This window comes from Nitrospina sp. 32_T5 (genome assembly GCF_052156635.1).
In the GTDB taxonomy this organism is placed as follows: Bacteria; Nitrospinota; Nitrospinia; order Nitrospinales; family Nitrospinaceae; genus Nitrospina.
This window is the reverse complement of the sequence record NZ_JBQKUO010000006.1, coordinates 1-57,671: the sequence shown is the minus strand read 5'-3', so window position 1 is coordinate 57,671 and position 57,671 is coordinate 1. Positions and strand designations below refer to the sequence as shown.

At 55.7% G+C, this 57,671-nt stretch carries 40 protein-coding genes, 1 tRNA gene and 1 pseudogene (1 of these 42 running past the window's edge); 23 read left to right on the top strand and 19 right to left on the bottom strand.

All coding sequences use genetic code 11. The annotated features are described in order from the left end of the window. The 6 genes in view from ACTRW9_RS13985 to ACTRW9_RS13960 are tightly spaced (at most 50 nt apart) and all read left to right on the top strand, a layout consistent with a single transcriptional unit that may run on beyond the window. A protein-coding gene (locus ACTRW9_RS13985; RefSeq protein ID WP_442429824.1) for a DoxX family protein crosses the window boundary here: on the top strand, window positions 1–228 show its end. Its footprint begins 321 nt before the window's first position; 228 of the gene's 549 nt are visible here — the last part of the coding sequence; its start codon lies off the left edge, out of view; it ends in the stop codon at window positions 226–228. Beyond that, window positions 225–1,034, top strand: a complete 810-nt coding sequence (locus ACTRW9_RS13980; protein WP_442429813.1) for a dioxygenase family protein — start codon at window positions 225–227, stop codon at window positions 1,032–1,034. The genes ACTRW9_RS13985 and ACTRW9_RS13980 overlap by 4 nt, the downstream gene beginning before the upstream one ends. A gap of 50 nt (window positions 1,035–1,084) precedes the next feature. Next, entirely contained in the window at window positions 1,085–1,882 is a 798-nt protein-coding gene (gene ygiD / locus ACTRW9_RS13975) for a 4,5-DOPA dioxygenase extradiol (RefSeq protein WP_442429812.1), read from the top strand. Window positions 1,883–1,893: 11 nt separating this feature from the next. Beyond that, window positions 1,894–3,432: an efflux transporter outer membrane subunit gene (locus ACTRW9_RS13970; protein WP_442429811.1), complete on the top strand. Its 1,539-nt coding sequence runs from the start codon at window positions 1,894–1,896 to the stop codon at window positions 3,430–3,432. A gap of 29 nt (window positions 3,433–3,461) precedes the next feature. Further along, window positions 3,462–4,649 (top strand): efflux RND transporter periplasmic adaptor subunit, encoded by a 1,188-nt coding sequence (locus ACTRW9_RS13965; RefSeq protein ID WP_442429810.1) that lies wholly within the window; start codon window positions 3,462–3,464, stop codon window positions 4,647–4,649. A 3-nt stretch (window positions 4,650–4,652) separates the two neighbouring features. Continuing rightward, entirely contained in the window at window positions 4,653–7,790 is a 3,138-nt protein-coding gene (locus ACTRW9_RS13960; protein ID WP_442429809.1) for an efflux RND transporter permease subunit, read from the top strand. 22 nt (window positions 7,791–7,812) lie between these two features. Here the strand turns inward: ACTRW9_RS13960 and ACTRW9_RS13955 are convergent, their stop codons facing one another. The 4 genes and pseudogenes from ACTRW9_RS13955 to ACTRW9_RS13940 form a co-directional block, all read right to left on the bottom strand. Further along, a complete protein-coding gene (locus ACTRW9_RS13955; protein WP_442429808.1) occupies window positions 7,813–9,276 on the bottom strand; it encodes an alginate export family protein in 1,464 nt (487 codons plus the stop codon). Window positions 9,277–9,511: 235 nt separating this feature from the next. Next, window positions 9,512–9,709: a 30S ribosomal protein S21 gene (rpsU, locus tag ACTRW9_RS13950; protein WP_042251432.1), complete on the bottom strand. Its 198-nt coding sequence runs from the start codon at window positions 9,707–9,709 to the stop codon at window positions 9,512–9,514. Between the two features lie 101 nt (window positions 9,710–9,810). Continuing rightward, a complete protein-coding gene (locus ACTRW9_RS13945; protein WP_442429807.1) occupies window positions 9,811–11,133 on the bottom strand; it encodes a DEAD/DEAH box helicase in 1,323 nt (440 codons plus the stop codon). Between the two features lie 387 nt (window positions 11,134–11,520). Further along, window positions 11,521–11,730, bottom strand: a pseudogene (locus tag ACTRW9_RS13940) (carboxymuconolactone decarboxylase family protein); the annotation flags it as partial. Window positions 11,731–11,787: 57 nt separating this feature from the next. Here ACTRW9_RS13940 and ACTRW9_RS13935 point away from each other — a divergent pair. The 3 genes from ACTRW9_RS13935 to ACTRW9_RS13925 all read left to right on the top strand — a co-directional run bounded on the left by ACTRW9_RS13935 (window position 11,788) and on the right by ACTRW9_RS13925 (window position 16,450). Further along, window positions 11,788–12,207, top strand: coding sequence for a hypothetical protein (locus ACTRW9_RS13935; protein WP_442429806.1), 420 nt, complete (start codon window positions 11,788–11,790; stop codon window positions 12,205–12,207). Window positions 12,208–12,387: 180 nt separating this feature from the next. Next, complete coding sequence (locus tag ACTRW9_RS13930) at window positions 12,388–14,460, top strand: TonB-dependent receptor family protein (RefSeq protein ID WP_442429805.1); 2,073 nt, start codon at window positions 12,388–12,390, stop codon at window positions 14,458–14,460. A gap of 466 nt (window positions 14,461–14,926) precedes the next feature. After that, on the top strand, window positions 14,927–16,450 hold the full coding sequence (locus tag ACTRW9_RS13925; protein ID WP_442429804.1) for a tetratricopeptide repeat protein: 1,524 nt from the start codon (window positions 14,927–14,929) through the stop codon (window positions 16,448–16,450). 22 nt (window positions 16,451–16,472) lie between these two features. On the opposite strand, the gene arsC is transcribed toward ACTRW9_RS13925, so the two are convergent. The 3 genes from arsC to ACTRW9_RS13910 form a co-directional block, all read right to left on the bottom strand. Next, a complete protein-coding gene (gene arsC, locus ACTRW9_RS13920; protein ID WP_442429803.1) occupies window positions 16,473–16,820 on the bottom strand; it encodes an arsenate reductase (glutaredoxin) in 348 nt (115 codons plus the stop codon). A 52-nt stretch (window positions 16,821–16,872) separates the two neighbouring features. Then, on the bottom strand, window positions 16,873–20,166 hold the full coding sequence (locus ACTRW9_RS13915) for a discoidin domain-containing protein (RefSeq protein WP_442429802.1): 3,294 nt from the start codon (window positions 20,164–20,166) through the stop codon (window positions 16,873–16,875). Window positions 20,167–20,401: 235 nt separating this feature from the next. Continuing rightward, window positions 20,402–22,090 (bottom strand): SulP family inorganic anion transporter, encoded by a 1,689-nt coding sequence (locus tag ACTRW9_RS13910; protein WP_442429801.1) that lies wholly within the window; start codon window positions 22,088–22,090, stop codon window positions 20,402–20,404. Between the two features lie 320 nt (window positions 22,091–22,410). Between ACTRW9_RS13910 and ACTRW9_RS13905 the strand changes: the two genes are divergently transcribed. From ACTRW9_RS13905 to ACTRW9_RS13885, 5 genes are all read left to right on the top strand, one after another. Next, window positions 22,411–22,815 carry a YqaA family protein gene (locus ACTRW9_RS13905; protein ID WP_442429800.1) on the top strand — a complete coding sequence of 135 codons (405 nt, stop codon included), beginning with the start codon at window positions 22,411–22,413 and terminating at the stop codon, window positions 22,813–22,815. Between the two features lie 12 nt (window positions 22,816–22,827). Continuing rightward, window positions 22,828–24,240 (top strand): ArnT family glycosyltransferase, encoded by a 1,413-nt coding sequence (locus tag ACTRW9_RS13900; protein ID WP_442429799.1) that lies wholly within the window; start codon window positions 22,828–22,830, stop codon window positions 24,238–24,240. 431 nt (window positions 24,241–24,671) lie between these two features. Next, window positions 24,672–26,102 carry an HlyD family secretion protein gene (locus ACTRW9_RS13895; protein ID WP_442429798.1) on the top strand — a complete coding sequence of 477 codons (1,431 nt, stop codon included), beginning with the start codon at window positions 24,672–24,674 and terminating at the stop codon, window positions 26,100–26,102. A gap of 127 nt (window positions 26,103–26,229) precedes the next feature. Further along, window positions 26,230–27,639, top strand: coding sequence for a TolC family protein (locus ACTRW9_RS13890; RefSeq protein WP_442429797.1), 1,410 nt, complete (start codon window positions 26,230–26,232; stop codon window positions 27,637–27,639). Continuing rightward, window positions 27,640–29,301, top strand: coding sequence for an ABC transporter ATP-binding protein (locus tag ACTRW9_RS13885; protein ID WP_442429796.1), 1,662 nt, complete (start codon window positions 27,640–27,642; stop codon window positions 29,299–29,301). A 183-nt stretch (window positions 29,302–29,484) separates the two neighbouring features. On the opposite strand, the gene ACTRW9_RS13880 is transcribed toward ACTRW9_RS13885, so the two are convergent. The 7 genes from ACTRW9_RS13880 to ACTRW9_RS13850 form a co-directional block, all read right to left on the bottom strand. After that, on the bottom strand, window positions 29,485–29,820 hold the full coding sequence (locus ACTRW9_RS13880) for a P-II family nitrogen regulator (protein ID WP_442427296.1): 336 nt from the start codon (window positions 29,818–29,820) through the stop codon (window positions 29,485–29,487). Window positions 29,821–29,851: 31 nt separating this feature from the next. Then, entirely contained in the window at window positions 29,852–33,103 is a 3,252-nt protein-coding gene (locus ACTRW9_RS13875; RefSeq protein WP_442429795.1) for a DUF2309 domain-containing protein, read from the bottom strand. A gap of 48 nt (window positions 33,104–33,151) precedes the next feature. Beyond that, window positions 33,152–34,330 (bottom strand): hypothetical protein, encoded by a 1,179-nt coding sequence (locus ACTRW9_RS13870; RefSeq protein ID WP_442429794.1) that lies wholly within the window; start codon window positions 34,328–34,330, stop codon window positions 33,152–33,154. Window positions 34,331–34,409: 79 nt separating this feature from the next. Next, window positions 34,410–36,101: an NADH-quinone oxidoreductase subunit 5 family protein gene (locus ACTRW9_RS13865; RefSeq protein WP_442429793.1), complete on the bottom strand. Its 1,692-nt coding sequence runs from the start codon at window positions 36,099–36,101 to the stop codon at window positions 34,410–34,412. 144 nt (window positions 36,102–36,245) lie between these two features. Then, a complete protein-coding gene (locus ACTRW9_RS13860) occupies window positions 36,246–36,539 on the bottom strand; it encodes a helix-turn-helix transcriptional regulator (RefSeq protein WP_442427300.1) in 294 nt (97 codons plus the stop codon). A 489-nt stretch (window positions 36,540–37,028) separates the two neighbouring features. After that, a complete protein-coding gene (gene katG, locus ACTRW9_RS13855) occupies window positions 37,029–39,281 on the bottom strand; it encodes a catalase/peroxidase HPI (protein WP_442429792.1) in 2,253 nt (750 codons plus the stop codon). Window positions 39,282–39,631: 350 nt separating this feature from the next. Further along, window positions 39,632–39,707 (bottom strand) — tRNA-Ala (locus ACTRW9_RS13850). Between the two features lie 212 nt (window positions 39,708–39,919). Here ACTRW9_RS13850 and ACTRW9_RS13845 point away from each other — a divergent pair. The 3 genes from ACTRW9_RS13845 to ACTRW9_RS13835 all read left to right on the top strand — a co-directional run bounded on the left by ACTRW9_RS13845 (window position 39,920) and on the right by ACTRW9_RS13835 (window position 42,909). Then, window positions 39,920–40,588, top strand: a complete 669-nt coding sequence (locus ACTRW9_RS13845) for a DUF502 domain-containing protein (protein WP_442427339.1) — start codon at window positions 39,920–39,922, stop codon at window positions 40,586–40,588. Then, window positions 40,585–41,268 (top strand): RluA family pseudouridine synthase, encoded by a 684-nt coding sequence (locus ACTRW9_RS13840; RefSeq protein ID WP_442429791.1) that lies wholly within the window; start codon window positions 40,585–40,587, stop codon window positions 41,266–41,268. The genes ACTRW9_RS13845 and ACTRW9_RS13840 overlap by 4 nt, the downstream gene beginning before the upstream one ends. A gap of 63 nt (window positions 41,269–41,331) precedes the next feature. Beyond that, window positions 41,332–42,909: a caspase family protein gene (locus tag ACTRW9_RS13835; RefSeq protein ID WP_442429790.1), complete on the top strand. Its 1,578-nt coding sequence runs from the start codon at window positions 41,332–41,334 to the stop codon at window positions 42,907–42,909. 24 nt (window positions 42,910–42,933) lie between these two features. Here ACTRW9_RS13835 and ACTRW9_RS13830 read toward each other — a convergent pair whose 3' ends face one another. Beyond that, window positions 42,934–46,191, bottom strand: coding sequence for an efflux RND transporter permease subunit (locus tag ACTRW9_RS13830; RefSeq protein ID WP_442429789.1), 3,258 nt, complete (start codon window positions 46,189–46,191; stop codon window positions 42,934–42,936). Then, window positions 46,191–47,555 carry an efflux RND transporter periplasmic adaptor subunit gene (locus tag ACTRW9_RS13825; RefSeq protein ID WP_442429788.1) on the bottom strand — a complete coding sequence of 455 codons (1,365 nt, stop codon included), beginning with the start codon at window positions 47,553–47,555 and terminating at the stop codon, window positions 46,191–46,193. The genes ACTRW9_RS13830 and ACTRW9_RS13825 overlap by 1 nt, the downstream gene beginning before the upstream one ends. Before the next feature lie 361 nt (window positions 47,556–47,916). On the opposite strand from ACTRW9_RS13825, the gene ACTRW9_RS13820 reads away from it, so the two are divergent. Beyond that, window positions 47,917–48,543, top strand: coding sequence for a TetR/AcrR family transcriptional regulator (locus ACTRW9_RS13820; protein ID WP_442429787.1), 627 nt, complete (start codon window positions 47,917–47,919; stop codon window positions 48,541–48,543). A gap of 47 nt (window positions 48,544–48,590) precedes the next feature. Next, window positions 48,591–49,511 (top strand): class I SAM-dependent methyltransferase, encoded by a 921-nt coding sequence (locus tag ACTRW9_RS13815; RefSeq protein WP_442427345.1) that lies wholly within the window; start codon window positions 48,591–48,593, stop codon window positions 49,509–49,511. Between the two features lie 19 nt (window positions 49,512–49,530). Here the strand turns inward: ACTRW9_RS13815 and ACTRW9_RS13810 are convergent, their stop codons facing one another. Together ACTRW9_RS13810 and ACTRW9_RS13805 are read right to left on the bottom strand one after the other, a co-directional pair. Further along, entirely contained in the window at window positions 49,531–50,781 is a 1,251-nt protein-coding gene (locus tag ACTRW9_RS13810; protein ID WP_442429786.1) for an SUMF1/EgtB/PvdO family nonheme iron enzyme, read from the bottom strand. A gap of 185 nt (window positions 50,782–50,966) precedes the next feature. Then, the gene (locus ACTRW9_RS13805; protein WP_237100504.1) at window positions 50,967–51,134 is read right to left on the bottom strand and encodes a hypothetical protein; all 168 of its coding nucleotides are present in this window, start codon (window positions 51,132–51,134) and stop codon (window positions 50,967–50,969) included. Window positions 51,135–51,256: 122 nt separating this feature from the next. On the opposite strand from ACTRW9_RS13805, the gene ACTRW9_RS13800 reads away from it, so the two are divergent. Beyond that, on the top strand, window positions 51,257–52,780 hold the full coding sequence (locus ACTRW9_RS13800; RefSeq protein WP_442429785.1) for a DegT/DnrJ/EryC1/StrS family aminotransferase: 1,524 nt from the start codon (window positions 51,257–51,259) through the stop codon (window positions 52,778–52,780). 11 nt (window positions 52,781–52,791) lie between these two features. Here ACTRW9_RS13800 and ACTRW9_RS13795 read toward each other — a convergent pair whose 3' ends face one another. Next, entirely contained in the window at window positions 52,792–54,435 is a 1,644-nt protein-coding gene (locus tag ACTRW9_RS13795) for an NAD+ synthase (RefSeq protein WP_442429784.1), read from the bottom strand. A gap of 192 nt (window positions 54,436–54,627) precedes the next feature. Between ACTRW9_RS13795 and rfbB the strand changes: the two genes are divergently transcribed. Genes rfbB through rfbD form a run of 3 tightly spaced genes read left to right on the top strand, consistent with a single transcriptional unit; the run spans window position 54,628 to window position 57,542 of the window. Then, window positions 54,628–55,689, top strand: coding sequence for a dTDP-glucose 4,6-dehydratase (gene rfbB, locus ACTRW9_RS13790; protein ID WP_442429783.1), 1,062 nt, complete (start codon window positions 54,628–54,630; stop codon window positions 55,687–55,689). 10 nt (window positions 55,690–55,699) lie between these two features. Beyond that, window positions 55,700–56,602 carry a glucose-1-phosphate thymidylyltransferase RfbA gene (rfbA, locus tag ACTRW9_RS13785; RefSeq protein ID WP_442427350.1) on the top strand — a complete coding sequence of 301 codons (903 nt, stop codon included), beginning with the start codon at window positions 55,700–55,702 and terminating at the stop codon, window positions 56,600–56,602. A 7-nt stretch (window positions 56,603–56,609) separates the two neighbouring features. Further along, window positions 56,610–57,542, top strand: a complete 933-nt coding sequence (gene rfbD / locus ACTRW9_RS13780) for a dTDP-4-dehydrorhamnose reductase (RefSeq protein ID WP_442429782.1) — start codon at window positions 56,610–56,612, stop codon at window positions 57,540–57,542. Window positions 57,543–57,671: the final 129 nt, after the last annotated feature.

The window sequence follows — 57,671 nt, the reverse complement described above, 5'->3', positions numbered from 1 at the left end:
TGGTCCGGCAAACAGGCCGGTGAAGGTTTCGAATTCCATCTGCTCGCCATGGGCATGGCCGCGGCGCTCATGGTCTCCGGCGGCGGCAAATACTCCGTGGACGGTTGGATCGCGAAAACCTTCTTCCATAATAAAAAGTTCCACAAACAGGAAGAAACCGAAAGCGGACCCATCGCTCATCCCGAACCCTACGCACCGCAACACGCCCTGCAGGAGAGTGCACGATGAAAAACCCGGAAAACTCGTATTCGCGACGCAACTTTTTGAAGACCGGGATGGGGGTGCTCGGCGGACTCGCAGGATCCTTTCTTGCGGGTTCCGCCTGGGCGCAGGCCATGCGGATGACCACTCCCAGGCAGACGCTGGGGCCGTTCTTCCCGGACGAAGGCGACGCGGTTCATGAAATCCGCGAGAATCTCGACTTCCGTCTGCCTATCAGCGAAGCCAACGACAACGACCTCACGCACATCAAGGGTCACAAAGGAACCGCGTCGGGCCAGGTCATCCACCTGGAGGGCCAGGTTCTGTTCCGCTGGCAGGGAGAAGCCAAGCCGCAACCCGGTGCGGTGATCATCCTGTGGAACGCCGCCGCCTCCGGGCGTTACAACCACCGCGGCGACCGCGAGGCGACGCGCTTCAAACATCCGGAAACCGGACAGTGGGTGGAGCGCACGCACGACGAACACTTCCAGTACTGGGGGCGCTGCATCACCGATGAAGACGGTCGTTACAGTTTCAAAACCGTGGTGCCGGGGTTCTACCCGGTGGACATGGAAAACGGCTGGTACCGGCCGCCGCACCTGCACTTCATGGTCACCGCACCCGGAATTCCGCAACTGGTGACGCAATTGTATTTCAAGGGCGAGGCCGTGCCCAACAACGAGCTCATACAGAAGTTGAACGCGCGCGATCTGATCCTGAGAGACCCCGCTCTCACGCGGGAACAGCAGGAAAACCTGATCGTCGAGTATCGCTCTTTGGAGGCAAGCCCGGACGTGCTGACCGGCAATTACGACTTCATGTTGTCGTTCTGATGCAAATAATCCGGACTTGACCAAACACAAATCTCAATCGCCAATTTGTTATGAATACACTGACTCAACCCAAATCTTCCAAAATGCCCGCCCTGTTTCTGGGGCATGGAAGCCCGATGAACGTCATCGAGAGGAACCCGTTCGCCTTGAGCTGGGAACTTCTGGGCCGAAGCCTGGCGCGGCCGAAAGCGATCCTCTCCATCTCGGCGCACTGGGAGACCTACGGCACTTATGCCACCGCCATGGAACACCCGCGCACCATTCACGACTTCGGCAACTTCCCGCAGGCGCTGTTCGACATCGACTACCCGGCGCCCGGAAGTCCGGAACTGGTTCAGCGCATCCAATCGCTGGTCACCACCACGGAAGTCCTGCCCGATCACAGCTGGGGTCTCGACCACGGAACGTGGGGAGTGTTGTCGTGGATGTTCCCGAAAGCCAATGTGCCTGTGGTGCAATTGAGCCTCAACCGGAACCTCTCCCCGCGCCAGCATTACGGGATCGGCCGCGAACTGAAACCCTTGAGGAACGAAGGCGTCCTCATTCTGGGGAGCGGCAACATCGTGCATAACCTGGACTTTTTCGATCCCAATCCCTGCACCCCGCCTTATCCCTGGGCCAGTTCATTTGACGATTCGATCAAAGGGTTCTTGCTCAGGGACGATCATGAAAGTATCCTGAATTTCAGCCACCTGGGAGAAACAGCGCGCTTGTCCGTTCCCACACCGGAACACTTTCTGCCGCTGATCTATATCATCGCTTTGCAGGACGAATCCGAGCGGGTGACGTTTCCGGTGGAAGGCGTGGTTTCCGGCGCCGCTTCCATGCGCGGAGCCATGATCTCCTGACAACGAGGATTATGCGATTCTCATCCCGTACACTCACCGATTTCCCGTCCGGAGTGCGCGCTCTTGCCGGGTCGGTGTGGTTGCTGTTCGCCGCCTGTACCACCGTCGGTCCGGACTACATACCCCCCGAAACCACCGTACCTCCGGATTTCCACACCAGGGTGGAAAAACAAAAATTCGAAACCACAAAACAAAAAGATAAGGAAAAACAGGAAGCGGTGAAGAAACCGGAAGTCCCGGTGAAACAGGTGACGCCGGAGATGCTCGCCGAATGGTGGCAGACGCTGGAAGACCCTCTCCTCAGTCAGCTGGTGGACAAAGCGGTTAAGGACAACCTCGATTTGAAACTGGCGCAGTCGCGGGTGCGGGAGGAGCGCGCCCGGCGAGGCATCGCGCAGTCAGACCGGTTTCCCACCATCGACGCCGTCGGCAGTACCGCGCGGCAGCGGTCCAGCAGCGAAAACCTGTTTCGTCGCGGCGGCGAATTCAACATGTATTCCGCGGGTTTCGATTCCACCTGGGAAATCGACCTGTTCGGACGGATCCAGCGTTCGGTGGAAGCGGCGGAAGCCTCGGTGGAGGCGCGCAAGGAACAATTGAACGACACGCTGGTCACGCTGGTGGCGGAAGTCGCATTGAACTACATCGAAATCCGCACTTTTCAGGCGCGCCTGGAAGCCGCGGAAAAAAACCGCCGGGTGCAGGAAGAAACGCTACAGATCGTGAAGGACCGCCTTCAGGCGGGGCTCACTTCCACGCTCACGCTGGAGCAGGCCAAGTACAACCTTGAAAACACCAGGGCGGAAATCCCCACGCTCAAAACCGGAATCGAGCAGGGGAAGAACGGCCTTTCGGTTCTGCTCGGCGAATTCCCCGGTGCCATCAATGAAGAATTGCAGGAATTCAAACAAGTGCCGGTGACGCCAATGGACGTCGTCGTCGGCGTGCCCGCGGATTTACTGCGGCGGCGGCCGGACATCCGCCAGGCAGAGCGGGAGCTGGCCGCGCAGACGGCACGCATCGGCATCGCCACCTCGGAGTTGTATCCCCGGTTCACCCTGCTGGGTTCCATCGGGCTGGAATCGATTTCCGCCTCCACCTTTTTGAGCGGACCCGCCACCGCGTTTTCAATCGGGCCGCAAGTGACGTGGAACGTGTTCAGTGCGGGGCGCATCCGCCAGAACATCAAGGTGGAAGATGAACTCCAGGAGCAGGCGCTCATCCAGTACGAAGCCACCGTGCTCACAGCGGTTCAGGACGTGGAAAACGCCCTGATCGATTACGCCAAGGAACAGGTGCGACGCCAGGCACTCCTAAAATCCATCGAGTCCGCCCAAAACGCGGTGGAGTTATCGCGCGAATTGTACGTTGCGGGCTTGTCGGATTTCATCGCCGTGCTGGAAGCGGAACGTTCCCTGTTCAGTTTCCAGGATCAACTGGCTGTGAGCGAAGGCCGCGTGGTGTCGAACCTGATCCGCCTGTTCAAGGCGCTGGGGGGTGGATGGAAACCCCTGATGGCAGACGCACCGGAAGAACAACCTCAATCCTGACAGGGACTCATCAATCGAAGGGAACAAACGTGAACCCGGTTTTGAAATTCACACAAACATTATTGCTGATCGCCACGGGCCTGTTTGCGGGATGTCAGCAACCCGACACCGCCGCCGCGCCGCAACCCAAGCAACCTCCGCCCATGGTGACGGTGGCCCCGGTGGTACAACAGAAAATCGTTCGCACGCACGAACTGGTGGGGAGAACCGCTTCGGTCCGGACCGTCAACATCGTCACCCGGGTGGAAGGGTTTCTTGAAAAAAGGAATTTCAAGGAAGGCGAGGACGTCAGCAAGGGAGACCTGTTGTTCATCATCGAACAGGAGCCCTATCAAATCGCGGTGAGGGCGGCGGAAGCCCTCGTTTCCGAAGCGGAAGCGACCCTGGAAAACGCCAGGACCTACCTGAAACGAGTCGAGTCCGTGCGCAAGGGCGCCGTGTCGCAATCCGATCTCGACAAGGCTTCAAGCGATTTCAAACGCGCCGAGGCGGCATTGATGCAGGCCAAAGCCAACCTCGAACAGGCACAACTGAACCTGAGCTACACGGAAATCCGCGCTCCTTTCAGTGGCCGCATCAGCCGTGCCAATGTGCATGAAGGCAACCTGGTGAAACCGGATACGGGACCGCTCGCCACCCTGGTGCAGATGGACCCCATGTACGCGCTGTTCACCGTGGATTCCGGCACGGTCCTGACGGAATTCCAGAACCAGATCAAACGCGGCAAGGCCACCACCTTCACGCCCAAACTCATCCTGCCCAACGGCACGGAATACCCGTACGCGGGCGTTGAGGATTTCGTGGACCACAGGGTGGATGAACGGACCGGCACCATCACCATCCGCGCCAAGTTTCCCAACCCGGCGAGGAACGTGTTGCCGGGACAAGCGGAGATCCCGCACACCCTGCGCATCCTGCTTCCGGGGCAGTTCGTGCGGGTGCGCGTGCAACGCGACGAGGTGCGGACCGAGAAGGTGATCCCGCAGGCCGCCATCCAGCAGGACCAGACCGGCAAGTTCGTGCTGGTGGTCGATGCGGAAAACCGCGTGCACAAACGCAACATCACCACGGGAGAAAAGGAAGGTGTCAAATGGATCGTCAAGGAAGGGCTGGAAGTCGGTGAGATGGTGATCGTCGAAGGCTTGCAGAAAGTGCGGCCGGGAACCACGGTCCAGATCGCATCCAAACCTTCCGCCGACACCAAGGAAGGGGCCTGAACGATGTTCAGCAACTTTTTCATCGAGCGGCCCCGCTTCGCTTTCGTCATCTCGATCGTGCTGGTCATTGCCGGGCTCGTGGCCCTGCCGCAGATGCCGGTGTCTTTGTACCCGCCCATCGCGCCGCCGGTGGTGGTGGTGACCGCCTCCTATCCCGGCGCCAACGCCGCCGTTCTGGAAGAAACCGTGGCCGCGCCCATCGAGGAACAGGTCAACGGCGTTGAAGGCATGATCTACATGTCCTCCACCAGCACGGACAGCGGCGCCTACACTCTGGAAGTCACCTTCGAAATCGGCACCGACCCCGACATGGCGACGGTGAACGTGCAGAACCGCATTTCCCTGGCCACGCCGGCATTGCCGGATGAAGTGCAGCGTTCGGGCATCTCCGTCCGCAAACGCTCGCCGGAGTTTTTGCAGATCATTGCGTTTTCCTCTCCCAAAGGCACCTACGACCAGTTGTTCCTGAGCAACTTCATCACCATCAACATCAAGGACGTGCTGGCACGGGTGCCCGGCGTGAGCGACGTCATCATATTTGGCGCGCTGAACTATTCCATCCGCATCTGGATGGACCCGGACAATATGATGAACCTGGGGGTCACCACAAGCGACGTCACCCAGGCCATACGCGACCAGAACATCCAGGCCGCGGCCGGACAGGTGGGGCAGATGCCCGCGCCCCAGGACCAGCAGTTCCAGTACACCATTCACGCCAAAGGCCGGCTCTCCGACGTCTCCGAGTTCGAGGACATCATCATCCTCGCCAAGCCCGACGGTTCCGTGGTGCGTTTGAAGGACATCGCCCGCGTCGAAATGAGTTCGCAGACGTTCGAGACCTTTTCCCGGCTCAACGGATCGCCTACCGTCAACTTTGCGGTGTACCAGTTGCCGGACGCCAACGCGCTGGAGGTGGCCCAGCGGATCCGGGAAAAAATGGCCGAGTTGTCCGAAAACTTTCCGCAGGACGTCCAATACATCATTCCCTATGACGCGACCCGGTTCATCGACAACTCGCTGAAGGAACTGGTAGAGACCCTGTTCATCGCGCTGGGTCTCGTGGTGCTGGTGGTTTACATTTTTATCCAGGACTGGCGGGCCACCCTGATTCCCGCGCTCGCCATTCCGGTGTCCCTGATCGGCACCTTTCCCCTGCTCCTGTCCATGGGGTATTCCATCAACAGCTTGACGCTGTTTGCGCTGGTTCTGGCCATTGGCGTGGTGGTGGACGACGCCATCGTGGTCGTTGAAAACGTGCAACGCCATCTGGAGGAGGGACTGGAGCCGAAAGAAGCCACGCGCCAGGGGATGAAGGAAGTGTTCGGCCCCGTCATCGCCACCACGCTGGTCCTGCTTGCGGTTTTTGTTCCGGTCGCCTTCGTTCCGGGTATCAGCGGCGAGCTTTACCGTCAGTTCTCCGTGACCATCGCGTTTGCCGTATCGCTGTCTTCCCTGAACGCGCTCACCCTGAGCCCCGCTCTCTGCGCCACCATGTTGCGGAAGCGGACGTCCCGTCCGTGGTTCGCCCTGCGCTGGTTCGAGTTTCTGTTCCGCGGGGTGTCGCACGCGTACCTGTTTTTTGTGAAAGCCCTGGTTCGCCGCTTCGTCTTCACCGTACTCGTTCTTTTGATGATCGGCGGCGGCAGTTACTGGATATTCAAAAACGCCGCGACCGGATTCATCCCACAGGAAGACCAGGGGGTGTTCTTCATCGACGCCCAGCTCCCGGACGGCGCCTCGATGAACCGGACAGATAGCCTGTTGCGGGAGGTGGAATCCATGGTCATGAAAATGCCCGGCGTGGAGAATGTGGTGACCCTGGTTGGCCGGGGATTGATCAGCGGATCGAAACCCAATTCCGGGACCGTCATCGGCGTGCTCAAACCGTGGGCGGAACGCACCGCGCTGGAGCTTTCCAGCGACGCACTGGTGGGACGCGCCTGGGGACTGACGGCACAGGTACCGGGGGCACGGTCCATCGTCTTCACCCCGCCGCCGATCCGCGCGCTCGGCAACGCCAGTGGATTCGAAATGCAGCTTCAGGACCGGCGCGGCGGCGAGCCACAGGACCTGTCCTCCGCCATGCGCGGCTTCGTCTTCGAGGCCAACCAGACCCCCGGACTGCAACGCGTGTTCAGCACCTTCACCGCAGAGGTGCCGCAGATCGAACTGGACGTCGACCGCCTGCAGGCCAAGGCGCTGGGCATTCCGGTGGCGGAGATTTTCGAAACCCTGCAGGCACAGCTGGGCTCGTTTTACGTGAACGACTTCAACAAATTCGGCCGTGTTTACCGGGTCATCATCCAGGCGGAAAGTGAGTACCGCAACAACCCTGAGGACATCAACCGCATTTACGTGCGGAGCGCCGCGGGAGCCATGGTGCCGCTCAGCACGCTGACGACAACCACACCCATCCTCGGTCCGGAATCGCTGACGCGGTTCAATGTGTACCGCGCGGCGAAGATCAACGGCTCGCCCGCACCCGGCTACAGCACCGGGCAGGCCATTGCTGCTGTCGAGGAGTTGGCCGCGCGCACCCTGCCCGCAGGCATGGGATTCGAGTGGTCCGGCATGTCCTACCAGGAAGTGGCGGCGGGTTCGCAGGGCCCCATCATTTTCGCCCTGGCTCTGGTTTTTGTTTATCTTTTCCTGGTCGCGCAGTATGAAAGCTGGTCGATTCCGTGGGGCGTCATCCTGTCCGTTCCGGTGGCGGTGCTGGGTGCGCTGGTGGCGATGAAAACCACCGGGCACATCCTCGACATTTACGCGCAGATCGGGCTGGTCATGCTGATCGGCATGGCATCGAAGAACGCCATCCTCATCGTGGAGTTCGCGAAAGTGCAGCGCGAAGGCGGCACGCCCGTGTTCGAGGCGGCCATCACTTCCGCCAGGCTGCGCTTCCGGGCGGTGATGATGACGGCGATCTCCTTCGTGCTGGGGGTTCTGCCGCTGGTGCTGGCCAGTGGCGCGGGCGCCAACAGCCGTCAATCTTTGGGTATCATCGTGTTCGGCGGCATGGTCGCTTCCGCTGTCATCGGCACCCTGCTGGTTCCCTCTCTTTACAGCCTGGTACAGACGATCACGGAAAAGGCAACGGGTAAAAAGGAGCCAACTCCCGGCAAACCCGAACCGGCGGAATGAAACTCCAACCTTTGCTGTTTATTTAAAACGCAAACGTCGTTGCGACGTAGGAATAGGTGCTGTTGCCCTGGCGCGGCGAGCCGGGCACGTCGTCCTGAAAGTCGCCATCCAAGCGGTGCGCCACCCCTGCCTGAACGAATATGTTGGACGTCGCCTGCCACGCGGCGGAGAGATAAATCTGGTGTCCGAGGAAGGAACCGGACCGGCCCGTGGTGTCGCGCAACCCGGAGTTTCCTGCCCACGTATCGGTGTCCGAAGCCAGCCAGAACGCACGATAGTGCAATGTTGCTTTTAAGTTGCGGTGAGGCTGAACGTTCAGTTTCACCCCCGGTCCGTTGACGTTCGACCGCACAAACGCCCGGTGGATGGTGGTGGGACCGTAATCGAACACGTTCGCGCCGAACAGGCTGTTGAAGGTACCGTTTTTGCCGTCGCCGGGATTGGAGTCGCCGCTCGCGTAATCCCACGCCAGCACCAGCCGCGGCGACCATGCCGTTTCAAAACTGTACCCCACTTCCCCGTGAAGGAAATAGGCGAAGTGATCGAGGTCCGCCGTGTTGCCGGGCGCCGTGCTGGAACGGGATTCCCCGAACTGCACCACCGACTCCCATTCGTAATCGAAGTGGCCGCCTTTTGCCGGGCGGAACAAACGAAACCCCGGCGTGTACAATTGACGGTTGCGGGTGGCAAAGTCTCCGTCGTCCTCATGCAGGCCGAACAGGTACACCTCCGCCCGGTCACCCCAAGGCGCATTCCGGGTGGAGAGGAAGAGTCCCCAGAATATCGTGTCCGGTGACTCCTCGTCGAATTCCACTTCGTTGTCCAGCAGTCGCCCGGCATTGGAAGGCAGGCGGTTGACCGGCATGGTCACCATGGCACGCACCTGCTCTCCGTCCTTCGATTGCCAGATGGCATCGATTCCGGTGAACGCGTTTTTGGTGTTTCGGTAGCGATTGCGCGCCACCAGGCGGCGCTTGCCGAAATCCATGGTCATGCGGCCCGCACGCACCAGCAGGCGGCTTCCGTTTTGAAACAAATCCTCGCCACGCCATTGCAGGTTGGCTTCCAGCAGTTCGGCCGCGTTGACGATGGTGTTGTTGACCACCGAACCTGAGTCATTGAGGTATCCGCGCGAATCCTGGAACTCCAATTGAATTTTAAATTGCTGGGGCAGATGCACCGTCGCCTGAGCCAGGGTGCGGAGGGCGTACACCTGGTCGCTTCCCGTGGCGCCGTTTCGAAACCCACGGTCCAGCGTTTCGTAGCGCGACCGATGCTGAATTTCCATGGACAACCACCGCGGCAGAACCCCACTCTTGTTTAAAGTGATTTCTGCATCGCGGGCCAGTCCCTTTTCCTTATATACATATCCTTTGGGCGGGGGGAAGGTCTTCTGAGATTCGGCACTTTGCGCCGACACACCGGGGGCAGGCAGGATCCAGCACGCTCCCAGCAGGCACAAGAGGATTGGCTTCAATACAGGCATGGTCCCCTCATTTCCAGAAAGGTCAAAAGACCCGATATACCTACATAAACATAACGAAAGTGTCAACCGAAAGTTTCTGAAAAGAGAAACCACGGTTTGGATAGAGGGACAGGGATGTCCCTTTTCTGCTTACAGGGGGGGAGTAAGCGGACGGTAATGGAGTGCTATGCAGGCGCATGAATTTGGCCAGTCTTCGGGAACGGATCCCGGCTCAAACCCCGCAAACCCTTCCTTATTACCAGGAAGGGCGTGAGCGGCGCATGGCGGAGCGTTTCTTTTTCTGCGCTTCCTTCATCTTTCGCTTTTTCTTGACCGACGGCTTTTCATAATACCGGCGACGTTTGAGTTCCTTGAACAATCCCTCTTTGCTGATCTGGCGTTTCAGAACCTTGAGCGCCCGATCGACCTGATTCTGATGAACGATGGCTTCGATGATGGGGTCCTCCTTGGTAAAAAGTTCACTCCATTCCTGTTCCCTTAAGGATCAGGAAACGCGCCGGACCCGGGTCCGGCGCTTACCTTTAAATATTAACACTAACCGGCGCGGGATGAACGGGCCCGGAACGGTTTTCTTCTGCTTCCGTTGCCGTTGCCGTTGCCGTTGCGGCGCGGCCGCGCGTCATTCTCCCCGCGGTACGAGCGGTTGAATTTATCGCTTCGGCCATTGCGGGCCCCTTTCAGAGCCGCCACGCTGGCGGAATGATAGGGGTGATCCGTATCCACGTCCACGGTGCTCTTGATCTCCCGTTCGATGCGGCTCAGGTAGGGCCGCTCCCCGGCATCGCAGAACGACAGCGCGATGCCTGTCGCACCCGCGCGCGCGGTCCGGCCGATGCGGTGAACGTAGCTTTCCGCTTCCTTGGGCAACTCGTAATTGATGACGTGGGTGATGCCGTCCACATCCAGGCCCCGCGCCACGATATCGGTCGCCACCAGCACCCGCGTTTTGCCGGACCGGAATTTTTCCAGCGCCTGCAAACGGGCGGGTTGCGACTTGTTGCCGTGGATGGCTTCGGCGCGGATGCGCGTCTGGTTCAGTCTCTTCGCCACCTGGTTGGCACCATGCTTGGTGCGGGTGAACACCAGCACGCGCTCGATCTGGGCGTCACCCAACAGGGACTCGAGAAGAGCCTTCTTGTTTTCCTTGTCCACAAACAGGATTTTCTGCGCGATGTTCTTTCCCGTGGTTGAAGGCGGGGACACGGAAACGTGAACCGGATCGTGCAGGAACGTGGAGATGAGCCGGCGCACTTCCTGCGGCAGGGTGGCCGAAAACAGCATGGTCTGCCGGCTTTTCGGGAGCGCGGCATGAATCCGGCGCACGTCCGGCAAAAAACCCATGTCCAGCATGCGATCGGCTTCGTCCAGCACGAAAATTTCAACTTTATCGAGGCGCAGCGCCCTCTGCTCCATCAAATCGAGGAGGCGTCCGGGAGTGGCGACCAGCACATCGACGCCGCGTTTGAGCGCGCGAATCTGGTGAAAGGTTTTGACGCCGCCGTACACCAGAGCCCGGCTGAGTTTCAAATGACGTCCGTAAACCCGAAAACTTTCTTCGATCTGCACCGCAAGCTCGCGCGTCGGTGCCAGGATCAATGCCCGCGCCCCTTTGGGCCCGGGAACGGTGTTGGATTCCGCCAGCCTCTGCAACAGGGGCAATGCGAAAGCCGCGGTTTTGCCCGTACCCGTCTGGGCACAGCCCAGCAGGTCGCGGCCCTGCAGGAGATGCGGGATGGATTCCGCCTGAATCGGCGTCGGCGTCTGGTACTGTTCCTCTTCAAGAGAGCGGAGAATGGGGTGGATCAGGTTGAGGGATGCAAATCCCTCGGCAGAGGGAGCGGTCAATACAGTGTTCAAAATAATATCCTTTGGTAGTGTTGCTCGAAATAGAAGGCGCAACGATTCCAGACTCTTCAGTGCAAGCCCGAAGATGCGGCTTCGTACCCGGTGATTCGGGTGATAGCGTTAATTTGAGGAGAACAAGAGGGAAGGGAAACAGAAACGCGCCGGAATAGAGGTTCCGGGAAGGTTTCGATCCAGAAAGAAAGCTTTTCAGCTCATCGCCGCCAATTCTCAAACAGCTCAATCAACTAGCAGGGAACATTATAACCCAAACAAACTCAATAAGCGAATGCAATTCGAAATGAGAATTTAGCCACCGCGCCCACCGGCAGGACCCGGGCAGGTGACCCCGGCAGGCCTCCGGTCGAAGCCAATGGGGCATCGCTTTAAAAAATAAGGGGTTCAGGCCGCGACAGGGGCCAATTGCGGTTCCGCGCGGAAGGAAACGGCGAGCCGGTTCCAGGAGTTGATCTGGGCGATCGATACCGTCAGGTCCACCAGTTCCGCATCGGTGAAGTGGGCGCGGACGCGCTCGAATCCCTCGTCGGGAACGTGCGTTTCGTTCAGGCGGGTCACTGTCTCCGCCCAGGCCAATACCGCCCGCTCCCTTTCGAGAAGGCCATGAATAAACGGGTTGAATTTATGGCCCCTATTTCATAATATTTGCGCATGCTGAATCGAATTATGACGGGCATTCTGTTTGCGGGAGGTGCGTTGCTGCTGTTTGCGGCGCAGGCCGTGGCCGCCCCGCATGCGCATGAAGGGGTGAATCCGTTCGCTTCCCATGCCTCTTCCACAAACGCGCAGAAACCCCATTGTCCGCAACACAAACACCACCTGTTGATCCTCTGCCCGCACGCAAACCGGACGGGGAGCACACATCCGGTGGACTGCCAGATCAGCCGGGATTGCGGAGAGCACCCGCGCGCGGTGGTTACCGGATTTTCATCCCTGCCTCCCATGGAACGGGCTGCCATTGGGGTTAAATGGAATCCCTTTCTCCAAAATGAGCCCGTCTGCCTGCAAGCCGCTTTCTATAATTCCATCCCCCCTCACGACCCGCTGGACCCCCCTCCCCGATCCTCCTGACTTCATCCGAACCCATCAATATTTTTTGAACGAACCCGGCGTCCGTTTGTGATCGGCCCCGTTGAATTTGGCTGTGACGCATTCACCCCTGTTTGCGTACGGCGCAAAGTCGATCGGGTAACAGATGCCGCGGTTCCAACCGTTCCAGGAAGTCAAAAGGAGGTTCCCGTGGACAGCAGATTGAAATTCGTAATCCCATTCTTTATCAACGCTGTTTTGAGTTTGTTTCTTTTTGCACCCGCCGCGTTTGCAGAGAGCAAGGAAATCGTGCTGAAAGAAATTGAGGTCGTTGGAAAAAAGGAAAAACCGAAAGGGACGCTGACCGTCCCCAGCAACGCAGAGGCGGAAAAGGAAATCAAGAAAGCGCCGGGCGGCGTGAACGTGGTCACTGAGGAATCGTTTGAGGACACCTACACCCTCAACTTTGAAGACACGCTGGCTCTGGTGCCGGGAGCGTACGCGCAGAAGCGGTTTGGCGAGGAGGTCCGCCTGTCGCTTCGCGGGTCGGGTCTCGCACGCGGTTTTCATCTTGTGGGCCTGCGCCTGTTGCAGGATGGCATTCCGTTCAACCTGGCCGACGGCAGTGGCGATTTCCAGGAAATGGATTTCCTCGCCCTGCAACGCATCGAGGTTTATAAAGGAGGCAACGCCCTGCAGTATGGCGGCATCACGCTGGGCGGAGCGGTCAACCTGATCACAAAGAACGGCAAGAGTCATCCGGGACAGATGTACCGGTTCGACGGCGGCGCCGACCAGACCTTCCGCCTGCACCTGCAATCCGGTTACCAGTTCAACCGGTCCGACCTGTTCGTCAGTGTCACGGCCACCACCAGCGACGACTTCCGTGACCATGCCAGGCAGGAGAACGTCAAGTTCAACAGCAACTACGGTCTGCGCCTGTCGGATTCGGTGGAAACGCGTTTTTACATGAGCACCAACGTGATCGCACAGGAGTTGCCGGGAACGGTCACCCTGGGACAGGCTCTCAGCAATCCGGAAAACGCCAATCCCTCCGCCATCACCCAGGACTGGCAGAGGGACATCAACTCCGTGCGCCTGTCCAACAAAACCACCTTCGATCTGGGCAACGGCCGGTTCGTGGACGTGGGCGCGTATGTCAATCACAAAACCCTGTTTCATCCCATCACGTCGTTCGTCGGCATCATCGACCAGACCAGCCTCGACTACGGCGTGTTCGCACAGGCGCATGGCTCCTACTCGCTGAGCGGATATAAAAACGAATTCCGCGGCGGCGTGCTTTCCCAGTTCGGCTACACCAATGCACTGGTGTTTCAGAACTTCGGCGGTGCGCGCGGCGCCCTGACTTCCGACCAGGATCAGTCCGCGGAGACGGTGGTGCTGTACGGCGAGAATCATTTTTACTTCAACCCCCAGTGGGCACTTGTTACGGGCGGCCAGGTGATTTATGCCGGGCGCGAATCGGAAAACAAGCTTGCGCCCGCGCAGAGCGATTCCCAGACCACCGCCACCTTCAACCCGCGCGTGGGCGTGATGTACCACCACACCCCGACCATCCAGTTTTTCGCCAACGTCACCCGCAGTTACGAACCGCCTGATTTCTCCAACCTGACGCAGGGCGGCGCGGCGGGATTCGCTCCTCTCTCCGCACAGAAAGCGTGGACCGTCGAGGTGGGAAGCCGCGGGCAACACGGACGCGTGGCATGGGACATTGCCCTCTATCGTGCGTGGGTGGAGGACGAACTGCTTCAGTTCACAACCGGACCCGGGTTCCCCGTTTCCACCTTCAATGCCGATTCCACCATCCACCAAGGTGTGGAAGCGGGCCTCGACATCCTGCTGGCCCGCAACCTGTTGCAGGGGGGCGACCGCCTGCAATGGCGTAACGCATACACCTACAGCGATTTCAAGTTCGATGACAACGTTCAGCACGGCGACAACACCCTGCCGGGTCAGCCGCCCCATTTTTACCAGGCGGAGTTGCGCTACACGGACGGGGACAAATGGTTCGTCGCCCCGACCCTGGAGGCGGCAAGCAGTGCGTACGTCGATTTCTCCAATCGGTTGAAGGCTCCGGGTTATGCCATACTCGGGTTCACGGCGGGCTACACGGTGAACAAGAATATCGACGTGTTCGCCAATGGACGCAACCTGCTGGACAAAAACTTCATCTCCACCTTTTCCACCATCGCCACCCCGACGCCGTTCAACCAGGCGGCGTTTTATGCGGGAGACGACCGCCGCATCTTCGGCGGCGTGCGCCTCAGGTTTTAACCTGCGGCGTGCTTTGGTTTTAATTTCGCGAAAAGGGGAGTTTGAAATATGAAAGTCCGGCATTGGACCAAATCAATGTGTGGGAGGGGTATCAGGCAGGTCCTGTGCCTGGCCTTGATGGTTTCGGCTCCCCTTTTCGCATCCGCCCAAGAACCAAACGGGGACCCGATGCTCCTCCGGTCCGCGAAGGGAAGCCCGTTACACGACCTGAAAGTCCTCGAATATCCGGACCTGGTTGTTTCCGGTGGGCATGTGGTGGTGAACCGGTTTTAACCACCCCCATTTTAAACAAGCCTGCAACCGGCCTGTCCCGGCGCACCTCTTTGGTAGGGACCCTGACCCGTCTTCCAGCCGGGCTCCGGCTTCGATTCGTTTCCCTTGTGATAATTCAAAAAATCCGAATAATAGAGGTCTTGAGACATAGGACTCGAATTCTTACGAATGACACTTCAAAACAGGATGCGTTTTGCAAAATCCTCAACTCAGTATTGACCAGCTTCTTCAGGAAGCGGCGCAGGCACTCAATACCCAACGCCTGGAAGATGCCCGGAATTGCCTTCAACAGGTTTTGGAACTCGACGCCAACCATTTCGACGCGCTGCATATTCTGGGAGTGCTGGCCTTCCAGAAAGGCAACCCTTCGGAAGCAGAGGCTTTCATTCGCCGCGCGCTGGCGGTGGACGACGGTTTTGCCGAAGCGCACTACAACCTTGGAAAAGTGCTGCGGGAACGCGGACGGCTGAAGGAAGCGGCGGAGGCTTATCAAAAAGCCGTGAGGATCAACGACCGCCTCGATCCGGCATGGTTCAACCTGGGGCTGGTCGAGCTGGAATGGGGCCACCATACGCAGGCGGTCGATGCCTTCCGTCGAGCGGCAGAAATCGATCCCACCGATCCGGATTATCCGTTCAACCTGGGAAACGCCCTTTCCACCCTGGGAGACGTGAAAGAAGCCCGTCGGCAATTCGAACGTACGGTTTTCCTCGATCCATCCTACGCCCACGCCTGGAACAATCTTGGCATCATGTTGCGGGAATGCGGGGAGATCAAAGAGGCGGTGGATGCCTACCAACGCGCCCTGGACATCAATCCCCGATTCGCGGATGCCCATTTCAATCTCGGCAACCTGCATGAAGCCCAGGGAAATGCCGAACAGGCTTTGGCCTGCTATCAGCAGGCGGTGAAAGCCAATCCCAAGTTTGCCAAAGCATACAATAACCTGGCCCACATGTATTACCTGCAAATGGATATGGACCGGGCGCGCGAGACCTATGAAACGGTATTGGAGATCGACCCCGCAAACCACACGGCCCGGCACATGATGGACGCCCTGCGTGGCACAACCACCCAGGCCGCGCCTGCAGATTACGTCTCCCGGTTGTTTGACAAGGCGGCTCCGGAGTTCGAGGAAAGGTTGGTCCTCTCCCTCAGATATCAGTCACCCAAAGAACTGCGTCAGATGCTGGACGCTTCAGTTCCTGAGGACAAGGTTTTTGAATGCACTGTCGACCTGGGTTGCGGTACCGGACTTTCCGGAGAAGCCTTCAAATCACGCACCCAAAAGTTGACGGGTGTGGACCTCTCCGCGAGGATGCTGCAAAAGGCCCGCGATAAAAATATCTACGATGCGTTGCATGAAGGAGGGCTAATCGAGTTTCTTGACCGGGCCCAGGAAAGATTCGACCTGTTCATTGCCGCGGACGTGCTGGTGTACATCGGTGACCTGGATCCGTTATTCCAGGCGGTGCGGAAACGAGCATCCGCTGGCGCGTGGTTTTTGTTTTCGGTAGAACGGGTTGATGAAACCGATTTCGCCCTGCGTCCGACCGGACGCTACGCCCATTCCCGGTCTTACATCGAATCCATTGCAGAAAAAAATGGTTTCACCTGTCTGGCGTTTGAAGAAACGGTGGTGCGCATGGAACGCGACGAACCCATTCCCGGTTTCAACGTGGTGACCCGCCTTAGCGAAAGCCCTCCAGGGGAGTGAACACCCCCTTCCTCCAATCCGCTTACAGGATGTCGAGGACCTGCTCCGGTGGGCGGCCGAGCGCGGCTTTGCCGTTTGCGAGCACGATGGGGCGCTCGATGAGGATGGGATTCTGCGCCATCGCCTGAATCAGTTCGTCGTCTGTCAGTCCGGGATTGTCGAGATTCAACTCCCCGTATTCGTCCTCTTTTTTTCGCATCAACTCGCGCGGCGACAAACCGAGTTTTCCAAGAATGTTTTTCAATTCGTCTGCCGGCGGTGGAGTTTTTAGGTATTCGATGACTTGAGGCTCGACGCCTTTTTCCTTCAGCAACTCCAGCGTCGCGCGCGATTTACTGCATTCCGGGTTATGATACATTTTTACGGACATGATTCGTTTCCTGAATTAAACATTTGAATAAAATTTCGCCAAGGATGATCCCTCACTTGTCCCTCCGCCATAAAGCCCGCCCACAAAAACCAACAACCATTATCATAGTGAGAAGGGACAGGCCTGCAGCGGGCACCATATACTGAGGCTCAAAGAAAATTTTAACGTGATTTGTGCCTACCTTTAGCTGTATTGCTCGAAAGTTCAGAAATCCTTTTTCAATGGGAACCCGATCTCCATTGTTAATCGCACGCCAATCCGGGTGGAAGCTATCGAAAACAATCAAATAAGCTTCATTATTGGAAATGATTTCGAATTCCTGCTTATTGGGCTCAAACTTTGCGTAAGAAAACTCTACTCCGCGAACTCTCAACTCCTCTTCAGAAAAACCCATACGCCCATACAGCTGCTCTAAATCTTCCCTTTTTAAAGATGTTAAAAGTTTAGAAACATCCCTTAATGACTGACCTTTCCTTGGAACGAGTATTCCATATCGCTGTAGGCTCTTCTTGGGCTTAAAACGATATAGAGAGCCATAAACATGCCATTTTGAGGAAATTTTATCAACGTGCCAATACGTATCTGGATTACCATCCCATAGACCCGCTGGAGGGAAGTTACCCGCTGACGAACTGAATTCCACCTTAGCTGCTTCGGCCAGATAATTTTTATAGGAAGATGAGTTCTCATTGTGCTCATTTCCATTCCATTCCATTTCTGCCAAGGAACGAAATTTTCCGCTGGAATGACCGTCCAGAATGTTAAGCATGTAATATCGATACGCTTTATCATTGACAAAGTGCCATTCGACCGGTTTGTTTGGATCGGGTATTTCTTCCAAATTCAAAGCAGAAACAAAGGTCCAAGTCGCACCATCATTGCTGGCCAGTAACTCAGAATGCTTAAATAAGCCCTGAGGCAGATCCTTTCTCGGCTTAATTTTCACACGATTGATGACCTTGGACTTCCCTTCTCCAAAATCAGCCCGTATCCACCATTTGAAATCCTGAACCCATCGCTCCGGATCAAGATTTGGCGCACCTGCCTGAACAACATGGGATGGCCACAATAATCCCACCCTCATTAACTCAACATAAAAGGGGTCCACCCCTTTCCCCAAAGGAAGAGAACGCATTTGAGTGTAATATTGCCATAAGCTTTCTTCATCCTTTTCAAATTCAGAATATTCCGGGTATTTCTTCAAGTAAACCCGTCGGGATTGAAGGCTGTAAAAAACCAAATTAGGAAATTCTTTTTTAACAAATTTTGTGGAACCAAGAATGGCTCGCTCCATCAACTCCCTAAACGAATCACTTATCAAATCGTATCCCGAAGCACCCATGATACCTAAGGCAGCGCAAGATCCTGTCGTTCCCCAATGAAACCTGCACCCCAATCCGCGCAAGAATCCACCCGCTCTCTCCTTGGCGTACTCCATTCGGGGTCGATAATAAGATTCTTGATTAAGAAAATATTGCCACTCATTATTATTCAAATATCGGAGCATCCTATTTTCAACAGTACTTCCTTTGGAGGCAAAGAACTTGAACCCCACAAGAGGTATTAAAAAAATGCCGACAATCACTGCAATAACAGCCAAACTGCCAAGATATTTCGATTTTGGAGCGGATATTATTTTAGACCATATTCGCTTTTCTTCTTCCCCATAGCCTTCCCGATCGATTGCGTTTAAATTTTCATCCCTATCCGGGAAAACAGCAATCTCCTCCCGCTTTCCTTTTCTGATCGAGGAAAAACTAATATCTAAGATCAACCTATCCTTAACATCCCGAATTATCGCTGAGCTTTGCTGATAAAATCGAAATACCCCTATCATGAAAAGAATGCTTAGAGTTGGCACAAACCAAAAAAAATCCCGACTGTCCGCCCATATGTAATTGAAAATCTCATACATGGGAATTGCCAGAAAATCCCGAATCACCCAACCAAGCCCCAGGCACACGACAAAATAACCGGACAACCATTTTAAAAGCCGCTTCTGGTTATTATCCTGACCATTCTTTTCGGGCTCCCACAATGCTCCAATGAAAATAAAAAATAAAAACATCCCATCTAACACGTTGGGAGCGAGCACCTCATCTGCCATCTTTATTTTTTGAAATAATGCAATGTACAATCCAGCGCACAAGAGAGGAAATCGCCAGTTTTTTCTGATTCCAAAATCCCAATGCTGCATTCCTCCCAGGTTTGGATTCCTTAGGGATGGGTATCTAAATATAAGCAACACAAAGAGGACACTGACAATCGAAATTGAGACGGCGCGGTAATCCGAAACAATGCCAAACGCAAACAAAAGCACCCAAACAATAAACAGAACAAGCGGAGGAAGGGCCCACCGAGGAACAACACCGAGTCTTGCATTTGAAATATTTTTACTATTGAAAGAATTTAGAAATTTTAAGATCAGCCTTGTCAAAACCAGAAACAAACCCATTCCAATAAAAATCCTTAAGCCCACAGAACTTTCAAATTGCATAAAAAAATGCCTGAGGACTTCACTTGCACTAAAATCAACTCCTTTCATCCTCCTAACAGGTACCTTCAAAAAACTTTGAATTAACGGTAATTGCCATGCAAAGAAAAAGAGTGGGGCAAGAACAAATGCAAAAAAGTGCTTGCCGAATAAATAAAGGGATTGTTTCGACTTAATCTGAGGTTCAAAGATTAATTTTCGGGCAAGCTCAATCCCTGTCAAAAATGAAATATAAATCAAAACCATTGATAGACTTGGACTATAGGCGCCTTGGGTCACAATAAAAGCCAAACCGAAGTAAGCCACCAACAGCATGTTATTTGGTTGCCGAAAATACATCAGGATAATCGCTATCATAAATGGGGTTGCCACAATTATCCCAGAATAGACCCAGGAAAATATATACATACCAACGGGCGACGCCAGCAGGTATGTAAAGCCTCCTGCCAGCCCGACCCAGATTGGAAGCCCTATATATCTTGCAAGTAAAACAAAGAAGCTGAAGGTTAAAAGACAAACCACAAAAGTAGGCAGCGCAAAAGTTAACTTAGAATTCAGCGATGGGTCTAAAAGCAACTCCAGGGGAGTCAGAAAATTAAGGGGTACCGTTCCGAACAACAAAAACACCTTCCCTGTCTCCACCCATTCATTCCAGAGAGGAAGATGTCCCGACAACAAGCTTAAATTAAACTGCCCCTTTATGGCGCGGCTCATAACCATTTCAGTGCCTGCCCCGCCATAAACCTGATATTTTTTTATCAACAGAGGCCAGAGAAAAACCAATGAACAAAATCCGGGAAGAACTAAATAGCTGAGTATTCGATCAAGCCAGCCGGTCTTTTGTGGTGTCATATTTTTTATTCCTCACAAGGCCACTTGTGTTTTTTATTGCCCCGTCTTTGGCTTGAACTGCCTTGCACTTAAATCTATTAGCAATGGCTTTCAGGTTCAGTTTAGTAAGCTGACCGATTACTAATAGATTTTTAATGTCGGGCGAGCGGTAATCAAGCAGCTAAAATTTCTCGATGACATTCATCGTCAATCAAAATTCTCGGCCACAATCATACATTATCAGGTTGTGGCAGAGTCAATCGTCCTCAGAGAAATTCAGGGATTTCCTACGGCTGAGATAATCCACACAACCGGCGAGGTCCGAAAACAGGAAGCGTTCTGGAATCAAACTGGGAATCATGTCTATTTTCATGAGCATGTCCCGGGGTTGATCCTGCAGGCCGCAAATGAACACGGTGATCCCACGACTTTTCAAATCCAGGACCACCTCTTCCATGGCAAACAGCCCGGTCTGGTCGATGAACGGCACTTCCTTCATTTTAAGAATGACAATCCGAATCCCCTGGAACTGTTTGGCGATATCCTGAAACGTCATCGCAAACCCAAAAAAAAGCGGACCGCGCAGGCGCTTGATGAAAACCGCGTCGGACAATTCGGACGTCAGGCAAACGCTCTCATCGGGGGACGAGTCCTGCGAGTTGGAATAGGAGCCCAACGACATGACTTCCGTCTGGGTTTCGGCCAGGTCGCCCATTTTTTTCATGAACAGGATGGAGGATAGAATCATACCCAGGGCCACGGCCTGAATGAGGTCCGCGAATACGGTCATCGATAATACCGCAATCATGACGGCCGTCTCTTCGCGTGGGAGCCGGCGGATGTGTTTCAGGCCTTTGTAGTCGATGATGCCGATCCCCACCGTCACCAGGATTCCCGCCAGTACCGGAACGGGAATCCGGGACACCCAGGGTCCAGCCACCATCAGAACCAGAATCAGGGACAAGCCGTGCACCACGCCGGAAAGCCGCGTCCGCGCTCCCGAATTGGTGTTGACGAGGGTGGACATGGTGGTCCCCGCCCCTGGGATGCCACCAATGGATGCCGCCGCCATGTTACCCAGTCCCTGGCCGATCAATTCCTGGTTGCTGTCATGTTTGGTTTTGGTCACGTTGTCGGCAATCACCGAAGTGAGCAGGGAATCGATGCTTCCTAAAAGCGCCAGGGTGATTCCGGAATAAAAAATCAATTCCAGATTCATCAATTCCCAGTTTAAAAGAAGGGCCAGCCTGAATTCCGGAAGCTGTGAAGGAATGGCGCCGATGTTGACCACTTTGAAACCCGTCCACACCGCCAGCACGGAAACAGTGACCAGGGCCAACAAAATATTCGGCACAGTGCGCGTGATTTTGGGAAAAAGAAAAATGATGGCCACCGTGACCAAACCCAGTCCCGCGGCCTCGAAATTGAAGTCGGTAAATAATTGAGGGAGCCCGAGCAATATGTTGTGGATTCCCTTCGGCGATTCTTTTCCCACCAATGGAAAAATCTGGAGAAGAATGATGATGATCCCGATTCCCGTCATGAAACCGGAGACCACGGGATAAGGGATGTACCGGATGTATTTGCCGAACCTCAAAACTCCGAAGAGGGCCTGCATCACTCCTGCAAAAAAGAAGGTTGCGATGATGGTGGGAAGGGCGGCTTCCAGGCTTCCTGCCTGTTCGATCGACCCGCTGACCACAAGGGCGGCAACGACAAGCATGGGCCCGGTGGGTCCGCTGATCTGGGTAGGCGTACCGCCGGATACCGATGCGACCAGGCTCAGTGCGATGGCACCATAGAATCCCGCCACGGGACCCAATCCCGACTGGGCTCCAAATGCCAGCGCCAAGGGAATGCCCACGATTCCGGCCGAAATGCCTCCGGCCATATCCCCGCGCCAGTTGCCAAAAGTGAAGCGTTTCAATTCCGGTGTGGAAGCCACATGCAAGCACCAATAAGGTTCGCATTTGAACAAGGGTGACTGTCGCTGCCAATTTCAAGGAGCCGGTGGCAGTTCAATAGTAGTCCATAGCTCGCAAAAGTCCACTGTTTCTTGTTGGGATTATTTCTCCATTTTAAAACGGGCCGAATCCGTTTTCCCCGGTTCAGTACCTGGAGGCTCTACAAAAACGAATTCAATTCCAGTACCATTGGTTCTCTCAACAGGTTTGTATTCAGCTCGCTGATATTCAAACGTTTTTCACAATTTTGCATTTTAAGAGTACGCATTTGGAATCGCTTATAGAATGGAATTATCTGGGGATGTTTACCGCCGCGTTTCTCGCGGCAACAATTCTCCCTTTGTGTTCCGAGGTGGTTCTGAGCGCCCTCCTGTTGAACGGCCTGACACCCTCGGTCCTGGTTGCCGTTGCCACCCTGGGCAACGTGCTGGGTTCCGTCGTGAATTACGGGCTGGGGTACGGAGGCACCAAATTATTCAAACGAAATTTTTCCAGTACTTCAAAAAGAGAAAATGATACCGCACTGGCAAGGTACCAAAAGTATGGCACCACTTCCCTCCTCTTTGCGTGGGTCCCGGTGATCGGCGACCCCCTCACCGTCGCGGCGGGAGTGTTGCGCGTGAACCTTCCCACGTTTCTACTGCTGGTTACGATCGGAAAACTGGGGAGGTACGTGGTGATCACTTACATTACCCTGAATAGCTGACCGGGACCGGACATGCCAGATCAAGAGGTTTCTCCAGATACATCACGCCACGGGATAATTCTGGTCCTGGCTGTATTGAGCTTTCTTCCCACTCTTTTCCTTCCATACATGGGTGAGGAAGGTGTTTATACCATCACCTCGATGGAAATGGCTCATCGCAGCGAGTGGCGGACTCCCACCTTTTACGGGGAACCCTATCCGCGCCCTCCCCTCATGAACTGGCTGGTGATTCCCCTCGCCCACATTACGGGGTGGGAGAACGTCCTGGTTGCATCGCGCCTAGTGTCGGCTCTGGCTACGGTGGGGACGGGATGTCTCCTCTTTGCATTTGTCTCGCGAGTTTATCGCAACAGCCGACTTGCTTTTATGAGCACCCTGTTTTTCTTTTCAGGCGACGTCCTGTTTTTTCGCGGCTGGCTCGCTTACGCCGATCCGCTGTTCGGATTTTTTGTTTTTCTCGCCGTAGCCTCGTTGATTTTGGCGGTGCATGAAAACCGTGTTGAATTTTTAATCGGAGTTGCGTTTGGGTTGGCGGGATCGTTTTTAACCAAGGCGGTGACCGGATATGTTTTTTATGCCGTCTCTCTCGGCGTGGTTTGCACCTTCAATAAACAGGGACGTAAATTCCTCTTAAAGCCCACATCGATCCTCATACATGCCCTTGTCCTGATGGTTCCTGTGCTCTGGTTGGGGTGGGCCGAGGGGGCCGGGTCCCTACCTGCGATGATACAGCTGGTTGTGGACAAGCTGACCGGGTTGGGCTCTCCATTTTCCCCAGTCTCGTATTTGGGGGAACGCTTCGCATTTTTAACCGAGAGTTTTATCGTCTTGCTACCGGGAAGTGCGATCATGATTTTGTTGATATTTCAAAACCGCACTCTGCCCTCTTTAAAAGATAAATCTTTGGCAAGAATTGTAGCGTGGCTCGTATTTTTGAATTACCTTCCTTACCTTTTTGCACTCTCAACCAACATCCGTTACATCCTGCCCCTCTATCCGTGGTGCGCGCTGTTGTTTGCTCTGTTGGTGTCGAAACCGGAAGGACTCCCTCTTCGCAAGTGGATGGTTCCTCTTTTCAGCGTGATGGTTGCCATGAAACTGGTGTTCATGACCGGCGCCTTTCTCTGGTACAAAACGAATGGTCATCTGGATGCCTATCCCAACGCCGCGCGGCAGGTGATGGCCGCTACAGGATCCCATCCTCTGTATGTCGTCGACTCTTCCTCTCTCGGACTCAGCGTGACCGCACACATCGACAGCCTGGGGTTTCCAAAGCCTCCCTTGACAAAACCCGGCCCGGGTTGGACGGATGCCTTTGTGCTCGCACGCGAATACCAGTTCCCGAATGACCGGGTGGTGGCCACCTACCCTTTGCCCGGGGGAACCCTATACCTGCGGTGCCGCGGAACGGCCTGCCCAAAATAATCGTCCCAATCCACAACTTTCTAAAAGCCCTTGAAGGCGAATCAAAATTTGTTTGCTGTACTTAAGAAAACATATTTCATAATTATGAAAATCGCCATCCACAAATCTTTAAGGGCGTTCCCAAAACAGGATTTCTCTCTAAAGAAGAAAGGACCCGGGCATATGAATTATTTTTTTTATATTGAGTTTTTACTACTTAATCCAATTGGACTATAATAGACGCATTCGACTAAAGGCACATTACTTGACTCGCTTCGCAGCAGAGGGTGCTTCCTGTTCATACCCTGGCCTCAATTAAACGGGTTTGATAAAAGCATTGGCGCTAAACCCACCTGCTTTCTGGAGCGATCACACTCAAAGCAAAACCTCCTTTTTATGTGGAGGTTTTATTGGTATAGAACCAACCGTTTTCTTATTCGTCAGGAATGGCCATGAGCAATTCTGGAACGAATTCACACCGCTCCCCGGAAGGACTGGGTCTGGAAACAGGACCTTTTTCTCCGCAAATTCTGGTGGAAGATGACCAGAGGCAGTCCCCTTCCTTAGTCAAAGTTCCCAAACGGCTGGCTGGATGGGCCCGGGTGACCGTATTGGTCTTTCTTATTTTTGCCGCTTTTGTCATTTTCGTTCCCTGGACCCAGACCATTACCATTCAAGGCCAACTGTCCGCCTACCACCCGGAGCAACGTCCTCAGAAAATTCATTCCAGGATCAATGGAAGAATTCTGGAATGGAAAGCGAACGAGGGGGTCCATGTGGCCAAAGGACAAATTGTCCTCAAACTTGGTGACATCAATCCTAATTTCATGGCACCGGACCTCATCAAGCGCCTGGACCAGTCCCGCCGGGCACTGGAAGAGCAAAGGAACGCTTCCCTTGAGCAGGCCCGGCACCTGGAGGGGCGAGCGGAAGAAATGGCCCTTCTCGTCGAAGCCGCCCTTTCCAAAGCCGAAGCCAGAATCTCGGAAGCGGAGAACAAAATCCACAATATTGAACAATTGATCCCACCCGCCAGGGGCGCAGTTGAAACCGCCAGGCTGAACCTGGCACGGTCCCGAAAACTGGAGGAGAAGGGTCTGCTGTCGCGGCGGGAACTCGAACTTGCCATCCAGAAAATGACGGAAACGGAAGCGGAACTGAGAGCGGCGGAGGCGGTATTGAGGGAAGCCCGGAATGCCCGGCAGGCTCTGGTTTTCGACCGGGAAAAAATCCAGGCCGAGCTTACCCAGACCTTGCTGGATATCCGGTCAAAACGGGCCTATGTGCTGAGCCACGTTTCCAAGATCGCCAGTGATCTTGCGGATCTTGAATTGAAACGATCCAACGCCTTCCAGAGAAACCAGGCCGGACACGTGGTGGCTCCGTTTGAGGGAACCATTGTCCGCCTTTCCGCTTTGGGTCCGGGGGAAATCGTCCAGGAAGGTGACCTGTTGTTCACATTGGTTCCCAAAAGCACTTCGCCCGCAGTGGAAATGTGGGCCAATTCCATCGATGCGCCCCTGCTCCGGGCGGGGCACAATGTCCGTCTGCTCTTTCAGGGAGTGCCGGCCATCCCGCTTCCAGCCTGGCCCGAACTGATGGCGGGAACCTATGACGGGCGCATCAAGGTGGTTGACAAGGCGGTCAGTTCCAATGGCGATTTCCGCTTGTGGGTGGTGCCTGATACCGACCGGCGCCGTTGGCCGCCACAATGGCAGGTGCGCCCCGGCACCAACGTGAAAGGCTGGGTCATGTTGAATCGTGTGCCTCTGTGGTACGAAATCTGGCGCCGAATCAATCTCTTTCCACCCGATTATAAAGTCCAAAACAACAAACGCTTTTTAGAAACCATCCTTCCCAAGGCAGGAAGGCCAAGGAAATAATGTTATGGAATTACGGCAATCCCGGTTTATTTCCAGAACCATTAAAAACCCGTTTGCTGGTAAACCTGTAAATCTGAAATTGATGGTTTTGATATGGATGTTAGGGGCGCCGGTCCCGGTTTCCCCCTTGTGGGCAAACGATATCGTACTGACTTCCCCGAAATTGGAATCCGGGTCGATTTTGACCATGGAGGCGATATTTGAAGGTCTGGAAGAAGGGCACCCTCTTCTGAAAAGAGCCCGGGCCAAGCGAATGATTGCCAGCGGTAAATTGCTGGAAGCCCTCGGGAAGGTGGAACCCAAACTGGTAAATGACTGGGAACTGGAACGCCTTGCCAAGGATGGCACCACCAAAAGCGTGGGGTTCAATGATACCTTTCTGGAACTCCAGCACCGCTGGGGCATTAAGGGGTTTGTTGGATTTCGCGCTGGAATCGGAGATGTGGAGGTCGCTGACCTTGGGATCGATACCACCAACCAACCCTTGATGGGCATCGTGATTCCGCTCCTTCGCGGTTTCATCAACAATCCTGAAAATGCGCAGATAGAAAAAACCTCCCTGGCGGACCGACAGGCAACGCTGGATATCCAGCAAACCCGGCAGGAGCTGTACCTCGGAGCCGCCACCCAGTACTGGAACTGGGTGGCCGCTATGAAAATCATGGCAATAAATAAAAAAGCGGTGCAGGTCGCCGAAGAACGCGTGACCCAGTTGATGGATCAGGTGGAATCCGGAGCCAGGGCTCCTTTTGACGTCATTGATGCCCGCCAGGAAACACAGCAGAGAAAAAACAATCTGATCAAGGCCAGCCGAAGTGTGGAAAAGGAGCAGTTCAAACTGGCACTTTTCATGTGGCAGGATGACGATGTAGTGGTCCCCGATAATCTCAGCGCTCCCGAATTTCCTCCCGCGCATCCGGACCTGGAATTGGTATCGTATGAAGTGGATCGTGCCGATGCCCTCTCCAAACGTCCTGAAGTGAAACAGGTGGACCTTGAGGCCGAATTCAACCAGATCGACTTGAAGGTAGCCGAGAACAAAATGCTGCCGGAACTGCTATTGGAAGCCTCACCCACCAGAAAACCCGGTGAATTTGTGCTGGGTCTGGGATACCGGTTCGGAATCCAGCTTTCAATTCCTTTCCGGCAACGCGAGGCCCGGGGTGACCTCCTCAAAGTCCGGGGGGAAGGAGAGCGTCTCAGAATGCTTCAACGATACCAGATTCAGAAAATCAAGATGGATGTGGACAATGCCCGCTCTTCCCTTCTCCGCGCACGTGAAAGAGTGGAAGTTCTACGCCAATCCCTGGATTACGCTCTGGAACTGGAGAAGGGCGAACGCACACGTTTCGAACTGGGTACGGCAAGCCTGCTTGTCGTGAATATCCGGGAGCGTAACGTCCTCAATGCACAGAAAGAATGGATCAATGCGATGTCCGATTACCAGAAGGCCCTGGCGCTTTACCATTGGGCTACCGGAAAATGGGCAAAGGGTTTGAGCCCTGATGAAACTCAGGAACCGGAGGAAAACGATTAGATGCTCAATCGGGTCCCAACTCTGAGGGAAAACCTGGATCGCCTCGGCCTGTTTTTGAGGCAGGACCGGAAAATTTTCTGGTTCATGATCATTTATGCCGGGGCGGTTGGTGTATTTTCCCTGATCATTCCTTTAACCGTCCAGGAGATGGTCAACACATTTGCCTTCGCAGTCACCCCCTTCATGGTCGCCACACTGGTCGGCATCATGGCGGGGATCCTGCTATTTGCCGGAGTTTTCCGTGTCCTCCAGTTTTATGCAACGGATATTGTCGAACGTCGATTGTTTGTCCGTGTGACGCTGGCACTCGCCAGGGTATTGCCGCGCTTCAAGATGGATGATTTCCGCGCTTACAACATCAATCAGTTTTTCGAACTGGTGTTTCTCCAACGGGCTTTTTCCAGTTTATTCGTGGACCTCACGAACGTTTTCGTCAGTGGAATCATCGGAATGATCCTGCTTGTCCTGTATCATCCCTATTTCATCATCTTCGACATTTTCCTGGTTTTAGCCATCGTCGTGATCGCGGTGCTGGGCAAGGGCGGCCTGCGCGACACTCTGGAAATGTCGGACGCCAAATACGCCACCTTCCGCTGGTTTCAAAATATTGCGGAAAACCTTCTCCATTGCAAATCCATCGATTGCTCATCCATTATCCAGAAACGCGCTGATCATTTGGCATCGGCGTACGTACAGTCCCGAGAAAGCCGGTTCCGCGCATTGCTGAGACAATATATCGGTTCCATCATACTCCAGGTTGTGATCCATTCAGGATTGCTTGGAACAGCGGGCTGGTTGTTGAGTCAGGATGAACTGACGGTGGGGCAACTGGTTGCCGCGGAAGTGGTGGTGGCCAGCCTGCTGCTCAACATGGAGCAGGTGATAAAGCGGTTTTATGTCATCTTTTATTTTTTCACCGCACTGCACGAACTGGAGCACCTGTTCTCCTCACCCCAGGATGAACTTGAAGGCGGATCCGAGCTCATCATTCCGAAATCCAGCGTCAAGCAGCTGCACCTTCAATGCAACGATTTGAGTTGGGCTATTGGCACGGAAAACAATATCAAAAGCATTCCATTTGAAGCACAGCCGGGAGAAAAGTGGGCCGTCATTTGTCCCACTGAATTCGTCTGCCATCGCGTTTCCCGGATTCTGGCCGGCCTGGCACCGGTTTCACATGGAACGGTTTTGTATAACAAAATGGATGTAAGAAGCCTTGCGCCAAGCCAGGTTTACGCCCACCGCAGCGTAATGTTCCATATGTATTTTACGCTGTTTGAAGGGACGATTACGGACAACATCACGATGGGACGGCCCGGGATCAGTTCCCAGGATTTGGTATGGGCTTTACAAGTCACGCAACTGAGGAGTGAACTGGACAGACTGCCCCATGGCCTGGAAACCCCCGTTTATGATGAGGGTCAGGACATTCCTCCCAGCCTCCGGGTACAGATTTTACTCGCGAGAGCCATTATCACACGCCCGCCCCTGTTGATTTTGGAAGGGGCATTGCATGAAGTACCGAATCAAAACCGGAAGCTCATCCTCGAAAACCTTTGCTCTCCAGACCATCCTTGGACGCTCGTTATCGTCACCGCCGATCCCAACATCAAGGACTTCACTGAAAATCAAATGTCTCTTCCGGAACTCCAGCTACTATAAACTACCACCTATGGGTCCATGCAAACGCGCGACTGAAAAAGAGGGGATAGGGGGGCAGGGTGTCTCTGGGTGGAGAGTCCTCAGAAGGCAATCATCGGGAAAGTCCTATTTCCGGCTACAAGCAACGGCTCGAACTCATTCCCGGGTGGGACTGGATATTCTCGTTTTTGTCCACAAAATTCGCTATGAATCCTTGGGGGCAAAATGGTCCCTTCGAAGCACACTGGCCTCCAGCACGAAAACCCCTCCTGAGTGACGCTCCAGAAACGGTTTGAGGGCGGAGAGAATGGGATCCAGTTTCTCTTCCGGCACGATGGTGAGGACCATCTGCAAACTGCTGGTGTCATTGAACATCAGATGGCCTTCATGAAAGCCGTGATGCCCTTTTCCTGAAATGTTGCTGAAAATCGTATAACCGCTGGCTTTAATGCGATCCAGGACATCTGTCACAAAATGAAGATGCTCTCCCTCGACAATGATTTTTATTTCTTTCATTGGATGAAGTTCAATACCACTCATGATGCCTCAATCCTCCCAAACAAATTGGTTTTTATTGAACTGGCTCCCAATCGTCAGGCGATTGAAAGAGAAAAAACTCCATGCTATCGGGATCCAGAGCAACGAGATGAATCCATTGATTTCGTAACATTTCCTGAAGAAATTCATGTCGCACCATGACATCCGTGATTTTTTTCGGGGGAGCCTCAATCACAGCGAATAGTCGCATGGGCTCATGATAGGGCTTGTCCCCATCATAAACCGTTTGGATGGGAAGTCCAATACATAGATCGCTTTGGGTTCCGTACATGACTCCCAGGCGGCCCACCACGTTGTGGTAAACCTTGCTGCCGCTCCCGTACACCTCGGGATCCACGGTGGAAAAATAATGCTCCATGTTGATCCAGTTGCCGACGATCATCGGGGCGGTCATGATGATCTCCAGATACTTTCCATTGGGGTCCTGACTGTGGTCATAGGAATGCAGAAAAGCCCGTCCTTCCAGATTGATCCCCTGGGTCAACAGGCGACGCCCCGCAATGAAGGCCGTATGCCCGGAAAGCCCCCATTCCGGCCGGACCTGCGACCAGTCCACGCTCCGTTTCTTTGTCAGATCCAGCGCTCGGTATTCCCCTTTCCTTTTGGGCTCGTCCGGAAATCGGCCCAGTCGTTCCCGGCTGTTGTTTTCACCTGCTTGCCTGAGGTCTTTCTGAAGCCTGAGCAAATCCTTTCGATGGGTTGCCGGAACGTCTTCCAAGTCAAACAGTTTAACCGCATCCGTGGTCGTGTCGTGCTGACCTGGAAGAAAATGCGTATCCGGCGGAATCACCAGGCCCTTTTCGGCCAGCATCTGCCGGACCTGGGGTTTGTTCGCCATGACCGCCAGGGTTCTGGCGTTGGAGACCCCGTGGTTGCCGCCGCAGGCCCCGCAATCCAGGGCGGATTCGTAGGGATTGTTGTCGGATGTGCTGCCATGCGCACAAAGCAGGACGAGCCGGGCAAATGTTTTCGTGAATCCCATGATTCTCAGGGCCGTTTCCACAAAATGGGCCTGCTCCGTTACCGTAAACCCGGTCTGTGTGATTCGGTGCATCCGATGGGCCACGTCCCGCTCGGTAATATCAAAATCATTTCTGAGCACCTGAATAAATTTCTCCAGGTCGTATTCTGTCCAGCGCAACAACCGAAGCAATTCGGAATTTCCGTTGGATTCGCCGGAATTTTCCTGCATTGCCAGTTGACGCAATCGTTCAATCTGGTCATGAGGAACGGCGGCACCTCTCCGGCCATACCGCTCTATCAATAATTTATAAATGGCCGCCCGGTGCTGGGACGCGACCATTTCCTGGGCTTCTTCGCGGCTGATCTTGTCCACGGTCAGCGTGGTGTTCAAGGGTACGTCAAACGGGTCTTTTACCATCGATATAAAAGACTTGTACAGTTTGGGATGCAGGGTTTGGCCGAAAAGCTTGAACCCATAAAACCAGCCAATCGCTTCCACCATGACATAGGGCGTGATCACGTTCTCCTTGAGTTCTTCAAGCAGCGCATTGCCGGTCTTGGCGAGTTTCTGCCGGACCAGGGCTTTTTCTGCATCCCAGCCCTGGTAGGCGCGGGGGATTTCCCTGACGATGTGTTTTGGTTTTAGAAGGACCGGGCATTGATCCGTTTGCTGTTCGCTGGAAAATCCCTGATAACAAATCGGGACCCCAAAGAAGCCGGCGAATCCAAACGTTTCGTTCCCACCCACTTCTTCAAGATGCCTCCTGAAACCCTCGGAACGAACATCAATACAAAAAACCGCCTGGGCCAGTGGCCTCGATTCCTGGGCTTTTTCCTCCGCCGAATCGTCCTTGCCCAGTTTTTTAAGATTGGGGGAAATCTGTTTGGCAAATTCTTTGAGATAGCTGGATTCAAATGCCTCGAGCCATATGGGTCCGTGCCGGGATTCCGGGAACTCCTCGATCCAATCAAACAACGTGGTCAATGCCTCCGGTGTGCTTTTCAGAAATTCCTGAACCGGAAGGGCCAGAGATCGGGCCAGGTGCAAAATGACGAGGGCTTGAACATCCGTTTCCTGCTGTTGCCGGATTCGTTCCCATTTTGCAATCAATTCCGGATCACACCGGTCAAGAACGTCGATTCTCAACGGATTTTGAATGAACAGGGATGCATTCAGGCTGCCTTCCAGTTCATCCGGAAGGCCGCGCAATTGGAATTCCTTATAGAGGCCGTACCCAATGGAATGATTTTTCAGGTAGGATTGTATCGCTTCATAGTTTCCGGGGATCCCCAGTTTATCTTCACACGCCAGTGCCACAAATTCCCGCTCATAAAACATGCGGACAGCCATATACTGGACCAGGTCGATGGGAAAAGACTGCTGCCATTCATAGTCCGTCTGGTCCGCCCGCCATTTGATGAACCCGGTCCAGCCGGACATACGGGTCAACTTCAACGTGAAATAGTTACTCCACAATTCCTTGGGAAGCTTCATCAAATTCAAGCTTTCCAAAATGGAGTCCTCAGGCCGGTCCGGCAACCCCCGGATTTTGGCCTGCCAATTTGAAATTCCCAGAATGGCACCCGTTGATTCATCCTGGGCTAATTCTTTCCATCCATTATAAAAAGTTTTTTCGCGGCACGGCATGTGCCAGGAAGCATGCCCTTCATCGAGAAACCCCGCACACCATTTGATGAACTCATTGTTTATCTGGTCCTGCACGGTGGTCCCCAGGGAATGATCGCACCATTCTCCCATGGTGTACTTTGTTCCAATATCCTCCTGCTCCTGGCAACCGTGCTCGGTCAGGAACGATCCCTGCTGCCGCTTTTTTGTTAACTCCTGAATTTTTTCAACTAGGTTCCTCACCCCTGGCTGGTCCAGGGAGGTCTTCAATACCGCAGAACTCACATCCGGCGCGACTTTTCCGGTGCCGTGAATGAGGAGGGTTTTTAAAACTTCCTGATGGGAAAGTTTCCGGTCGCCAATTGCGATCACCGTATCCTGCGACACGTCTTTCAAGGCATCCTTAACCGCCTTTTCAGATATCCGGCCCTCTTTGAAGTAATTCCGGTACTCTGTATTGCACAGATAACCACGGCCTCCAAAAACCCGCTCACCCTCCTTGATTGCCTTTTCAAAGGACAATTCCTCCAATCCATGAAGCGGATTGTGGTGGATGAAGGTTTTCATCGGCCAGAAAAACGAGATCGTTTCACCCGCCAAATTAACGAGTGAACGCAATTCCATCCGCTGCAATTCACTGGGCGCAACCTTTTCTTTGACTTCAAGGCGATTCATGGCTTGGGCTAGCTGACCTCCAAAAAATTATTTATTGAAAAGAGCGTGCTAGTGGATCATCCCACTGTACGCTGCAAAAATTAACAAAGCCGATACCGCAAAAAACTCTCCTTTTCGCAGGTCCGTATAGGGCACGTCCGAGCGTACCTTGCCAAAAGCAGTTTGATGAAGCATCCGCGAGAAATACCATCCCCCTCCCAACCAGACCACAAGAAATGTGATCAACAGTATGGCGATTCCCCCACCCTGCGTTGCCGTTGTTTCCATGAACCTCAATCCGGAAAAAGTTGAAAACAGCGGGAGAAACATGGCGAAACTCACGAGAAAAACCATGACCATGCCAAACCGGGGCATGGGGGAGGCCAGACCTGGAAGTTTCCCCAGGATATTCCAACCATAACGCTGGCGGACAAAAGAAAACGCGAGGATGACGCCCCCCATCAAAAGGGCTACGGCCACCCCAAAGGGGATTCCCCATTCAGGGAAACTGGAAAACACGTCCAGCAACCCCCAGACCAGGGCCACATGAGCCACAGTGGCGGAGGCCACAAACAAGTTGCTTTTCGGCTGGCCAAGACAGGCCATGGAAGCATAAACCGCGCTTGCCAAAGCAAGCAGGCTAACCCCGGAAAGCATTTCAGGAGTGAGGAGGGAATGGATCCCGTTCAATTCTGAAAGTCCGATGGCCAGCCACAAGACAATCCAAAAGCTGGACAGAGTCCCTTTCGCATTCTCAATCACTGCCACGAAGGGAAGATGAAATGGGGCCAGCGGCAGGAAGGTCACGGCAAGGAAAAGACCCGCAAACAAACTCAGGGGGTTCCCAAGAAAAATGGAACTGATGGCCAGGATGACCGCAACCACCAGATGGGGAAAGACCAGTTTTTCCCTGATCGAATTGCTTTTTCCACGATTGAATGTGGTGAGAACGTAACCCAAAAGGCCGATTAGAAAAAGCCTGCCCACCAGACCCTGGTGACACAGGACACCCAGGCCCAGACCCAAAACAATCAGGATCGAAGCACTCACGTTGGCAGGCTCGACCTTATCACCCTGACCCAGAATGGAACAAAACCCGGAGAGCAGCACCGCACCTGTCAAAAGGAGGACCGGCGGTTCCATGCCAAATGCAGACTGCATCAAGACCATTCCGCCAGCCAGAAAAACAACCACTGCCAGCCCCATGATCTTGAGCCTGACGGGTGAAATGCGCGAAGCCTGCCACACCACCCCCAGAACCACTGGGATCAGCACCAGTATTATTGAAATGAAATTATCTAAAATCATTTTGATTTCCGATTGTATTTTAAAAACGGTGAGCTACCTTTTGAGCCCATCGCAACAGGTGACTGCCACACCGCGCATAGAAAAGGTCCAGGTAAACCCGATTGACCAAAAGGATGTACATATGGTTGCGAATAGAGAGCACCCAGTTCTTGACGAAAATGGACTGGCCGCGGGAATTTGTATAAATGACAACCCAACCAAAAATGATGAGGAGCGTGGCCAGCAATACGACTGTGTCAAAAACTTTGGGATTGAAGGCCGCCGCCTTGAAGAACCCGGCAGCCATACCCGGCTCATGATAAATAAAATGCGTGAACGCCTCACCGGCCCATAGGTATATGAACACAATGAAAAACAGGGAGCCGATCATCGCACTGACAACAGCCCATGAACCCACCGGGTAAATCCGGTACAAACTGAACATGGCCTGAGAGGCCGTCACCCAGGCGAAAAAGAGGAAGATGACGGTCCCATTGGCATCCTCCAACGGGACATTCAAAACGTCGTGGGCCAGCATCAGAATGATAAGCGGCATGACCAGGGTAAGGACCAGCCCCGTATACCAGGACAATTGGTTGGGAGCCCTCACCGGCTCGTGCTCCGACTCATGCGGAAACTCGGGTTCTTCCCGCGCATCATGAATGCCCTGCCCTGCCCGTAAAAACAGGGTCGCCTTGAAGAGCCCATGGGCGATCAAATGAAAGATTGCCAGCGCAAAGGCGCCCAGCCCGCATTCCATGATCATGTAGCCCATTTGCCCCATGGTCGAAAAACCCAGGGTCTTCTTGATATCATTCTGGACCAGCATCATGGAAGCCCCGAGCAGCACCGTCAAAACCCCAACCAAGAAAACCACATGAAGCGTTGTTGGCGAGAGAGCGTAAAAAGGGGCAAGCCGGTTCAGTAGAAATCCGCCCGCATTTACGATTCCCGCATGCATGAGGGCGGAAACCGGTGTGGGTGAATCCATGGTATCCGGCAACCATACATGCAGGGGAAACTGCGCCGACTTCGCCATGGCGCCCACAAAAATGAGCAAACTGATTACAGAGACCGCGTTGACATCAAGAACGTTTCCGGGTAGCAGGGAAATCGTCTGGGTCTGCCTGGCCGCCCGGAACAACTCGGAAAACTCAAGAGTCCCGAAATACCTGTAAGCAAGGAAAATCCCGAATAGAAAGCATACGTCGCCGACTCGATGCACGATAAAAGTCTTAAACGCGTTTTTCCTCGCATCCGGATGAGAATAATTAAATACGAGGATGAGATAGAGTGCCCAGCTCAACAGAGACCAGAACACAAACAACATGAACAGGTTTGAACTGGAAACAAGGGAAAGGATTACAAAAGTTATAAAACTCAACAGGGCGAAAAACCGGACATAACCGGGGTCGCCTTCCAGATAACGGATCGAGTAAACATGAATGACGGTACTGACACTGGTGATCAAGACCATCATGACAGCCGTGAGGCGATCGATCAGCAGACCCAATTTGAATACCGAGGCTCCATCGGAATCCAAAGGCCACAATGCGATATTAACAGGCCCCTGGGTACTCACCTGGTAAAGAGTCCAAACTGAAATAAAAAACGCGCTCGTTGTTGCGACAACCCCCACCCTGGCCACATTGGATTTCATGCGCTCGCCGAAGAAACCGATGAGGACTGCCGCCAGAAGCGGGAAGATAATAATAAGTATTGGAATTGTCATTGGGTAATTATTGTCCTTAGCCCGGTAAAGCCTTCAAATCATGAAAAACTTTTCAGGTTCAATAATTAATATTATTTGAGCAGGATTCGGCTCTTGCCTACCTCACTAAAATGATCGACTACCGGATTGATAATTCGCGTCATGTTATTTATTGATCAACCGGATCAGGTCCTGGACCTTCCGATGCTTTTCTATTGAATGCCGCAAAGGCTTGCGGCTGAAAACCTTGTATACGTTTCTTCTTCCATCTCGATGGTGCTCCAGGTATCCGTCCGCCTCCAGCTCCACGATAATGCGCTGAACTGCACGTTCCGTGATTCCAACTTCATCCGCCAGGTCCCGTATGCGTTCAGACGGGTTTTTGGCAAGGCACAAAAGAACGTGCGCATGATTCGTTAAGAACGTCCACGACGGGGTAGCTATTTTTCTTGTGCTCATCTTAGAAATAATCAAATTTTCTAATAATTTAACCTGTGACCATTAGCTAGAAAAATTTCGATTTTTTAATAGAGGAAGCACGATACACGAAATCGAATTCGTTAGTCAACACCTAATTCAAAAAATTATTTTCAATTCGTTTTTTCTGATTTGAGCTGTAGGAGAAAGGACGAAAACATCTCCTTCAGACGAATCGAATCAAGGCGTGATTTAAAAATGGCTTTGCCGGGCAAACGGACAATCAGATTTTAAACGAGAGCATCTCAACCCACTTTGTAAAAAAACATAAACAAAAAGGGCGGCGGTTCCGGCAGATGATCGGATCATCGCCAAAACATGCCGCCCTTCCAGTCATCAGTGAAGTTGGGAGAGGTTGAACCCCGTAGCCCCTGGATATAGATCACACCAGGTTTGCTGGCCGGCCGAAGGCCCGGAATTCATACCATTTCACCGGGTCATTGATCGACTTTAGTTTCATGCCAAACCTGGCTAGTTGCGAAGACTGATCCTCAGGGGTCCATTTTTGTCAAAACGATCGAGGTTCATCACCTTCGTCCACGCAGCAACAAAGTCGAGCACAAACGCCGCATTCGAATCTTCGAATGCATAATATTCCGCTACCGCCCGCAACTCGGAATTCGACCCGAAAACAAGGTCAACGGGAGTGGCGGTCCATTTGAGCTTGCCCGTCCTGCGATCGCGTCCTTCATAAACTCCTTCGGAGCCGGTCGACTTGGTCCACTTAGTGGACATGTCGAGCAGGTTCACGAAAAAATCGTTGTTCAACGTTCCGGGCCGGTCGGTAAACACACCATGCCGCGATTGCCCGGCATTGGCATTGAGGCCCCGCATGCCGCCCACCAGAACGGTCATTTCAGGAACGCTCAGATTCAGCAGGTCCGCCCGGTCCACCAGCATTTCTGCCGGCGATAAAGGGTTGCCCTCACCATAGAAATTGCGAAACCCGTCGGCGGTCGGCTCAAGCACCGCAAACGCATTCACATCCGTCTGCGCCTGCAAGGCGTCCGCCCGCCCCGGCTTGAAAGGAACCTGCACAGGGTGACCTGCCTTTCCTGCAGCCTTTTCGATGGCCGCCGCCCCGCCCAGAACGATCAGGTCCGCAAGGGACACCCGTTTGCCTCCCTTTTGCGAACCATTGAAATCCTGTTGAATCTTCTCGAAGGCCTGCAAAATTTTCGCCAGTTCCTCCGGGTTGTTCACTTCCCAGTTCTTTTGCGGCACAAGACGAATGCGTGCCCCGTTCGCCCCACCGCGTTTGTCGGTGTCGCGGAAGGTGGAGGCCGATGCCCAGGCGGTCCTGACCAGTTCAGGTATCGACAACCCCGACTCGAGAATCCGGGCCTTCAGTCTGGAAATATCCCCTGCGTCGATCAATTCATGATCCACCGCAGGAATGGGATCCTGCCATATTTGCTGCTCCTTCGGAACCAGCTCACCGAGATAACGTCCCCGCGGTCCCATATCCCGATGCGTCAGCTTGTACCAGGCCTTGGCAAAGGCAACCTCAAATTCCTTGGGGTTTTCCTGGAAACGTTTTGCGATACGGCGGTAAGCCGGATCGAATTTCAGGGAAAGGTCTGTCGTGAACATAATCGGAGCATGCCTTTTTGATGGATCATGGGCATCCGGCACGAGACCCGATGTGGAATCATCCTTGGGAATCCACTGAACCGCACCGCCAGGGCTTTTCGTCTGCACCCAGTCGAAGGAGAACAGGTTGTCCAGATACTGGGTCGTCCATTGGATCGGGTTGACGGACCATGCACCTTCCAGCCCGCTGGTGATGGTATCCCCGGCGTTGCCGCGTCCACAGCTGTTTTTCCAGCCGAGGCCCTGCATCTCGATGCCGGCGGCCGCGGGTTCGGGACCCACGCATTTGGACGGATCGGCGGCGCCATGGGTTTTGCCGAAGGTGTGTCCGCCTGCGATCAGGGCGACCGTCTCTTCATCGTTCATCCCCATTCGGCCAAACGTATCGCGAATGTCTTTGGCGGCGGCGACCGGATCCGGTTTTCCATTCGGCCCCTCGGGGTTGACGTAGATCAGACCCATCTGAACCGCAGCAAGGGGTTGCTCCAGTTTCCGGTCTCCGCTATAACGTTTGTCCGCAAGCCACTTGGTTTCCGGTCCCCAGTAAATCAGTTCCGGCTCCCAGTCGTCCACACGCCCCCCGGCGAAGCCGTAGGTCTTGAAGCCCATCGATTCCAGCGCAACATTCCCGGACAGGATCATCAGGTCCGCCCATGAAATCTTCCGGCCGTATTTTTGCTTGATCGGCCAAAGCAGCCGCCGCGCCTTGTCCAGGTTGGCGTTGTCCGGCCAGCTGTTGGTCGGTTCGAAGCGCTGTTGACCGCCCCCCGCGCCGCCACGGCCGTCAGCCTGGCGGTACGTGCCGGCGCTGTGCCAGGCCATCCGAATGAAAAACGGTCCGTAGTGACCGTAGTCCGCCGGCCACCAGTCCTGGGAGTTGGTGAGCAACGCATCTATGTCCCGCTTGAGCGCATTCAAGTCAAGGCTGTTGAACTCCTTCGCATAGTTGAAGTTCTCGCCCATGGGATTGGACAGAGTCGCATTCTGGCGAAGAGGCTGCAGGTTCAACTTCTCCGGCCACCAGAACTGGTTCGACTTCGCTTCGCCTCCTGCCCAGGAAGAGTTGACTTGTGTTAACAAAATCAAGGCGGTCGCCAGAGCGGCGGATATAAGATTCGTTCGTCTTAGCATGGGGCTTGAATCCTTAATGAATAAGTTAAAGTTTGGCCAAGCGGGAGCAAACGAAAGGAACAGGACCATTAACAAAAAAGAGTGACTATTTTTAAATATGGTTATGGTCTCTTTTTATTTCAATACTTCCGTAGAAAAAACGAGCTTTACAGGGATTTGAATGATTGGAGTCGGAACCCGGATGGGAAGGCCTTGAATCCCGGAGAGGCCGGGTGAATAGCGGGGAGATTTGTTTTTACTTGAAACCGGACCGGTCCGCCCCCGGTCTCCTTTAGCGGGGGAGGCGGCCTGATAAAACAAAAAAAGCCGCTGAACCCAAGCATGTTCCCATGCTGGGTCCAGCGGCACGCTGGTGGAGCTGAGGGGGATCGAACCCCTGACCTCTTGAATGCCATTCAAGCGCGCTCCCAGCTGCGCCACAGCCCCGAATTCCAGTTTTTGCGTTCGTTTTCCCCGATCTTACCAGAACTTTTCGTTCCTGCAAGCCCAATTTTTTCGGGACCTTGCCCCCTTCTCCTTCCCGCTTGCCAAGCCGCTCACCGCCTCTATATAATGAAGATCGTACCGCTTCCCGGAATCCACCCTCCGGGGGAGCGTCATCCCGGCCCGCCGGCCGTCCGATATTTTCCAGGAATTTCGTGATTACCGACTTCAAACGGCGACTTCGCAACATCTTCATCACCGGGCTCCTCGTCACCCTGCCCATCGCGTTCACCGTCTTCATCCTGAACTTCCTGTTCAAGACGCTGGACAACTGGCTGTCGCCGATGTTCACCAAACTGCTCATCTTCGCCGGCGCGCCCATCCCGCCGGACTTCCGCCTGCCCGGCCTCGGCGTCATCATGACGCTCTTGTTCATTTTCCTGATCGGCATCTTCACCAAAAACATCTTCGGCGCGAAACTCGTGCAGGTGTGGGAAACCATCGTCGAAAAAATCCCCATCGTGCGCAGCATCTACACCGGCGCCAAACAGGTGGTGACCACCATTGCGCAGACCGACACCAAGGCCTTCAGCAAGGTGGTGATGGTCGAGTTCCCGCGCAAGGGCATCTACTCGCTGGGCTTCGTGACCAACGAAACCCGCGGCGAGGTGCAGGCACTCACCGACGAAGACCTCATCAACGTGTTCGTGCCCACCACGCCCAACCCCACCTCCGGCTTCCTCGTGTTCGTGCCGAAGGAGGACGTCACCGTGCTCTCCATGACCGTCGAGGAAGGCCTCAAGTTCATCATCTCCTGCGGCATCGTCACCCCGCCGTACATTCCGGGCAAGGAAGCGGAAGCCAAACGGAACCTGCCGGTGTGAAGGATTCCGCCACCCCCGACCTCACCATCCTGTACGTGGACAACCACCTCGTCGCCGTGGACAAACCGGCGGGCCTGCTGACACAATCGGACGTACGCGGCGCGCCGAACCTGCTCGACCGGACCCGCGACTGGATCAAAAACGAATACGGCAAACCCGGCAAGGTGTACCTCGGGCTGGTGCACCGGCTGGATCGACCCGTCTCCGGCGTCGTCCTGTTCGCGCGCACGTCCAAAGCGGCGTCGCGCCTGTCGGAACAGTTCCGCAACCACACGGCACAAAAATTTTATCTGGCGTGGGTCGAAGGCGTGCCGGAAAAGGAAACCGGCCGCCTCGTGCATTATTTGAGGAAAGAGAAGTCGATGAAGGCCACGGTGTTCCCGCGGCCCACGTCGGAAGCGAAGCAGGCGGAACTGACCTACACCGTGCTGGAGAACAAAGGCGAGACCTCTTTAGTGGAGGTGGAACTGCACACCGGGCGCTTCCACCAGATCCGCGCCCAACTCGCGTTTCTCGGTCACCCGCTGGTGGGCGACGCCAAGTACCGCGCCCAATCGACTTTGCCGGAAGGCCGCATCGCCCTGCACGCTTCCAAACTGATCGTCCAGCACCCCACCACCGGCGAGCCCCTCACCCTCGAAAGCCCCGCACCCGAAGACTGGCCACTCGCCTCTGCCTGAATTGACAACCCCGGCGCAGGCCTTATACTTTTTAGTAAGCCCTGAATTGGATAACCACCGGCCATGCGCTCCCGAAACGGCATCACTCATCCTGTCTGCTCAACCGCCCGCGGCCCCTCGCCGCACCTGCTTTTAAATCGTCTTATCTTTTCTCTTTTATTCGGTTTCCTCACCGCCTGCGGCGGCACCATCGATTCCGAACTCACCCACAACAAATACCCGGTCGAGGAATCGCTTCCCGAAACCCGGTACGACCTGACCGCCCTGCTCCTCATCCCTGATGAGTTGGAGGCCAAGGTGTTCAATGAACTGGAAATCGGCGACGGCCTCACCCACCTGCTCCGGGAAACGTTGAAAGAGGTGTTCGTGGACGTGGTCGTGCAGGATGCGGACAAGGAATTCACGGCTTCGGGTTACGGCATCCTGCTCTATCCCGAATTCGTCGGTGAAACGCAATATTTCAAACTCAAGCTGACCGGCAAAGATCCTTTAACGCAGGAAACCATCTTCCTGGTCGAAACCCACGGACGTTCGACGCTCAACGAACGCACCCTGAATCCGGCGATGGACGTCGCCGCCGCGCTCCGCACGCTGGGGCTTTCCACCCCGTCGAGCATAGACGACTACCGCGAAGCCCAGTACCGCACCAAGATCAGCCTGGAGCGATCCATCATCGCCGCCGCCATCAAGCTGGCCAACGCGGTCTCGATGCATCCCAGCCTGGCGCAAAACACGCGCGTCCAGCCGGAGGACACGCAGGTCGCGTTCCATCAAAAAAAGAAAACGCGCCTTGCGCCCGGCACCCTTTCCACCGCCGGACGCTTTTTGAACGATCCCCGCGAGCAGATCCCCATCGGCAAATCGGCGGGGCGGGACGACATCGCGCTCCTCATCGGCAACCGGACGTATCTGAAAAAGGGAATCCCGAAGGTCGAGCACGCGCACCGCGACCTAAAGATGATCAAGACCTACCTCATCCGCACCATGGGGTTTTACCCGGACAACATCATCACCTATGAAGACGCCACCAAGGGGGACTTCGCCACGCTGTTCGGCACGGCGCAGGACCACCGCGGCAAATTGTTCCGCTGGGTGAAGCCCGGCGTGAGCCGCGTGTTCATTTACTATACGGGGCATGGCATCCCCGGCGTGACGGGCGAGGAATTGTACTTCGTGCCGGTGGACGCCGACCTCGACTACATTTCGCAGTCCGGGTTTTCGGTTTCGCTGTTCTACGAGAACCTGAAAAAGATTCCTTCGCAGGAAACGGTGATCGTGCTCGACACCTGTTTCTCCGGCCGGACTCCCGACGGCGTCTTGTTCAATCGGGCCAGCGCCATCGTCCCCGTTCCGCAATCGCGACCAATGCCGCTGTCCAACACGGCGGTGCTCACCAGCGCGCAGAACGACCAGGTCAGCACCTGGCTGGACAAACAAGGCCACAGCCTGTTCACGTATTTTTTCCTGCTGGGATTGAAGGGGCAGGCCGATCTCAATCAGGACCGCACCATCACCACGGGCGAGATGAACGAGTATCTCATTCGGGAAGTGCCGTACATGGCCCGCCGGGTGGCGGACAAGGAACAGCTTCCCAAGCTGGAAGGTCGCAAAGACCTCGTGCTGGCCATTCTGGAAGATTGACGAAAGATTTGACCGCAGCGGAAACTATTGCGCCGGTTGCTGGGCGGTGGGGGGAGTGGAGTCTTCCAGCGAATCTTTGACGAGGTCCTCTTTTCGCGTGTGAATGCCGAGGTCGGCCATCAGTGAAATCAGCACGGGCACGAGGAACAGCGTGAAGAACGTCGAGAACACCAGCCCGCCGATGAGCGCCGTGCCCATGCCGCGGTAGAGTTCCGTCCCCGCACCTTCGCCGAACGCGAGTGGCATCATGCCCGACACGGAGGAAATGACCGTCATCATGATGGGACGCAGGCGCGTCTGGCACGAGGTCGCCAGCGCTTCGCGTTCGTCCATGCCGGCGCGCACGTTGTTCAGCATCTGGTGCACGATGAGGATTGCGTTGTTCACCACGATGCCCGCGAGGATGATGACGCCCAACTGCGTCAGGATGTCAAACGTGATCCAGTTCCAGTCTTCCAGCATGGCCGCCGGGTTTTCCACATTGAACTCTTTCAGGTATTCGCGGATGTTGGTCTTCTGGTATTCGTTGTTCATGACGATGCCGAAGAACGACCCCGACACCGCCAGCACCACGGTGAGCAGAACGATGAACGGCCGGATGAACGATTTGAACAGCGCCACCAGCAGCAGGTAGATGAAACCCACCGCGTAATAAAAACTGTTGAGCAGGGAGGACTCCGTCGCCGCAAGATCGTCCGCCGAACCGCCGACGCGCAGCCCGTAATCCGAAGACAGGGTCTGCCGCGTCGGCTTCAGAACCTCGTTTTCGATGTTGTCGATGACCTGCTGCATGGGCGAGGATTTTTTCACCTGCACCAGCAGGGTGATGGCGCGTTCCTTCTCGATGTGGTCGATGCGCGCCGGACCGGCGGCGATGTCGATGTCCGCCAGGTGCCCGAGGTTGGTCATCAGGCCGTTGTCCGTCCACACCGGCAGGGCCTTGTAATCGTTCAGCCCCAGCGTGCCCTGATTGCGCTGCACGAGAACGAAGTCGATGGGCTCGCCCTGGTCGTTGAACTCGCCCAGGTACGTGCCCGCGTTCAGTGATTCGATGATGTCGCCAATCTCCGGCACGCCCATGTCCAGCCGCGCATCGTTGGCGCGGCGCGGGATGAAGCGCAGCTCCGGGTTGCCAAACTTGAACTCCGGCCGCACCGAGTGCACGCCGGTCATGCCGGAGATTTTGCCGATCATCTGCAGGGCCACGTCCTTCAGTTTGAACATGTCCGGCCCGGTGATCTCCAGGTCAAACTGCTTCGACGCCGACTGGAAGATGGGCCGCTGGACGGCGAAGGCGAACCGATAACCCGGAATGGCGAAGATGCGTTTTCCCATTTCGTCGGATTTCACCGCCATCTTCACCTCGCCGCGCTGGCCGCGCGCGAGTTCTTCCTTGATGATGGCGCCGCCGCCGTTGAATCCGGTGGAGAACACGAGGAAATTGTTTTCCACGTCATCCATCTGCACGATTTCCTTTTCATAGTCGGCGATGTACTTCATGTTTTCATCCACGCGCGTGCCGGCCACCGGTTCGATGAACATGAATACCATGTTGTTGTTGCCGTACGGCATGTAGTCGCGTTGAGGCAGAATGGTCACGCTCCAGATGAGAAGCACCACGACTCCGGCCACGACCCCGATTTTAAGCACCGTTTTTCCCGGACCGTATGCCAGCAGGCGGTGCATGATGCGTCCGTACGACCAGTGCACTCCCTTGCCGAACTGCACCACCGGCCACAACACCTTGCGGTGGAAGAATCCCGGCTTGTATTCCTCGCCGGGTTTGAGACGGATGAGGAGCGTCGTCAACGTCGGGATGACGCTGATCGATACCAGAAGCGACAACGCAATGCTGGCACTGATGGTGATGGCGATGTCGCGGAACAACTGCCCCGCCTCTTCCTCGATGAACACGATCGGCAGGAATACCGCGAGGGTGGTGAGCGTCGATGACAGCACCGCCCCCCACACCTCCACCGTGCCGTCGTACGCCGCTTTCAGCACGCCCTTTTTCATGGTGAGGTGACGGTAGATGTTTTCGAGCACGACGATGGAGTTGTCCACCACCATGCCCACGGCGAACGCCATCCCCGCGAGAGAAATGATGTTGATACTGCGATCCAGCAGTTTGAGGATGATGAACACGGCCACCAGACTGGTGGGTATGCTGATGGCGACGATCAGCACCGAGCGGAGCGATCCCAGAAACAACAGCAGGACCACCACCGCCAGCGTCGCCCCCAGTGCGAGGTTGGATTTCACCAGGTACATCGCTTCATTGATGTACGTCACGTCCTGGTACACCACCTTGAGGCGCATGGGAATACCGCGGTTGAGCAGTTCCCGGTTCAATTCGTCCACCGCCTGCGCCGACAGGTTGCAGGTCTGCACCACGTTGGCCCCGGGCTGGCGGATGATGCCGAACGCATTGGACAGCCGTCCGTTGATGCGCACCAGCGAAGTGGTGCGTTTGAACCCGTCCACCACGGTGGCGAAGTCGCTCACCTTGATCGTTTTATCGCCATCGCGCTTGATGACGGTTTTCATGATGTCGTCCGGACTTGTAAACTCGCCCAGCGTGCGCACCGTGTATTCGCGGTGCGTTTCATCGTGGAATCCGGCGCGGGTGTTCTGGTTTTCGTCGGAGAGGCGTTTGATAATGTCGTCGTATGTCAGGTGCAGGCGCGCCACGGCGTAGGGATCGAACTCGACGCGCATCTCCCGCTCCTCCCCACCGAAGTGCCACACTTCGGACACCCCGTCCACCCGTTGCAGGAAAGGAACGATGATGTCCTCGCCCACCTTGTACATGTAGTTCTGGCTGATATCCGGCATGGCGGGATTCGGTTTCTCGACAATGATCCACATGATGGGATTGGAATTGTCCGTCGAGACCGACTTCATCACCGGCTTTTCGGCGAGCACCGGCAGGTCCTTAACCTGTTGCAGCTTGTTGTTGACGTCGATGGTCGCGGTGTTCTTGTCCACGCCCCAGTCGAACTCGAGCGTGATGGTGCTCTCGCCGTGCTTGCTGGTGGAGGTCATCTTCTTGAGGCCCTCGACGTTTTCCAGCTCGTCTTCGATGCGGCGGGTGATGTTGCGTTCCACTTCGTTCGGCGACAGGCCGCGGTACTCGGTCGTTACCTCAATGAGCGGCTTGTCCACGGTGGGGGTCAGCTGGCGCGGCAGGATGTTGTAACAAATGGCGCCGATCACCGCCACCAGGGCCACGGCGACGGTCACCGTGTGGTAGTTGCGTATGGAATGGTCGACCAGCTTCATCAGGTTTCCGAGTCCTGGGAAGGCTTCGGCGCCTTGTTGGTTTCCGCAGAATTGAACGGGGGTTCCGCCTTCGGTTCCGGGTTGGTGAGGAACACCTTCGCACCCGGGAACACCGCACCGGAACCGCGCATGATCAGATCCGCCTGCGGCGTCAGCTGGTGTGTGAAGTCATCGATTTCCACCAATCCTTCGTGTTCCTTGAAGGCGCGCACCGGCACCAGTTTCGCTTTTCCTTCATCCACGATGTACACCACCGTTCCCTGCTCGCCGATGACCAGCGAAATGGAGGGAACGTGCTTCACATTCTTTCGCGTATCGAAACGGATCTTCGCCTCCAGCGTGAGGCCGGGGAACAGCGCCGGGTTGGCATCAGGCAGGTCGATCTGAACCTGGATGTTGCCCGAAAAAATGTTGGCGTCCGGGATCACGCGTACCGTATTGCTCAGATTGTGATTGAGTTCAAACCGGAGACCGAGGTCCACCACATGAAACTCGGCGGAGGAAATGTTCCGCAGTTTGTTGCGGTAGCTCTGTGGCAACTCCAGCACCGCTTTCAGCTTGGATGACCCGATCATCTCAATCACCGCCGTACCCGGCGAAGCGAAGGCACCCACCTCGATGCGTTTGCCGATCACCACCCCGTCGAACGGCGCGAGGATTTTCGTTTTCGACAAATCCAGTTTGGCCAGCCGCAACTGCTGGGTGACGCTGTCGAGATTCGATTTCGCCTGCAGGATGTCCTCATCGCGGGAGCGCGTTCCCGCCTTCAACGCCGCCCGGCTGGAACGAAGCTGTTCCCGCGCGCGCTGCACGCGGTCCACCGCCTCGTCCAGAGACGACTCCGGCACCACGCCGTCTTCCACCAGCTTGCGGAAACGCCTTTCTTCTTTAATGGCGAGCTCAAGCGCACTTTCATCGGCTTTCAACTGCGCTTCCAGCTTTTCCTTATCCTCCGGCCGCGCCCCGGTGAGGGTCTTTTCGTATTCCTTCTGCGCCGTTCGCTGCTCCGCCTCCAGTCGCTGGACTTCCAACTGGTACTGGCGGGAATCGATCAACGCGATCAGGCTGCCAGCGCGGATGGTATGCCCTTCTTCAACAGGCAGACGGCGGACACGGCCTTCCACCTCGGCGGTGATGAGCACTCGCTGTTCGGCGGCGATGTTCCCAACGGTCCGGATTTCATCAACCACATCCTTGATGATCACATGGCCCACCTGCACCGGCAGTTGCAACTCCCGCCGTTGCGGACGCACCTCTTCCGATTGCGGCTGCGGGCAGGCGGCGACAAACAGAACAGCCCCCAACACAACACCCAGAAACAGAAGAGGAATCCAGCGGCTCGGGTTTTGGCTGTTGTCGTTCAATTCAATTCCTGCATAATAAGTGATTGATTTTATTATCGGCTACTGGAACACCAAATACAAAAAAATCGCTGCAGCCTCACCTCGCAGTGTTCCTGTTGGCGCTCAGGGCTGCGGGATTGTATTGGGCAATCGGGATGGACCGGTAAAGAAACGCGGGAAAACCGGGTATCGGAAGCTCTGAAATCTTATCGGCGACACCGCACCTCACTTGACCTCGCACCTGCACCCTGTATGGCCGACGCGTCGGTATAAAGTTGAGCGCAAGCCAGGTACCCGGCAAATATTTTAGCAATCATTAAAAATATATGCTACCCTGTTTTCGAAGTCAATCCATTTTTTTAACAGATATTCAAGAAATACCATGACACGGGGACGCCCCAGAAATTTTGACAAGACCCAAGCGCTGGACACCGCCCTGCACCTGTTCTGGCGGCACGGCTACGAAGGCACCTCCATCGCTCTTCTGGCGGAGGCCATCGGGGTGAAAGCGCCCAGCCTGTACGCCGCCTTCGGCAACAAGGAAGATTTATTTCTTCAGGCGATCGAGCGTTACGCGGAGGTCAACGGCCACATTTACCACGACGCGCTAAAGAAAGAAACCGTCCGCGAAGTGGTGGAAAGTATTCTGACGGGAGAAGTGGAGCTGATCACCCGCCGCGGGTCGCCGAACGGTTGCCTCATGATCCAGGGAGCTCTGGTGACCAGCCCGGAATCGGAAAAAATCTGCAAGATGATGGCCAGGATGCGCGGCACGGCGGAGGGATGGATCGCTAAACGCTTCGAGCAGGCGAAACAGGAAGGCGACCTTCCGCCCGACTGCGATCCGAAAGCGCTGGCGTGTTACCTCATGACCATCAACTCCGGGCTGGCCGTACAGGCAAAAAGCGGCGCGAGCAAGAAACAGCTTTTGAAAGTGGTGGACCTCATCCTGAAAAGCTGGCCCGAACCCGGAAAAAAAATCCCCTCTGTCGTTCGGCAGGCGTCCTGATTGACGGCAGTCCCTTCCCTTTCGTTTGATGTGATATCATTCCACGCATGAACCGCCTGTCTTCATCCACTCTTCTTTCCTACACGGAACGCTATCCCATAGACGGGTTCGATTACCGTCTCCTCGATTCCGGCAACGGGCGCAAGCTGGAACAGTTCGGCCTGCACCGCTTCATCCGTCCCGCACCACAGGCCATCTGGCCTGCCACCCTGCCGAAAGAGGAATGGGATGAAGCCGTCTCCGAGTACACCTATTCCAAGGGAAAGGACTACGGCGGTGAATGGCACAACCGTCCCGGCCTGCCGAAAGACGCGTGGCGGCTGACCTGCCAGGATTTGATTTTCGAAATCAAGCCCACCGGCTTCGGCCATATGGGCTTGTTCCCGGAACAGGCGGCGCACTGGTTGTGGATTCGCGATTTTCTGAAAGCCCTGCCAGAGGACAATCCCAAAAACGTGCTCAACATTTTCGGCTACACCGGCGCCAGTACGCTGGCAGCCGCCGCGGGAGGCGCGAGCGTGGCGCATGTGGATTCGTCCAAGGCCTCGGTCAACTGGGCGCGCAAAAACCTGGAGTTGTCCGGCCTGGGCGACCGCACGGTGCGCTGGTATGTGGACGATGTATTGAAGTTTTTAAAGCGGGAACACAACCGCGAACGGTTTTACGAAGGGATCATACTGGACCCGCCCACGTTTGGACGCGGCGCCAAGGGGGAAGTCTGGAAAATCGAGAAGGATCTGCCGCAACTTTTGCAACGGTGCCGCAACGTGCTGAGCCGCGAACCGCGCTTCATCCTGTTCACGACACACTCGCCCGGCTTCTCGGCGCTCACGCTCAAGAACATGATGCTGAATTATCTTGTGGAGCCGAACCGGGGACAGTTCGACGCGGGCGAGATGTACCTGCATAACGAAGAGCAGGGTTACCACATTCCCAGCGGATTCTACAGCCTTTGGTGGCGGGACTGAGCCCGCCTTAGCCCCAGCCTCATTTCATCGGCTTCACACAGCGGAACCCGACCCCCGGGTTGCGGAAGTCCGGAAGGAACGCCGCGCGGTTGGAACTGCGCAGGAACCCGGCGGTGGTGTTCCATGCGCCGCCCCGCACCACCTTGTTGTCCAGCGGGCGCGGCCCTTTGGGATTGTCCTTGGGGCTGGACCGGTAGTAGTTCTCATCCATCCAGTCGGCGGTCCATTCCGCCACGTTTCCTGCCATGTCGTGCAGGCCGTAGGAATTCGGTTTGAACTGGCCGACCGGCGCGGTGGTCCGGTAGCCGTCGTCGATGGCCGCGACACGGATGTTGAGCTCGCAGGCCTTGTCACAGAAATTCGCTTCGTTGCCTTTCACCGTGTCGCCCCAGTAAAAATGCGTCTGCGTTTCTCCGCGCGCGGCGTATTCCCATTCCGCCTCGGTGGGCAGACGCTTGCCCTGCTTCTGGCAAAACTGGCTGGCTTCATTCCAGGTGATGCTCTCCACCGGCAGGTTGGCGCCGATGTGGTCCGAAGGATTGCGATCCATCACCGCCTGAAACCGGGCCTGCGTCACCTCATACTTGTCCATCTGGAAGGAATCCACGCACACTTCGTGAACCGGCTGCTCGGCGGGCGTTCCCTGCTTGCTTCCCATCTGGAAACACCCTCCTTTGATAGTCACCATTTCCCCTTCACCGGAAGAACCTGCCTTGGCAATCATGGCTTTCTGGATCTGGGTCTTGAGCAGTGCCACCTGCTGGTACACCGCACGCAGGACCCCTTTGTACTTGAGGGTCACCACCGACTGCGGCACCAGTTCCATGCGGTTCTTTTCCTTGAAGAACAGCCGGTAATGCGGAATCGGGTCGTTGCCCTTGATATCCACGTAATTGCGCATGTTGCTGTTGGTGCGTTGGGGTGGGAGCACGATTTCATCCACCAGTTCCGCTTCCTCGCCTTCCGACGATCCCTTGCGGTACACAATCACCGTGCGGCCGCCGGAGATGGGCATGTCCAGCACCTGGTTCACCAGTTTGAGCGCCTCGTCGTACTTTTTGAAAATGGTCTTGACCTGGGCCAGCGAGTGCATGACCCGCGGGTTGTCCGGGTCCAACTCCAGCGCCTGCTCATAGAGCTTTTCCGCCACCGGGTATTCTTTTTTGTCAAAGGCCGCATCGGCCTCCCGGATCAACGCCTCCGTGCTACCGGCGGAAGCCTGAGACGGGATAGGAAAACCCAGAAGCCACAGCGCAGCTCCGGCAAACATCAGACATCGCAAAAAGGAGAATGAACGGTCTTTCCTGTTGAACCACATGGGAGGCTCCAAAGCTGGTGAATGGATATTCGGTTTTTGAGTTCAGGGAAGTATATACCATCCCCATGACAGCGACAACCAAGACAGGGTAAAAAAACAGCCGCTGAACGGAACAAAACTCATTGTTTCAGAATGGATTATTTCTCGGGCGGGGAGTCCGGGGTGGCGGGGGGTGGATTTTTTTCAGACTTTTTACGCGCGTCCTGCCGGGCCCGTTTTTTTTTCAATTCGTTCCAATCGTCTTCCGGCTTTTTCTTTTTCTGAAAGCGGTCACGCTTGGGAAAGTAATTGATTTCGTCGATCATAACAAAGGCCTCCGGGATTCCTTCCCGTTTTCACGACAGTGCGTGGTACAATCTTCGGCTTGAATAACCATTGTGCCACGTCCCCGGCACATCCACAAACCCTTTACCAGTCACTTCTCGCCATGCAATTTCTTCTGTTCGACGATTACGTCCTTCACGCGGTGCAAAATCAGGAAACCCAGGTGCTGGAGCGCTGCAACCGGCGCGACATGCAGGCCTGGGTGATGGCTTCTTCCGTACCGCTCATCCTGGAACGGCTGTCGGCCACCGGCAAGGCGGATGAATCGCGAAAAGCGCTGGGCGATTTCCTCTCCGCCGTCACCCTGATGCCCGTGACCGGCGAAGAATTGAAGTCCGGCCTGAAATCCAATGCCCCTGCCTATTCCCACGCTCTGGCGCTCGAACTGGCCGCGCGCCACAAATTGCAGGGCATCATCACCACACAGCCGGCGGCGTTCCCCAAGTCGGACATCACCGTGATCACCCCGGAACAACTGGACGGCGTTCTTGAGCAGGCGGAACAACCGGAACCGGCGGTGCCGCTTCTCAACATCCTCGCTACCTATCCCCAGATCATGGAAGGCGCGGAGGCGGGGTGGATGTCGGTGATCCGGTCGGGATACTTCATCCTCGGCCCGCAGGTCGAACAACTGGAAAAGGACATGGCGGCGTACTGCGGCGTGACCGATGCGGTGGGAGTTTCTTCAGGAACCGATGCGCTGCTGCTTGCACTGATGACGGCGGACATCGGCGAAGGCGACGAGGTCATCACTACCCCCTTCACCTTCTTCGCCACGGCGGGATCGATCTCCCGCACCGGTGCGAAACCGGTGTTCGTAGACATCGAGCCGGACTCCTTCAACATCGACCCGAAAAAAATCGAAGCGGCCATCACCCCGAACACCCGGGCCATCATGCCGGTGCACCTGTACGGTCAATGCGCGGACATGGACGCCATCAACGCCATCGCGCAAAAACACAACCTGCTGGTCTTCGAAGACGCGGCGCAGGCAACGGGCGCGACCTATAAAGGAAAGCAGGCGGGATCGATGGGCGACTTCGGTTGCTACAGCTTCTTCCCAACGAAGAACCTGGGCGGCTTCGGCGACGGCGGCATGGTGACGGTACGCGATGCGGCTCTGTTCGAAAAATGCAAAATCCTGCGCGTCCACGGCGGCGCACCCAAGTACTACCACAAAATGATCGGCGGCAACTTTCGCATCGACGCCCTGCAGGCGGCGGTGCTCCGCGCCAAACTCCCTTTCCTCGACACCTGGCTGGGATTCCGTCGCGCCAACGCGCAACGTTACACCAGGCTGTTTACAGAAGCGGGACTGGATACGGTCATCGGCCTGCCGCCGGAAGTGGTACCCGGACACACGTTCAACCAGTACTCCATCCGCGTGCGTGACGGCAAACGCGACGCCCTGCGCGCCGCCCTGGCTGAAAAGAAAATCATGACGGAGATTTATTACCCCGTGCCCCTGCACCTGCAGGAATGCTTCGCCGATCTCGGCCACAAGAAGGGCGACTTCCCCGTCTCCGAGCAGGCATCCGACGAAGTGCTGGCGCTCCCCGCGGCCAACGAGGTGACCGAAACCCAGCAGAAACACGTGGTCGCCGCCATCCGCGCTTTCTTCAAATAAAGGAAACAAACTCATTCGCCCGGACGGTACCGCTGGGCGATGGGCAGGCGGCGTCCACTGCCGAAGGCCTTGGACGTCACGCGCAGGCCGGGGGCGGCCTGCTTGCGTTTGTACTCGTTGTTGTCCACCTTGCGGATGATCTCCCGCACCAGCTCCGCGTCGAATCCTTTTTCCGCCAGTTCCTGAGGCGACAGGTGGCCTTCGATGTAGCCTTCGAGGATGGGATCGAGAACTTCATACGGCGGCAGGCTGTCCTGGTCGGTCTGGTTGGGACGCAGCTCCGCTGTGGGCGGACGTTCCAGGATGTTCGCCGGAATGACCTCCCGGTCACGGTTGATCCACCGCGCCAGTTGATACACCTTCATCTTGGGTACGTCGGAGATCACAGCAAGTCCCCCAGCCATGTCGCCATACAACGTGCAGTAACCGACTGCCATCTCGCTTTTGTTTCCGGTGGAAAGCACCATGCTCCCCGTGCGGTTCGACACCGCCATCAGGATGTTGCCGCGAATACGCGCCTGAATGTTCTCCTCCGTGACGTCCTCCGGTCCTTCTCCCAACAAGGGCGCGAGGGTTTTCTTATAGGTGTCGAACAATTCGCGGATCGGCACCACCGAATAGGCGATGCCGAGGTTGGCCGCCAGTTGTTCGGCGTCGGTCACACTCACCGGGTCGGTGTAATGCGACGGCATGCTCACGCCCTGAACGTTGTCTGCACCCAGCGCGTGCACGGCAATCACGGCGACCACGGCGGAATCGATGCCGCCCGACAAACCGATCACCGCTTTCGAATACCCACACTTGCCCAAATAATCACGTACACCCAGCACCAGGGCGTGGAACATCTCCTCCTCTTCCGATTCGCACGCCGGATGCACTGTTCCTTCTCCCGTCTTCCAATCCACCGTCACCAGGTCTTCTTCAAACCCCTTCGCCTGCGCGAGCACATTTCCCTTGTTGTCGAGAGCGAAGCTGTATCCGTCGAACACGAGGTCGTCGTTGCCGCCGGCCTGGTTGACCAGCACCAGCGGCACACCGGTTTCCTTCACGATGTGCCGGGCGAGTTCCCGCCGCGTTTGCCAGCGCCGCGTGCGGTAAGGCGAAGCGGAGATGTTGATCAACGCCTGCATTCCCGCGTCGGCCAGTTCCTGCACCGGGTTGCGGTGGTAGGGCCCATGATCGTAGAAGCCCGCATAGTTCCACATGTCTTCGCACACGGTGATGCCAACTTTCAAACCGTTCCAGTCGAGAAGCCGGACGCATTCCCCTGGAGAGAAGTACCGGGACTCGTCGAACACGTCGTAGTCGGGAAGCAACAGCTTGTCGGCACGCAAAAGAATTTTCCCATTCTGAAAAACGGTGGCGGCGTTGGTCAGGCGTTTGCCCGCGGCGCCGTTGTTCTCGCCGACGTGACCCAGCACCACGGCGGGACCGGTGAGGGTCTGCACCAGCGCGTCCAGCGCACGCCGGTTCTGGATGAGGAAATCGGTTTTGTTGAGCAGGTCCTTGGGCGGGTAGCCGCAGACCGCCAGCTCCGAGAACACCACCATCTCCACGCCAGTTTCCCTGGCGCGTTCGTAGGCCAGCCGGATCTTGCGCACGTTGCCCTCGAGGTCGCCAATGGTGGGATTGATTTGCGCCAGTGCGATCTTCAAAAAAGCTTTCCTTATATAAGGAGATTCCAGATCGTATCCGTCCCCCTGGACATAGACCCGATAGCTTTGTTTATCATAACTTGCCCCGTGGTACAATGTGACCGGGAATTCCGGGGTTTGGCTTCACAAATCTAATGTAGAAACCAAAATTTTCCGAAAAGAAACATATCGGGTGCACTCACTGGGAATTTCATGAAAACTTACCTCATCACCGGCGGCGCGGGATTCATCGGCGGCAACTTCGTGCTGGGATTGTTGCGCCGTGGTGACGTGAAGGTGGTCAACCTCGATGCGCTGACCTACGCCGGCAACCTGGACACCCTGTCGTCCGTTCTGGACGACCCTCATCACGTGTTCGTCCACGGCGACATTCGTGACCGCACGCTCCTCAACCAGCTGTTCGCCGAGCACCGGCCGCAGGCGGTGGTGAACTTCGCCGCCGAATCGCACGTGGACCGCTCCATCGACCAGCCCGCAGATTTCATCCAGACCAACGTCGTCGGCACCTTCGAACTGCTGGAGGCGGCGCGCGGCTATTGGAATACACTACCGGCGTCAGAGCGGAACGCATTCCGCTTTCTGCACGTCTCTACCGACGAGGTGTACGGATCGCTCGGCCCGACGGATGCGTTCACTGAAACCACGCCCTACGCACCGAACTCGCCCTATTCGGCGTCGAAAGCGGCGGCCGATCACCTGGTGCGTGCGTACCACCACACCTACAACCTGCCGACGCTCACCACCAACTGTTCGAACAACTACGGCCCGTACCAGTTTCCGGAAAAACTGATACCGCTCACCATCCAGAAAGCCCTGCGCGGCGAACCGATCCCGGTTTACGGCGACGGCAGGCAGGTTCGCGACTGGCTGTACGTGGAAGATCATTGCAAAGCGGTGGAATGCGTGCTCCAAAAAGGCGAACCGGGCGAGGTGTACAACATCGGCGGCCACGGCGAGAAAACGAACCTCGAAGTGGTGCAGACGCTCTGCCGCCTGCTGGACGAGATGGTTGCCGGTTCACCACACAAATCCCATGCAAAACTCATCACCTTCGTCGAGGACCGGCCGGGGCATGACCGGCGCTATGCCATCGATCCCACGAAGGTCCAAAACGAACTCGGCTGGAAGCCGGACGAGAGTTTCGATTCCGGCCTGCGCAAAACCGTGCAGTGGTACCTGGACCACCCCGAATGGGTCGAACGCGTGACCAGCGGTGCGTATCGCGGCGAACGGCTCGGACTCTCCAAACCCTGAGGTTTCAACGATGATCACCAAAGGCATCATCCTGGCAGGCGGAACCGGATCGCGGTTGTATCCCCTGACGCTGGCCGTCAGCAAGCAGCTGCTTCCGCTTTACGACAAGCCGATGATCTATTACCCGCTCTCCACCTTGATGCAGGCGGGTATCCGCGACATCCTCGTCATCACCACACCGCACGACCAGCCCCAGTTCCAGAATCTCCTGAAAGACGGAAGCCAGTGGGGGCTCAACCTCCAATACGCGGTGCAACCGGAACCGAAAGGACTGGCGCAGGCATTCATCATCGGTAAAGAGTTTATCGGCAACGACGGGTGCAGCCTCATCCTCGGCGACAACTTTTATTACGGTGAAGGACTCGACCGCATGGTGCAGGCGGCGAGCCGTCAGCCCTCCGGTGGAACGGTGTTCGGCTACTGGGTGAACAACCCGCAGGATTACGGAGTGGTGGAGTTCGACAAAAACGGCCGGGCGGTGAGCCTGGAGGAAAAACCGAAACAGCCGCGTTCGAATTATGCAGTGACCGGTCTTTACTTTTACGACAACGAGGTGGTGCGCATCGCCGCCGGGTTGAAACCGTCAGCGCGTGGTGAATTGGAGATCACCGATGTCAACCAGCATTACCTAAAAAGGGAAGCTCTCCAGGTGCAGATCATGGGGCGCGGCTTTGCGTGGCTGGACACCGGCTCGCACGAAGCCCTTCTCGAAGCCAACACCTTTGTCGAAACCATCGAGCGGCGGCAGGGACTGAAGATCGCGTGCCCGGAAGAGATCGCCTACCAGAACGGATGGATCGATGCCGGGCAGCTGGAGAAGCTCGCCGCGCTGTACGGTCACAACGGCTACGGCGCGTACCTGCTGAGCCTGACCGGGCGCAACACGCCTCCGGGCGTGCAGATTTTAAAATGATAAAACGATGACCGACTCCACGCACAATGCCCCACGCCGAATACTGTTGACCGGGAAAACCGGGCAGATCGGACGCGAGTTGTGGTCCTTCCTGGACACTTTCGGCGATGTGCGCGCACCCTCTTCCTCCGAACTCGATCTCGCCGCACCCGATCCAGTAAAAAATTACCTGATGGAATGGCGGCCGCACCTCATCGTCAACGCCGCCGCCTACACGCAGGTGGACCGCGCCGAGGAGGAACGTGACCGTGCCATGGCTATCAACGGCACCGCGCCCAAGGTCATGGCCGAATGCGCAGCGGAACTGGGCGCAGCGATGGTGCACTTCTCCACCGACTACGTGTTCGACGGAAGCAAACACGGTTTTTACAGGGAAACCGACGAGCCCAATCCCAAAAACGTGTACGGCATCACCAAGGCCGCGGGCGACGCCGCCATCCAGCAGGCGGGCGTTCCACATTTCATTTTCCGCACCAGCTGGGTGTACGGTCTCAACGGCCACAACTTTCTTCTGACCATGCAGCGCCTCGCCCGCGAGCAGGATGAAATCCGCGTGGTGAACGACCAGGTGGGCTCCCCCACGTGGAGCCGCCTGATCGCACAGACCACGGCGAACATCCTCGACCAGGTGTTGAGCGACCGCGAAGCGGGAGACGTGAGCGGAATCGAGAAGGCCTCCGGTATTTACAACCTGACCTGCACCGGCTGGACGAGCTGGTACGGGTTCGCCAGGGCCATTTTCGACGCCCTGCCGGAGGACGAACGTCCGCGACTGAGACCCATCCCGACCGGCGACTACCCCACACCCGCACCGCGCCCGGCCAATTCGGTACTGTCCATCGAAAAACTGCGCCAGCAGTTCGGCATCATCCTGCCGGACTGGCAAGGCGCGCTGACGTTTTGCCTGAACAACCAGACGGCGCCCGACCCCGCCGCCTGATCCCTTCCTTCAAGATTCATTTGTCAGATTGCGAATCGCCCGTTAACCTGTTTTTATGGAATATCGAGCCCATTCACCCGCAATCCTATAAAGAATCATGGCGCGCATTCTGGTGTTCACCGCCACGTA

Coding starts and splice junctions, on each gene's coding strand:
- ACTRW9_RS13980 (WP_442429813.1), top strand. CDS start 225: ATGAAAAACCCGGAAAACTCGTATTCGCGACGCAACTTTTTGAAGACC.
- ygiD (WP_442429812.1), top strand. CDS start 1,085: ATGAATACACTGACTCAACCCAAATCTTCCAAAATGCCCGCCCTGTTT.
- ACTRW9_RS13970 (WP_442429811.1), top strand. CDS start 1,894: ATGCGATTCTCATCCCGTACACTCACCGATTTCCCGTCCGGAGTGCGC.
- ACTRW9_RS13960 (WP_442429809.1), top strand. CDS start 4,653: ATGTTCAGCAACTTTTTCATCGAGCGGCCCCGCTTCGCTTTCGTCATC.
- ACTRW9_RS13955 (WP_442429808.1), bottom strand. CDS start 9,276: ATGCCTGTATTGAAGCCAATCCTCTTGTGCCTGCTGGGAGCGTGCTGG.
- ACTRW9_RS13935 (WP_442429806.1), top strand. CDS start 11,788: ATGCTGAATCGAATTATGACGGGCATTCTGTTTGCGGGAGGTGCGTTG.
- arsC (WP_442429803.1), bottom strand. CDS start 16,820: ATGTCCGTAAAAATGTATCATAACCCGGAATGCAGTAAATCGCGCGCG.
- ACTRW9_RS13915 (WP_442429802.1), bottom strand. CDS start 20,166: ATGACACCACAAAAGACCGGCTGGCTTGATCGAATACTCAGCTATTTA.
- ACTRW9_RS13905 (WP_442429800.1), top strand. CDS start 22,411: ATGTTTACCGCCGCGTTTCTCGCGGCAACAATTCTCCCTTTGTGTTCC.
- ACTRW9_RS13900 (WP_442429799.1), top strand. CDS start 22,828: ATGCCAGATCAAGAGGTTTCTCCAGATACATCACGCCACGGGATAATT.
- ACTRW9_RS13895 (WP_442429798.1), top strand. CDS start 24,672: ATGAGCAATTCTGGAACGAATTCACACCGCTCCCCGGAAGGACTGGGT.
- ACTRW9_RS13885 (WP_442429796.1), top strand. CDS start 27,640: ATGCTCAATCGGGTCCCAACTCTGAGGGAAAACCTGGATCGCCTCGGC.
- ACTRW9_RS13880 (WP_442427296.1), bottom strand. CDS start 29,820: ATGAGTGGTATTGAACTTCATCCAATGAAAGAAATAAAAATCATTGTC.
- ACTRW9_RS13875 (WP_442429795.1), bottom strand. CDS start 33,103: ATGAATCGCCTTGAAGTCAAAGAAAAGGTTGCGCCCAGTGAATTGCAG.
- ACTRW9_RS13865 (WP_442429793.1), bottom strand. CDS start 36,101: ATGACAATTCCAATACTTATTATTATCTTCCCGCTTCTGGCGGCAGTC.
- ACTRW9_RS13860 (WP_442427300.1), bottom strand. CDS start 36,539: ATGAGCACAAGAAAAATAGCTACCCCGTCGTGGACGTTCTTAACGAAT.
- katG (WP_442429792.1), bottom strand. CDS start 39,281: ATGCTAAGACGAACGAATCTTATATCCGCCGCTCTGGCGACCGCCTTG.
- ACTRW9_RS13835 (WP_442429790.1), top strand. CDS start 41,332: ATGCGCTCCCGAAACGGCATCACTCATCCTGTCTGCTCAACCGCCCGC.
- ACTRW9_RS13830 (WP_442429789.1), bottom strand. CDS start 46,191: ATGAAGCTGGTCGACCATTCCATACGCAACTACCACACGGTGACCGTC.
- ACTRW9_RS13820 (WP_442429787.1), top strand. CDS start 47,917: ATGACACGGGGACGCCCCAGAAATTTTGACAAGACCCAAGCGCTGGAC.
- ACTRW9_RS13815 (WP_442427345.1), top strand. CDS start 48,591: ATGAACCGCCTGTCTTCATCCACTCTTCTTTCCTACACGGAACGCTAT.
- ACTRW9_RS13810 (WP_442429786.1), bottom strand. CDS start 50,781: ATGTTTGCCGGAGCTGCGCTGTGGCTTCTGGGTTTTCCTATCCCGTCT.
- ACTRW9_RS13805 (WP_237100504.1), bottom strand. CDS start 51,134: ATGATCGACGAAATCAATTACTTTCCCAAGCGTGACCGCTTTCAGAAA.
- ACTRW9_RS13800 (WP_442429785.1), top strand. CDS start 51,257: ATGCAATTTCTTCTGTTCGACGATTACGTCCTTCACGCGGTGCAAAAT.
- rfbB (WP_442429783.1), top strand. CDS start 54,628: ATGAAAACTTACCTCATCACCGGCGGCGCGGGATTCATCGGCGGCAAC.
- rfbA (WP_442427350.1), top strand. CDS start 55,700: ATGATCACCAAAGGCATCATCCTGGCAGGCGGAACCGGATCGCGGTTG.
- rfbD (WP_442429782.1), top strand. CDS start 56,610: ATGACCGACTCCACGCACAATGCCCCACGCCGAATACTGTTGACCGGG.